Source organism: Actinoplanes palleronii (assembly GCF_016862315.1).
GTDB lineage: Bacteria > Actinomycetota > Actinomycetes > Mycobacteriales > Micromonosporaceae > Actinoplanes > Actinoplanes palleronii.
In genome coordinates, this window is the sequence record NZ_BOMS01000048.1 from 1 (window position 1) to 57,093 (window position 57,093).

Sequence of the window (57,093 nt, forward strand, 5' to 3'; positions counted from 1 at the left end):
GGCAGCGACAGGTACATCGCGAGCGGGCATGTGCGCCCCGCCACCCGCAAAGTGATCGGGGGCGACCAGCCGGCGATCGTCGTGCTCGACGTTCCCCGCGCAGACGCCGTGTTCGCCCCGGCCGGGGTCGGTTATATCCCGGCCGCGAGCGCACGGCCGGGTATTCGCCGGCATCCGGTCACCCGCGCCACCGCCCGGACCGGGATGCCCCCGCAGGCCAGACGGTTCCAGCCGCCAACGCCCCATCAGGATCAACTTGAGCTGAGCGGCATTGGGTCAGAGTGAGCCGGTGCGCAGCCAGCGGTGCGTCGCCGTGATCTCCTCGTGCGGGTCGCCGGGCAGGTGGCCGCCGCCGGCGGTCTCCACGACGGTCGCGCCGGGGATCCGGGCGGCCAGGAACCGGCCGTGCCCGACCGGGCACGATGTGTCGGCGTCACCGTAGGTGAGCAGCACCGGGACGGTGATGTCCGCGAGATCAAAACCCCACGCGCGGACAAAAGCAAGGGTGTCGTCGACGGAACCGCCCACGCCGTGGCGGGCCTGCTCGGCGATGATCCGGCGGAACGAGGTGATCACTTCCGGACGGAGCAGGTACTCGACGTCAGCGGCGGGTGCGCCGTCACCCATCAGCGCGCCGGGGTCCTCGGCGATGCGCTTGGCCATCAGCTGCTGGGCCTGCTCCAGCTCGCGGGTCAGCACGGCCTCGCCGGCCTCGGCCCAGGTGAGCTCGTCGGCGATCTCCGGCTCCATGCCGGCCAGCCACTCGGCGCGGGCAAGACCGCGCCCACCGCTCTGCGCCGTTCCCGCAAGCCGAGCCGTTCCCGCAAACCGGACCGTCTCCGCAAACCGGACCGTCTCCGCAAACCGGGCTGGCTCCGCAAACCGGGCTGGCTCCGCAAACCGGGCTGGCTTCGCAAACCGGGCCGGCTCCGCAAGCGGCGCCAGGGAGGACTGGCAGGCGACCCGCTCGACCCGGCCGCCGAGCAGCGCGGCACAGGCCAAGGCGTGCGGGCCGCCGCCGGAACCACCGACGATCGCGAACCGCTCGAAACCCAGCGCGTCCGCGACGGCCAGCACGTCCGTGGCCTCGTCCGCCACCGACCGGCCACGACGGCGGGTGGAACGGCCGTAGCCGGCCCGGTCGGTGGTGACATACCGGACGCCGGCCGCGGCGTAGAGCGCGTCGTCCGGCCAGCGGCTGAAGCGGCACCCCGGGGTGCCGTGCAGGCCGATGACCGGATATCCGGCCGGGTCACCACCGTCCAGCCAGGCCAGCACGCGCCCGTCGGGGGTGGTCAGGGTTCCGGTTCGCTCGTCCACTGTCCAATGGTGACAGCCGATCCGCCCCATGGTGACAGCCGATCGGCGCCCTACTGGGAGCGGCGCGGCAGCTTCCAGTCCGGGCGGGGGAAGTGGCAGGTGTAGCCGTTCGGGATGCGCTCCAGGTAGTCCTGGTGCTCCGGCTCGGCCTCCCAGAATGCGCCGGCCGCGGTCACCTCGGTGACCACCTTGCCCGGCCACAGCCCCGACGCGTCCACGTCGGCGATGGTGTCCTCGGCGACGCTCTTCTGCTCGTCGCTCTCGAAGAAGATCGCCGACCGGTAACTGGTGCCGATGTCGTTGCCCTGCCGGTTCACGGTGCTCGGGTCGTGGATCTGGAAGAAAAATTCCAAGATCTCACGGTACGACGTGACCACCGGATCGAACGTGATCTCGATGGCCTCCGCATGCCCCTCGTGGTTGCGGTACGTGGCGTTCGCCACCGCCCCGCCGGTGTAACCGACCCGGGTCGACACCACCCCGGGACGCCGGCGGATCAGGTCCTGCATCCCCCAGAAACAGCCGCCGGCCAGAATCGCCTTCTCTGTAGCCATCTCGCACACCTCATTCGTCGTCGCGCCCGTCCAGCATGCATCACCGGGTGACCGGGTCAGTTCGTGGCCCGGTAGAAGACGACGCGACCGAACCGGGCCCGGCCACGGCCGTTCTCGGCCGGACGGGTCAGCCCGGCGTCGAACATGGCGGCCAGCACGTGATCCGGGTCGGTCGCGGCGAGCCCGGACGGCCGGGGCGCGTGCTCACCGACCACGTCGAGGACGTGCAGTTCGCCGCCGGGGCGCAGCACTCGCCGGACTTCGCGCAACGTACGGGCGTGTTCCCCGGCGTCCAGGTGGTGCAGCATCAGCGAGGACAGCACCCGGTCGACGCTCGCGTCAGGTAACGGCAGGCGGCCGGCGTAGGCGTGTTCGTACCGAATGGGAAGTCCGCCTCTGGCGGCCTTGCGCCGGGCCCGCCGCAGCGACCCGAGGTCCGGATCGATGCCGATCACCTCAAGACCGGACCTTTCCTGTACGAGGGTGGTCAGCAGCGTTCCGGTGCCGCAGCCGATCTCCAGCACCCGCTGGCCGGGCTGCGGATCGGCGCGTTCCAGCAGTTGCCGGTGCACCCGGCGGACGCCGGCGAGCCGGCAGAACGGGTCGTAGAGGGGCAGCAGCCACCGCAGGCCCATGGCGGGCAGATACGCCTGCTCAGTCATGTCTCGTCTCCTAAGATCCGACACGATGCTCGGTCGTATTCTCAGCCTCATGCCCGGCACAGACGCGCGCAGCGGCGATTTCGTGGACATGATGCGACGATTCTCGGTTCCGGTGGGGCGGACCGGGGACGGGGTGCCGGTCTACGGATTCGGCCGGTCGCCCGAGGTGCTGCCGATCGGGTCGGCCCGGCTGCCCGGCGCGGTCCCGCAGGCGAGCACCGGCGCGCACGCGCACGACTTCCTGCTGCTGTACTACGCGCACCGCGCCGCCGCGACCGTGGTTGTCGACGGTCGCCGGTGGTCGATCAGCGACGGGGACCTGTTCGTGTTCGCCCCTGGCCAGGTCGTCGACGTGACCGCGACGGATCAGGTCGCCGAGGACGGCTGGGTGGTGTGGTTCCCGGCCGACATGGTGCGCTCCGGCGCGTACGCGTCCTGGCGCTCGCATCCGCTGCTGTTCCCGTTCGCCCGGGGCGCCGACCGGGCGCAGCGGCTGCGGATCCCGCCCGGCGACCGCGCCGCGTGGATGGCGCGCTTCGCGGACCTCGACCTCGAGCTGCGCACCCGCCGTGACGGCCACCGGGAGGCGTTGACCGCCCACCTCACGCTGCTGCTGGTCGGCCTGGCCCGGCTGTCGGCCGACGTCGCCGACCAGCTCCGCTCGTCGGACGAGCCACTGCTCGCCGCGGTGTTCGACGTCATCGAGCAGCGCTATCACGAGGGCATCTCACTGGCCGCCGTCGCCGCCGAGGTGGCGTTGACCGCGAACCACCTGACCACGGTGGTCCGCCGCCGGACCGGCCGCACCGTCCATCAGTGGATCACCCAGCGCCGGCACCAGGAGGCCCGCGCCCTGCTGTCCGAGACTGATCTGACGGTGGCGGCGGTCAGCCGCCGGGTCGGCTATCCCGACGTCAGCTATTTCATCAAGCGCTTCCGCGCCGAGCACGGCATGACGCCGGCCCGGTGGCGGTCGGGTTGAGCCGGGACGGCGGCGGTGAACGGCTCAGCGGGCATGTCCCAGTCCGGCGTCGCGGGCCTTGGCCACGGCGGCCGCCCGGTCGCTGACCTGAAGTTTGGTGAGCACCGACGCGACGTGGTTGCGGATGGTCTTCTCGGACAGCACGAGACGGCGGGCGATCTCGTGGTTGTGGTGGCCGGCGGCGACGAGTTCCAGGATTTCGCGTTCCCGGTTGGTGAGCTGCGGGAAGACCGTGGTGACGTGGTCCTGGTGCGCGCCGGTGAAGAAGTCCATGATCCGCTGGGCCACGTTGGTGCCGTACACGGCGTCGCCGCGGGCGACGGTGAGCACCGCACGGACGATGTCCGCGCGGTCGGCGCCCTTGAGCAGGTACCCGCGCGCTCCCGCACGAATGGCGCCGAAGAGGGCTTCGTCGTCCTCGTGCATCGTGAGGATGAGCACCGCCACCTCGGGATGCCGGGCCTTGATCTGCCGGGTGGCGCTGACCCCGTCGGTGCCGGGCATCGAGAGGTCGGTGATCACGACGTCGGGTGTGATCCGGTCGACCATCTCGACCAGCTCCGCGCCGGACGACGCCTCGCCGATCAGGTCGATCTCCGGTGCGGTGCCGATGGCGGCGGTCAACCCGAACCGGAACATCGGGTGGTCGTCCGCGACGAGGACCCGCACCGGGGCGATCTCTGGCATGTGATCTCCTCAGGAACAGCGTGATGACGACAAGGGCAGGGTCGCGGTGACGGTGGTTCCGCCGTCGGTGGAGTCGACCGCGAGCGCCCCGCCCAGCGCTTCGGCGCGACGGTGCATCGACGAGAGCCCCACCCCGGTGGTGCCGACGCTCGCGGGAATACCGTGGCCGTCGTCGCTGACCACGATGTGCAGTGCCTCATCCGCGGTGATCTTGACGTGGGCGTGCCGGGCGTGAGCGTGCCGGGCGGTGTTGGTGAGCGCCTCGGTGATGATGCGGTACGCCGCCACTTCGATGTCGGGTGCGAGCGTGGGCAGGCTCGCTGCGGTCACGTCCACCGGCAGTTCCGGGCCGAGGCTCGTGGCATGGCGTTCGACGGCCTGGGCCAGGTCGGCGGTGTCCAGGACGGTGGGCCGAAGGCCGTCGATGATGCGGCGGATGTCGCGCACCGCGGTGTCGGTCCCGGACTGCAGTCGCTGCACGAGCGTGCCGGCCGGTGTGTCCGGGTCGCCGATCTGACTGGCGAGGGCCTGCAGTCCCAGGCTCATCCCGGCCAGGGATGGTCCCAGCCCGTCGTGCAGGTCCCGGCGCAGCCGGTCCCGTTCGTCGCGGGTCGCGGTGACGACCCGGTTCCGTTCCGCCTCGAGCGATTCGGTCAGCTCAGCGGCGGAGACGACGACGGCGAGCTGGGTCGCCAGCGCGGTCAGCAACCGGACCTCGACCTCGGAGTAGAGCTCACCGCCCGGCGGGTCGGCCACTCTCAGCTCGCCGATCTCCACTCCACCGAACCGCAACGACAGCGCGAGGTAGCGGTCCGGCTCCTGCCCGGTACGCGCCAGCACCTTCCCGTCCGGCGTGACGATCACCGCCCCGTCGGCGCCGACCGCGGCCGCCACGGTCGCGACGGCGGCCGGCACCAGATCCAGGCGGTTCTCGGCGAGGCTGTCGCTCAGCTCGGCCACCGCGTGCAGCGGATTGCGGCGGGCGCCGTAGACGAACCGGGTGAAGGCCCGCCGCAGCCGGTCACGCGCCCGGGCGAGTCCCACCACGACGGCCACCACCACGACCAGGAACAACGGGTGGTGGTCCAGCGACAAACCGGCACCCCAGGCGATGGGGATGTAGACGTTGTAGAACAGGGCGGTGAGCCCGGCGTAGACGAGTGCACGGCGCAGCACCGCCGGGATCCCCCGCAATCGGTGGCGCAGCACACTGGCCGCCAAGCCGATCGGAATGATCAGTATCGGATCCGTCAGAGCCCGCAGCAGGATGGGAGTGTTTCCCAAGAACCCGCTGCCGGTGGTCAGAAGGTAACGGCACGTGAACGCCAGCAGGGCGCAGCCCGCAAACCAGACCCACTGCTGACGCTGCGGATACAGCGCGTGCCGCCGGCAGACGAGTACCGCGATCACCAGCGTCGCGGCCGCCGGCACCAACGTGAGCGGGAGCGACAGTTCGCCGGGGACGTACACGGACAGGTATTGCACCGCGACAGTCGCGACGACCACCCCGACCGGCCACCGCCACCAGCGCGCGGGCGGGCGCCCATCGGGATACGACAGCACGAGCACCACGGTCGGCACGACCAGCATCACCAGACCGGACAGCATCAAGGAAAGCGCGAGGAACGCGGCATTCACCGCGGCGCCGTCGGTCGTGCTCACCCGCATCCTGTAGATCGCGTTGACGAGCTCGATGCATGACAGCACCAGGCCGTAGGCGACGAACCACCAGCCCAGCACGGCACCGGAAGGCAGCCTGGCCAGTGCACAGCCGGCCGCGCTCCAGCCCAGCACCGGCACCGCCCCGATGATCAGATAGTCGGCTGTCATCGTGCGCGGGCTCGTCGAACCGTCTTCGGGCCCCCACCAGAACGTGAACTCCCACGGGGTGCCCTGCATGTCGGTGAACACGCTGAAGTTCATGACCGTACTGACCGCGAGCGCGGCAGCCGAGGCCAGAACCAGCGTGCCGATCAATAGCCGTTGTCGCATGACCTCAGTCTGAGCGCCGATATGTCCCGGAAGTGCAGACTTCGCGCCCGATTCGGCCGGGCAACCTGCCCGGGTCGGCCGGGACCCGGGTCTCATGCGCCCACCCACCCGGGCGCAGCACGGTGAGGTCATCGCGTCGGGCCATCCGCCCCGCCGAACCGAAAGGGGCCACCATGAGTGCCCGCACCCGACCCGCACCGAGGCTGCTCGCCAAGACCGTCCGCCGCCGGCCGGACCCCGAGCAGTCGGCGCGGTGCCGCGAGACCGAGCTACGAGGCTTGCTCACCATGGCCGGCCACGACCTCGGGTCACCGCTGACCGTCATCGCCGCGCACCTGCAGCAGCTGCGCGAGGACGACGGATCGCAGCTGGGCGCACGGGCGCATCGGGACCTCGACGTGATGGAACGCGCCGTTCGGCGCATGAACCGCCTGGTGGAGAACCTGCTCGCGCACGCCCGAGCCGACCAGTCGGCACTACGGGTACGTGTCGTGCCGCTGGGCGACCTGGTCGCGGAAGTGACGGCGGAACGCCTCACCACCGACGACGGATCACGGGTGACGGCGCCCGGTTCGCTTCCGGACGTGCACGCCGACCCCGATCTCCTGCAGCACGTGATCGACAACCTGATCGGGAACGCGCTCAAATACCGGCGGCCCGGTACTGCCGCACAGGTGGAGATCTCCGCGCAGGTGACACCCGGCGGCGTACGCGTCGAGGTCGCAGACCACGGCATCGGCATTCCGGAGGCCGACCGGCCGAAGGTCTTCGACGCCTTCCACCGGTCCGCCAACAGCGGCGGCTACCAGGGCACCGGACTGGGACTCGCCATCTGCCGTCGCATCGTGGAACGGCACGGCGGCCGGATCGGCGTCGAGCCACACCCCGGCGGCGGCAGCCGCTTCTGGTTCACCCTGCCGCTACTCGGTACTACCGATTAGCGGTACTCGGTGGTACGTTCTAGCGGTACTCGGTGCTACGCAGTACCAGGAGGGCCGTGATGGAAGACCTGACCGAGATGTTGAAGGGCACCCTTGAAGGCTGCGTGCTGGAGATCATCGGCGGCGAGGAGACCTACGGTTACGCGATCACCCGCCGGCTGAACGAGCTCGGCTTCACCGACGTCATCGAGGGCACGGTCTACACCATCCTGGTGCGACTGGAGCGCAACGGGCTCGTCCAGGTGACCAAGAGACCGTCCGGGGTGGGCCCGCCGCGCAAGTTCTACGCGCTCAACGACGCAGGGCGCGCCGAGCTCGCGACGTTCTGGGCGAAATGGTCATACGTCTCGGCACGCATCGACAAGTTGAAGGAGGGCAGATGAGCTTCTGGGAGACCATCACCGGCAGCGACCTGACCAGGCAAGCAAAGGCCTACGAGACCCGGGCCGCGGCGCTGCCGGCCGACTTTCAGGCCGCGTGGGCACAGATCAAGAGCAACACCTTTGCGTACGGAAGCTTCAGCGGCCGCAACCAGATGCCCATCCTCGACGCTGCCCTCGGCCTGCTCGAAGAGGCGTCAGCCGACGGGCAGCGCGTCGACGAGGTGCTCGGCGACGACATCCCGGGCTTCTGCGCGGCGCTGGCCGGCGGCGAGGGCGCCCGCACCTACCGCGACAAGTGGCGCGAGCAGTTGAACCGCACCGTCGCCAGGAAACTGAGCAGGCTGGGAGGCTGAGATGGGCATTCACGACATCCTCGAGGGCAAGAAGCAGTGGCGCGCTCACGTGGCCCGGATCAAGGCGCTCCCGCCGGACTACCGGATCGTCTACCAGGAGATGCAGAAGTACCTGTTCAAAGTCGGACCAGTCGACCTGTCCGACGGCCGCCTGTTCGCCGGAATCCTCGACTTCTTCGAGGAGGGCGCCGCGGCCGGCACCGGAGTCCTCGACCTGATCGGCCCGGACGTGGCCGCCTTCACCGACGACCTGATCAAGGACTCCCCCACCTACGCCGACCTCTATCAGCAGTCACTCGCCAAGAAGGCGAACGAAGCGAGTGACCGATCTACCCGCCCGTGAGCGGGGCGCGGATCGCTGGGCTCAAGCGGAGCGGGCTGTGGTGATGCCGCCGTCGACGGCGATCTCGGCGCCGTGGAGGTAGCCGGCGTGGTCGGAGAGCAGCCAGGCCACCGCGGCGGCGATCTCCTCGGGGGTGCCGGGGCGGCCGGCCGGGATGCCGGCGGTCATGTGCGCGATGACGTCGCCGTCGGAGGCGTTGATCGGGGTCCGGGTCGCCCCCGGGGAGACGGTGTTGACCCGCACCCCGCGGGGACCGAACTCCGCGGCCCAGCTGCGGGCCAGCTGGATCTCCGCCGCCTTGGTCGCGGAGTACAGCCCGACAAAGGCGTGTCCGACGTGCGCCATCCACGAACCGATGACCACGATCGCGCCGTGGCCACGTTCGGCCATCGCCGGAGCCAGCGCGGCGGTCAGCACGTGAGGCGCGCGGACGTTCACCGCGAGCGTGGCCTCCAGGTCGGCATCGGTGAGGCTCACCGTGTCGACGGCCGGGCACAGGGCGGCGTTGTGGACCACCGCGTCCAGTCGCCCGCCCGCGGCCTCGACGGCGGCGCGGGCGAAGTCCCGCAGCGCCTCGGGTGGGCCGGTCAGGTCGGCGGGGACGAACACGGCGTGTCCGCCGGAGGTTTTGATGTCGGCGACGACGGCCGCGCCGCGGGTCGAGTCCCGGCCGGAGACGACGACGCGCCATCCCTGCGCGGCAAGGGTCCGGGCGGTGGCGGCACCGATGCCGCTGGTGGAGCCGGTGATCAGAATGGTGCGAGTGTCCGTGGAGGTCATGGTCATCACTTCACCCCAAGGACGCAGCACGGACCAGGGCGCGTCCTGCCTGGTCACCACGCGACCAGGTTCGGGCGCGGGTCTGCTTCTACTCTGGGTGGGTGCCCGCTGACCGTGCTGCCCTCGGGGCTTTCCTGCGCTCCCGGCGCGACCGCCTGACCCCTGCCCAGGCCGGCATCACGGCCTTCCCGGGCCCCCGGCGGGTGCCGGGTCTGCGCAAGGAGGAGCTCGCCGTGCTCGCCGGGTTGAGCCCGGACCACTACAGCCGCCTGGAGCAGGGCCGCCAGCCCACCGTCACCGACCAGGTGGTGCAGGCGTTGTCCCGGGCGCTGCAACTCGACGAGGTCGAACGCCAGCACCTGCGGGATCTGGCCGCACCGACCTCGCACCGGCGCTGGGCCGGGCCGGAGACCGCGCAACGGCCTGATCCGGGGATGCTGCGCCTGATGGGTGCGCTCGGCCACGTCCCGGTGTTGCTGCTGGGGCGCCGATCGCAGGTGCTGGCCGGCAACGGGTTGTTGCGTGCGGTGCTGGGACCCGCGCTGGAGCCGGGGGCGTCGTTCGCACGCTGGCTGTTCCTGGATCCCGACGCACGGGTCCGGATAGTGAACTGGGCCGACTTCGCGGCACCCGCCGTCGGGGCGCTGCGCTACGAGGTGGGCCGGCACCCCGACGACCGTCGCCTCACCGACCTGGTGGAGGAGCTGCGCCGCAGCGATCCCGATGTCGCCCAGTGGTGGGACGACCAGCGGGTCACCTTCCGCACCTCGGTGACCAAGCACCTGGCCCACCCGACCGCCGGCCCGCTCACGTTCGGCATCGAGTCGGTGGTCGGGCCACACGATCCGGAACAACGCCTGGTCGTCTACACCGTCGAACCCGACTCCCCCACGGCCCGAGTACTGCCATTACTGGCAAGTTGGGCAGCCGAACCGCAGGAATCACGACAAGCGGGCGAGACCGCCATCTGAACGACCAGGTCGCTGTCGGCAATGATCAATTTGGGTACGAGGAGCAGGACCGTGCGGACCCGTGCACTAGCTTGCTTTCTAACTTCGAGTTTCTGCAGGTCGGCTTGGTGCAGAAGCGGTGAATAGTTTGCCGACATCCGCACCATCGCGTTACAGCTCGTCATCAGCGAGCAGCTGACGGCCTGGTGGTACCTCGCTCTGAGCGAAGACCAGGACCCTGACGCGTTTGACGCGGACGGATTCTTCGGTTGCCCCGTCGACGCGGGCGTTGGCACGCTGGCTGACCTGGTGGCCGTGCGGCGCTGGCGGGCTGGGACTTCGACCGCCTGGACTCCGGCTGGGGGCGACCCGCCTTTCCCACCTTGGTCGGGGGCGCCGCCGACGGCCAGATCACCGCCTTGCCACCGACTTCATGGTCATCCCCGGGCCGGACTCGGACGCCTGATCGGGCTGCGGCCAGCCCCTACCGGCGGAAGAACTCACTCAGCGGCGATCAGTGCCGATGGTTTCGCGGACCTGCTCCAGCGCATACGTGACCGACGGGCTGGAACCCTGCTGAGACCGAGGATGCCGATGACCGCAACCATGCTGCCGACGACTGACACTGATGTGGCGGCGAAGCAGCGCGCCCGCTTCGATGAGCTGACCGATAGTCCGTACTTCGAGCAGGTGGTGGCAGCCAACCGGCTCTACCTGACCGCGGCGGTCGGCGACCCGCTGGGCACCGAGCGGACATACTGGGCGTTGAGCTGCCTGCCCAAAACCCTCGGGAACAGCCGCTTCTCCACGTTGTCGATGAGCACCATGGAGACTTTGGTCCTGCAGAAGCCTCGTACCCCTGGCGGGACACTCTCCGGGTTCGTCGTAGTCTCCCGGACGGTCCTCGAGGCCGCAGGCAACGCCTTCGACAACGACGGCCTTGATGTCACTCCGTCGGACTATGTCGCTGCAGGCGCCGACCAACTCTGGGTACGAGGAAGCTGGACCGCGCTGGCCCGTGAGCTCGTCGGCACCCTCGGCCGTCGGGCACCGCTGCGCGACGCGGCGCGCGAACTCGCAGGGCGGCTGGTCGGTGGCGCGGGGACAAACTACGCCCGGTACCACAATCCACACCTGGCGGCTCGCGTGCTCGGCCGGATCTGACCGCAAGGCGATGCTGCACGACCGGGCACACTGGGGCTCGTGAAAACGTATGCGCTGGTGTCGTCGGCGGTGGCGCCGGTCGCCCTGATCGGCGGCTGGACGCTCGCGGCGCGGCGGCAACCCGCCGGGTTCGACAGCGCGGTGGACACGATCAGTGCCCTCGCGGCCCGGGGCGCCACCGACCGGTGGCTGATGACCGTGGCGCTGCTCTGCGTCGGGGTCTGTCACGTGGTGACCGCGCTGGGCCTGACCCCGGCCGCCGTCGCGGGGCGGATCGTGCTCGCCCTCGGCGGGGTGGCGACGATGCTGGTGGCGGCGTTCCCGCTGCCGGTCGTGGGCACGTCGGCGGCGCACACCGTGGTGGCGGGTGCCGCGTTCGGCGCCCTGGCGACATGGCCGGCATTCGCCTGGCGACGGCGCGACCCCGGCCCGATGGCGCTGCGGCCCACGGTGTCGATCGCCGCGGCGCTGGTGCTCCTCGGGCTGGTCGTGTGGTTCACCGTGACCCTCGGGACCGGCGACCGGGTCGGGCTGGCCGAACGCGTGGCCGCCGGCGCGCAGTCGTGCTGGCCGCTGCTCGCGGTGCTGTCCTGCCGGCTGCACACCCGCCGCGCGGCCACCACCCACTCCCCGGCCCAGGTCGGATGACGCGGCCACGACGCCGCCCGGGCGCTAGAACTCCAGCCGTAGGCCGGGCCATCGGGTGAGCCAGCCCTTGGCCTCCACCCGGGCCCGCACCGTCGCCCGGCCCACCGAGTTGCCGAACGTCGGTGATGGGCGGACCACCATCCCCACGAGATCGCCTATCCCGTGGCAGGCCACCAGGTGCACCGAGTCGCCTCGCAGCGTCACCGCGATGCACGTCGCCGTCTCCGGCCAGCGGGAGATCGCGTCCAGGGTGGACGTGTACGGCTCGTCGCCGTTGCGGACGTGCATCCGGGCCTGATTGCGGATCTCCCAGGGCACCCCGGGCAGGATCGCCATCGCGCGGGCTTCGGCGCGAGTGTCCTCGCCCGGGTCCGGCTTCTGCGGGTCGAAGTAGGCGACGTCCACGTCACGCTCCGGCAGGACCGGCTGATCGCTGATCGCGTCCCAGACCCGGTTGCGGACGAAGCCGGCGCCGATCCACCAGTCCGGCAGCCCGAGGCCGGCCGCAGCCCGGAGTACGCTCATCGCCGCCGGGTCCGACTCGATCACGCCCACGACGTCCCGCTCGCTCATCACCACTCTCACGACCCTAGGGTGCGGTCCAGCAGGGCGAGAAGCCGATCCCAGTGGCCCTGTCGTGCGGCCGGATCGAAGGCGTCGGTGTCGGCCATGGTGAAACCGTGCGTCGTGCCGGGGTAGATCTCGGAGAGATAGTCGAGACGGGCGGCGTCCAAGGTCCGGTTGAGCCCGTCCAGGGCCTCGGGTGTCAGGTCGCTCGCGGCATGGCCGAAGTAGACCTCGGCGGTGATCGCGGCGAGCAGGTCGGGCCCGGCGGCGGCGACCGGCCCGTGGAATGCGGCGACGGCCGCCACCCGGCCCGGGTGGGCCGCGGCGGTGCGCACTGCGAGCAGGCCGCCGATGCAGTACCCGGACACCGCGACGGCGTCACCGCCGACCTCGGGCCGGCCGACGAGGAAGCGCAGGTAGGCGTCGGCGTCGCGGACCGCACGCTCGGCGGTGTGCGCCTCGATCATGGGCATCAGCTGGGCGAAGACCGCGGGCCGGGCGTCCGCTCCGATGTACGCGGGCAGCTCGATCACCGGGGTCGGACCGTGCCGGTAGAAGATGTTGGGCACCAGCACGTAGTAGCCGTGCCCGGCCAGCTCGCAGGCCATCTCGCGCAGCACCGGCCGGATGCCGAAACCGTCCGGATACATCAGTACGCCCGGATACTGCCGGTCACCGTCCGGGACCGCGGCGAACGCGTCAGCGCGGCCGTCCGCGGTGGGGATGTGCAGCGTCGAAGTGTGCATGAATTCCTCCGGTCGTCGTTGACACGTCAATCCTGTGATCAACACGACGGAGGCGGGGCACGCGAGCCTTGACCGGCCCGCACGGCGCTCAGAGGAGCACCGGGTCACCCATCCGTGCGTGGCGTGAAGCCGACCCGGTAGTCATACCGCGAAGTCTACGCGTTAACAAAGCGTCAAGAAGCCCCACAGGCTTGTAGCAGTCGCGTCAACAACCGGGGCTACCGGCGGCGGGAGGCGATTCACTTCCGGACGAAGGCAAAACAACCCCCTCGTCTCTGGAGTTTCTCGTGGCTGATCTCGGCTTCGTCGTGCTCACGGTGGTGCTGTTCGCGGCACTGACCGTGCTGATTCGGGCGGTCGAACGCTGATGAGCGCCGTCAACCTGATCGGTCTGATCCTCGCCGTCGTGCTGGCCGCCTTCCTGGTGGTCGCCCTGCTGTTCCCGGAGAAGTTCTGATGGCCGGCTGGCTCTTCGTCGTCTCGCTGGTGGTCGCGCTGGTCGTGGTCTACCGCCCGTTCGGCGACTACATGTTCCGCGTCGTGACGTACCAGAAAAGCAACGTCTTGGAGCGCGGTGTCTACCGGGCGGTGGGTGTCGACCCTGCGGTCGAGCAGACCTGGGGTGTCTACGCCCGGTCGGTGCTCGCGTTCTCCGCGGTCTCGATCCTGTTCCTCTACGGCCTGCTGCGGTTCCAGGACAAGCTGTGGCTGGCGCTGGGCATGGACCCGGTCACCACGCACATCGCCTGGAACACCGCGGTCAGCTTCGTGACCAACACCAACTGGCAGGCCTATTCGGGTGAGTCCACCCTGGGCCACCTGGTGCAGATGGCCGGCCTGGCGGTGCAGAACTTCGTCTCGGCCGCCGTCGGCATAGCGGTCGCCGTCGCCCTGATCCGCGGATTCGCCGCGAACCAAGCGGCGAGCAAGAGTGCGACCCTCGGCAACTTCTGGGTCGACCTGACCCGGATCACCGTGCGGATCCTGTTGCCGATCTGCCTGCTCGCCACGCTGATCTTCATGGTCGGCGGGATGGTGCAGAACCTCTCCGGCGGCACCGACGTCACCACGCTGACCGGCGCCACGCAGCACATCACCGGCGGGCCGGTCGCCTCCCAGGAGGCGATCAAGGAACTCGGCACCAACGGCGGCGGCTTCTACAACGTCAACTCCGCCCACCCGTTCGAGAACCCGAGCGCCTGGACCAACTGGCTGGAGATCTTCCTGATCTTCCTGATCCCGTTCAGCCTGCCCCGGGTCTTCGGTCGGATGATCAATCAAAACCGTCAGGGGTACGCCATCGCCGCGGTGATGGCCGTCCTCGCGATCGGCTCGATCGCCCTGACCGTCGGGCTGGAGCTGCACGGCGCGGGCACGGTCCCGCAAGCGGTCGGCGCGGCGATGGAGGGCAAGGAGACCCGGTTCGGCGTCCCGAACTCGGCGACGTTCGCCGCGGCGACCACGCTCACCTCGACCGGCGCGGTCGACTCGTTCCACGACTCGTACACGTCGCTCGGCGGGATGATGCCGATGGTCAACATGATGCTCGGCGAGGTCGCGCCCGGTGGCACCGGCTCCGGGCTGTACGGCCTGCTCATCCTGGCGATGATCACGGTGTTCGTGGCCGGGCTGATGGTCGGCCGGACGCCGGAGTACCTGGGCAAGAAGATCGGCGCCCGGGAGATCAAGCTGGCGTCGCTCTACTTCCTGGTCACCCCGGCGCTGGTGCTGGGCGGCACCGCCGCGGCGTTCGCGACCGGCAACAACGGCACGGCGCTGAACACCGGCCCGCACGGGCTCTCCGAGGTGCTCTACGCGTTCACCAGTGCCGCCAACAACAACGGTTCCGCGTTCGGCGGCATCACCGTGAACACCCCGTGGTGGGACATCGCCACCGGGCTGGCCATGCTGCTCGGGCGCTTCCTGCCGCTGATCCTGGTGCTCGCGCTGGCCGGCTCCCTGGCCAGACAGCGCCCGGCACCGGAGTCCGAGGGCACGCTGCCCACCCACCAACCGCTGTTCGTCGGCATGGTCGTCGGCGTGACCGTCGTCCTGGTCGCTCTCACCTTCCTCCCGGCCCTCGCGCTCGGCCCGCTGGCTGAAGGCCTGTCATGACCACACCCGAAAGAAGCACTGCCATGACCACCACCCTGGACGACCTCGTCGAGGTCGACGCCGCTCCCCCGGCCACCCCGGTCAAGGCCGGCCTGCTCGACCCCAAGCAGCTGTGGAAGTCGCTGCCCCAGGCCCTCGCGAAGCTCGACCCCCGGACGCTGTGGCGCAACCCGGTGATGGTGATCGTCGAGGTCGGCGCGGTCTTCACCACCGTGCTGTCGATCGCCGAGCCGAGCGTGTTCGCCTGGTCGATCACGGTGTGGCTGTGGCTGACCGTCGTCTTCGCGAACCTGGCCGAAGCGGTCGCCGAGGGCCGCGGCAAGGCACAGGCCGCCGCGCTGCGAGCCGCCAAACAGGACACCGTGGCCTACCTGCCGGACGGCCGGACCGTGCCGGCTACGCAACTCCAGCTCGGTGACGTCGTGGTGGTCGAGGCCGGGCAGATCATCCCCGGTGACGGCGACGTGATCGAGGGCATCGCCAGCGTCGACGAGTCGGCGATCACCGGCGAGTCAGCGCCGGTGATCCGGGAGTCCGGCGGGGACCGCTCGGCGGTCACCGGCGGCACCAAGGTGCTCTCCGACCGGATCGTCGTGAAGATCACCCAGCGGCCCGGTGAGAGCTTCGTCGACCGGATGATCGCGCTGGTCGAGGGGGCCAACCGGCAGAAGACCCCGAACGAGATCGCGCTGAACATCCTCCTGGCCGCGCTGACCATCATCTTCCTGCTGGCCGTGGTCACGTTGCAGCCGCTTGCGATCTTCGCGAAGGCGTACAACGCGGCAGCGCCGGACACCGCCGCGATCGACGGCAACGGCGTGACCGGCATCGTTCTCGTGTCGCTGCTGGTCTGCCTGATCCCGACCACGATCGGGGCGCTGCTCTCGGCGATCGGCATCGCCGGGATGGACCGTCTGGTGCAACGCAACGTGCTCGCGATGAGCGGGCGGGCCGTGGAGGCCGCCGGCGACGTGAGCACGCTGCTGCTGGACAAGACCGGGACGATCACGCTGGGGAACCGTCAGGCGGCTGCGTTCGTACCCGTCAATGGGGTTGATCCGCGGGCCCTGGCGGACGCTGCGCAGCTCAGCAGCCTTGCCGATGAGACGCCCGAAGGGCGGTCGATCGTGGTCCTCGCCAAGAACGAGCACGGGCTGCGGGAACGGGAACCGGGCCTGATGGCCGACGCGGTCTGGGTGCCGTTCACCGCGCAGACCCGGATGAGCGGGGTGGACCTGCCCGGCCGGACGATCCGCAAGGGTGCGGCAGCGGCGGTGCTGAAGTGGGCCGGCACCCGGACCGACGAGGTGGACGCGATCGTCGACCAGATCAGCGCCTCCGGCGGCACCCCGCTCGTGGTGGCCGAAAACGATCGGGTCCTCGGCGTGATCCACCTCAAGGACGTGGTCAAGTCCGGGATGAAGGCGCGGTTCGAGGAGATGCGCCGGATGGGCATCCGGACCGTGATGATCACCGGTGACAATCCGCGAACCGCCGCGGCGATCGCCGCCGAGGCCGGTGTCGACGACTTCCTGGCCGAGGCCACCCCGGAGGACAAACTCGCGCTGATCCGCAAGGAGCAGGCGGGCGGGCGGCTTGTCGCGATGACCGGCGACGGCACGAACGACGCGCCTGCCCTCGCCCAGGCCGACGTCGGCGTCGCGATGAACACGGGCACGTCGGCGGCGAAAGAGGCCGGCAACATGGTCGACCTGGACTCCGACCCGACCAAGCTGATCGAGATCGTGGAGATCGGCAAGCAGCTGCTGATCACCCGCGGGGCGCTGACCACGTTCAGCATCGCCAACGACATCGCCAAGTATTTCGCGATCATCCCGGCCATGTTCGCCGCGGTCTACCCGGGCCTGGACACGCTCAACGTCATGCGGCTGCACTCGCCGGGCTCGGCGATCCTGTCCGCGGTCATCTTCAACGCGATCATCATCGTCGTGCTGATCCCGCTCGCCCTGCGCGGCGTCCGGTACCGGCCGTCGTCGGCCAGCCAGCTGCTGCGCCGCAACCTGCTGGTCTACGGCCTGGGCGGCGTCATCGCGCCGTTCCTCGGCATCAAGCTCATCGACCTGCTCATCCAGCTCATCCCCGGGATCTGATCGACATGCGACTTCCTTCCTGGCTGGCCCAGCACCTGGCCGCGCTGCGCGCCCTGCTCGTCTTCACCGTCCTGCTCGGCCTCGCCTATCCGCTGCTCTTCGTCGGCCTCGGCAAGGTCCCCGGGCTGTCCGACAAGGCCGGCGGCTCGCTTCTCACGGTCAGTGACCAGACCGTCGGCAGCTCCCTGATCGGCCAGTCGTTCACCGACGCCGACGGCAACCCGATCCCCAGGTACTTCCAGAGCCGGCCGTCGGCGGCCGGAGACGGCTACGACCCGACCTCGACCTCGGCCAGCAACCTCGGCCCGGAAAGCGTCGTCGACACCGTGTCCGACGACCCGGACGCGGCGTCGCCGAGCCTGCTCACCCAGGTCTGCACGCGCAGCCTGGCGGTCGGCAAACTCGAAGGTGTCGACGGCAGCCGCCCCTACTGCACCACCGCCGGCGTCGGCGCGGTCCTCGCGGTCTTCTACCGCGACGGCTTCACCGGCCCGGTCACCCGGGTGGTCGCGGTCAACCAGACCGGTACGCCGTTCGTCGCCAGCTATGCCGGCGTGCCCGTCGAACCGGCGCAGCCGGAAACCGACTACCGGGCGCTCGGCGGGGTCATCACGCCGATCCGCGGCACCGCGCCGGCCCGTCCGGTGGTGCCCGCCGACGCTGTCACCGCCAGTGGCAGCGGCCTCGACCCGCAGATCAGTCCCGCGTACGCCAACCTGCAGGCCCCGAGGATCGCCCGCGAGCGAGGCGTCCCGCTCGAACGGGTCCGCGAGCTGATCGCCGAGCACACCACCGGCCGCGCCCTCGGCTTCCTGGGCGAACCCGGCGTCGACGTCCTCGAGCTGAACCTGGCCCTCGACGGCAAGTGACCACCGGCCCCGACGTTACAGATTTCGCTGAATACAGCGGATGCTGTAACGTCGGGGCATGGATACGGTCACCCACGGCGAGGTGCTCGCGCGCTTCGGTCACGCCCTGTCCGACCCCACCCGGGCGCGGCTGCTGCTCGCCCTGCGCGACGCACCCGGATACCCGACCGACCTGGCCGAGTTGCTCGGCGTGACCCGGCAGAACCTGTCCAACCACCTGGCCTGCCTGCGCGGCTGCGGCCTGGTCGTCGCCGCACCGGAGGGCCGGCGCACCCGGTACGAGCTGGCCGACAGCCGGATCCGGCACGCCCTCGACGACCTGCTCGGCCTGGTCCTGGCGGTCGACCCGGCCGCCTGCCCGGACTCCGCCGGCAAGGACTGCTGCTGATGGATCTGCCCCTGCTCCCCCTCGCCCCGACTGGTCCGAGCCCGCAGCGACGCCAGGCCCTCGCCCGCCGGATCCGGATGCTTGTCGCGGTCACCATCACCTACAACGTGATCGAGGCCGGCATCGCGATCGGCGCGGGCACCGTCGCGAGCTCGACCGCGCTGATCGGTTTCGGCCTCGACTCGGTCATCGAGGTGTCCTCAGCCGCCGCGGTCGCCTGGCAGTTCGCCGCCCGCGAGCCGGAGCGCCGCGAGAGGACCGCCCTCCGGATCATCGCGGTCTCCTTCTTCGCCCTGGCCGCCTACGTCACCGTCGCCTCGGTGCGCGCGCTGACCGGCGGCGCGGAGGCCGAGCACTCCACAGTCGGCATCGTGCTCGCCGCCGTCTCGCTGGCCGTGATGCCGGGGCTGTCCCACGCTCAGCGCCGCGCCGGCCGCGAACTCCGCTCGCGCACCGCGGTCGCCGACTCCCGGCAGACGTTGCTCTGCACCTACCTGTCCGCGGTCCTGCTGGCCGGGCTGCTGGTGAACAGCCTGTTCGGCTGGGGCTGGGCCGACCCGATCGCGGCCCTGGTGATCGCCGCCGTGGCCGTCAAGGAGGGCCGCGACGCCTGGCGCGGCGACGCCTGCTGCCCGCCGAGCCCCCTCGCCGCCACCACGCCCGGCGACGCCTGCTGCGCGGAGCCTCCTGCGGGCAGTGGTGCACCCCGATCGTGTGGATCAGGGCTCTGAGCTGGCAGGACCAGATCGCTGATCGTCTAATCTGTAAGGATCGCCGGGCGCTGCGGACGAACCGGCCCATGGCGGCGACACGTACGGTTGACTCCCCCTCGCCGGAGCGGCCTAACCCCATCGAATGAGATCAACCCTCGGCCGGATGATGACCGGCTCGGGGAGATGCTTTTGTGACCATCCGCGAACACAGTCGGGTCCAGCCGTTTTGAGCGCATTGGACAAGGGACTGTGGACATCAATAAATCAACCGCCGGCCTGTCGCTGCTGCTCGCCGGACTGCTGCTGAGCGGGTGCACCGCCGAGGCGTCCAGCAGCACCGGCGGCGCCGCGAAGCCGGGTGACTGCGCCAAGCTCGCCGAGATCCCACCGGACGTCTCCGCGGCGACGGTCGCGCTGGTCGTGGACAACACCGCGTCGGGCGTGCAGGGGCCGGTGCCCAGCGCCGTGCTCGAGGCGCTCACCACGGCGCAGGAGCGCGGGGATCAGCTGGCGATCGTACCGGTGGACGGGGCCGGCAAGGCCGGGCGGATCAGCCGGACGGTGGCGCTCGACCCGTACCCCGGGAAGGAAGCCGACACCGCCAAGAACGCCCGCAAGATCGCCCTGCAGTGCGTCGGGGAATGGATGCGGGAGGCCGCGGCGCGGCCGACCGCGCCGGGCAGCGACATCCTGACCGCGCTGACCACCGCGAGCCGGGAGAAGCCGACAGCGCTGCTCGTCGTCTCGGACGGCCTGACGAGCGCCGGCGAGTTCGATCTGAATCGGACCGGGTTCGACGACGCTCCCGACGACATCGCCGCCGATCTGGTCGCCTCCGGTTCGCTGGCGCCGTCGCTGCGCGGCACCGGCATCGTCTGGTCCGGCCTCGGCACCTCGACCCGCGGGCTGCCGCAGTCGCTGGTCACCGCGGTGCAGGGGATCTGGACCGCGGTGCTGAAGAAGGCCGGCGCGACGCCCGTCTTCGACCCGCGCACCGGTGGCACGACCGCGCCGATCGCCGGCCCGCTGCCCGCCGACGACCTGACGATCCCGGACACCGTGCGCAGCACCACCTCCTGCGGCGAACAGATCGTGGTGCCGTCCGCGCTGCTGTTCTCACCGGGCAGCGCCGACCTGCACGCCGACGCCGACCCGATCGCCAAACAGGCCGCCGACGCGCTGACCGCGCACCCGGACTGGATCGCGATCGTCGAGGGGCACACCGCCTCCTACGACACCGCCGCGGTCCGCAAGCAGCTCTCCCAGGATCGCGCGCAGGCGGTCGTCACCGCACTGACCAAGCTGACCATCGCCGCGAACCGGTTGCAGCCCAAGGGCTACGGCGCGACCAAGCCGGCCGTGCCCGAGTTCAGCAACGGCAAGCACGACCGGGCCGCGGCCGCGAAGAACCGCCGTGTCGTGGTCAACCTCGGTCCGAAGGGCTGCCTGCACTGATGGGCCGCGTCACCGATGCGATGCGCGTGCTCTTCGGCAACGTCGAACAGCAACGACGCATCCCCTTCAACCGCGAACGTTCCAAGCCCGGGTACGGCGAACTGGTCGGCGACGGCATCACCAACGCCGAGAAGTCGGTGCTGATCCAGGTCAGTCAAACCCTCGCCGGCTACGACCATCGGCGCGCGAACCGCCTGCGCCGGTTCCAGCACAAACTGGTCACCGCCGCGCAGAACAACCTGCTGGCCTGGGACGGCCTGCTCGGCTCCCAGGAGGATCCGCGCTGGACCGGGCACTGGGGCTCGGAGTCCGCGGATCGCGCCGTGCCGCCGCCGGAGACCCCGGTCGAGACGAAACGGGTGCCGCCATTCCTGCGGGCCACCCCGACCGGTTTCCGCGAGGACTACGACCCGCACCGCCCGTTGATCAGTCACCGGGCGTTGACCATCGCCGAGGCGGTGTTCCTGGTGGTCGAGGTGGCTTTTTGGTACGGCGTGTTCAGCAAGTCGCAGGAACCGGGCTTCAACGCCGGTCAGGTGTCGGCCGCCCTGCTGGCGATCTTCCTGCCCACCGCCGGGATCCTGTCCGCGCGGGTGGTCGGCGCGCTCGGCCACCGCTGGGTGTCGGCCTACCCGGGCACCGGTCGCCGGGAACGGATCGGCACCATCTTCGCGGGGTTGGTCGCCGCGGGCGCGGTCAGCGCGACGGTCTGGCTGGTCTACGCCCGGTTCTCGGCCGAGAACGATCAGGTCGGCGCGGTGCCGGTCCCGGCCGGCCCGATGGCGCTGATCTTCGGGCTGATGCTGCTCGGTGATATCGGCGCCCGGCTGTTCCTGACCTCGGAGATCCGCACACAGACCGTGGAACGGCGCTCCGAACTGCGCAAGGTCCGCAAGGGCGCGATCAAGGCGAACGCCGAGCACGTCCGGGCCTGGATCGACCTGCGCAGCGAGGTGCAGGTGCAACTGGACCGCTGCGAACGGGTGGTGGCGATCGGCGCCACCATGATCAACGATGAGCGGGCGGCGGCCGAGCACCGGCCGGATCGGCGGGTGCTGGACACCGACCGGCTCGCGCACCAGCGCTCCGGCGGCCTGGAGTCGTACGGCCCGGGTGACCACATGGCGGTGCCCAGCTCGCAGCAGCTGGCGATGTTCGGCGGGGCGCTGACGCTGGGGCCGCTGCGGACGGTCGACGACGCGATCGACACGCTGGACAACTGGCGGCCGCGGGGGCATCCGTCGGTCGGCGCCGACCTGCACCACATCCGGGAGCAGCTGTTGCGGCTGAACCTGCGGCTGCCCCGGCAGGCGCAGTTCCGCTCCGCGCTGGACCAGGGCGCGGAAACCACACCACAGCAGGCCCCGGAGTGAGGGACTACTTCCGCGGGCCGGCGCTGGACCGGCCCGCCAAGCTCTGGCCGACCGGGCGACGCAACCGCAAGCTGCCGGGCCTGATCCTGCTCTGTCTGCTGCTGTTGCTCCCGCTGGGCTGGCTGCTGCTGCGCCATGACGAACCGGCCGCGGTCATCGCCGAGCCACCTCCGCCGGTCGTGGTCCCCTCGCCGTCGCCGGTGGCGAGCTCGCCGACACCGTCGCCGTCGGTGACAAGTTCGCCGACGCCCTCGCCGTCCCGGACGCGGAAGCCGACGCCGACGCCGACGGTCAAGAAGCTGACCCAGGCCACGCTCGCACCGGGACGCACCGTCTCCTGCGCCCGGGTGATCCTCGCGATCGACCAGTCCAACTCGATGGCCGGCTACACCGCGGCCCGCGACAACGCGCTGCAGCAGCTCGTCGACTGGAGCAGCCGCAACCTCAAGAAGCGCGACCAGATCGCGGTCGTCGACTTCGCCGGTGAGGCGGGCATCCGCCAGGCCCCGACCAGCGTGAAGCAGCTGACCGGCATCGGACCGGTGGTGTCGCTGGCCGGCGGTTCCAAGTACCTGCCGATCCTCGAGGCAATCACAGCGTTCCCGCCGAGTTCCTGCAAGACGGCGCTGGTGCTGCTCTCCGACGGCGACCTGGAGGACCTGCCGGCCGACGCGTCCGAGTCCGGGACCGTGCTGCGCGGATCGGACGTCAAGTTCCAGCGGCTGCTGGTCCCCGACCGGAACATCACCGTGCCGCTGCGCTGGGCGACCGCGTTCCCGAACGGCAAGCCGGTCTTCGTCGACGGCATGAATCCGGACGAGACCGCCCGGGTCATCGGCGAGACCATCGCCAAGATCGTCAATTCCAAGATCGTCTACCACTAAGGACATCCGGACACCATGGCTACCATCGAGACCCTGGCCGAGCGGGTGGTTCGCAAGACCGCCCCGGATCAGGTGGGCGAACTGCGGATCGTCGCACAGGGGTTCTTCGGTTCGGACCACGTCCGCCACCGCGTCGTGAACTCGGTCCTGGTGGGCGGGGGCGGTGCCGCGCCGGTCGGTGTCGACGCGGTGAGCGGGACGTTGATCGTCCAGACCGCGCTGGTGCTGCTGCAGGCGGTCGCCACCGACACCGCGTCGGACCTGATCCGGGACCAGGCCGGCAACGGGCTGAGCTGGTGGCGCCGGCGGCGGGCGGCCCGGGCCCTGCACCGCGCCGGCAAGACCGTGACCGCCACCACCGAGATGCCGGCGGTGTCGGCGAAGGACGCGCTGCTGCTGGCCGAGATCGGGCGCGGCATCGTCGAGCGGTCCGGTGGTTCCAAGGAGACCGCGGACCTCTTCGCGATCGTCTTCGCCGCCGAGGTGTGCCCGCAGGCCCGCGAGATCGACGAGAGATGACCCCGTTCACCCTGCCGCCGGCGACCGGGGGCCGGTTCGGCCTGCTGGTGCTCGCGACCGTCACCAGCTCCTGCTACCTCTACTCGTGGCTGGCCGGGCACCTGGCGCCGATCGCGACCGCCGGGCGGTACTGCGCCGAGCAGGCCCGCAAGGACGCGCCCCACGTCCTCCCGGACGCCCTGTCGCAGTGGTACACCGGCTGCTCCGACTGGGCCGGCCTGCGCGAGGCCGCCGCGGTCGCGGTGCTGCTCACCGTTCTGCTGCTCGGTGTCCTGGCGCAGTACCTGATCGCGCCGTGGTGGACCCGCCGCGGCCTGACCCGGCTCGACGACGCGTCCTGGGTCCGCAAGGACCTCGTCGCGGCCGGGGTCCCCGCCTCGGTCAGCGCCTTCGTCGATTCCGCCGGCCCCCGGGCGACCAGGGCGTTCGGCAACCGGCTGGAATACTCGATCGTGATCGGGTCCACCGACTACACCGATGACTGCGGTCCGGCGGTCCTCGCCCACGAGATCGGCCACCTGCGGAACCGCGACCTGGACGCCACCGCGCTGACCACCGCGGTCTGGCGGGCGTTCCTCGTGCTGGCCGCCGCGCCGACGCTGATCGTCGCGCTGACCGATCCGGCCGGGCTGCGCTATTACGGCTGGCGGCTCGCCGCGCTGCTGCTGCTGGTCTACGTCCTGCGCTGCCAGGTGATCCGGACCCGGGAGTTCTACGCCGACCACCGCGCGGTCGGCCCGCACCGGCCCGCGAAGGAATTCCTGGCCGCCCTGGCCCGGCGCGGCGACCCGACCAGTCTCTGGAATCAGCGTTTCCACCCCGGTCGGAAGCAGCGCGACAGTGTTCTGCAGGACTCCGGGGCGCTCTTCCGGCTCAGTGCCGCGACCGCGACCGCCGCGGGCATGCTCGTCGGCTTGGCCTACCGGCCCGGCTACCACTTCGTCTCGATCCTCTGGCCGTCGAGTGTCTTCGGCAAGGACCTGCTCTGCGGCGTCCTCTTCGGCGGGCTGGCCGCCGCCGCCCTGGCCGGCGCCACCTGGCGTTCCGCGCTCTGGACGGTCACCGTCGAGTCGAGCCGCACCACCTGGCGTTCCGTGCTGTGGCCGGTCACGTCCGACGGGCCCTCCCGCGCCACCTGGCGTTCCGTGCTGCGGTCGATAGCCTCCGACAACGTGTCGCCCCGGGCCGCCCTGGCCGCCGTGACGTTCACCGCAGGGCTGCTCGCCGGGGATCTGATCGCGCCCGCCCAGCCCGGCGCCGCCGCGTGGGCGCCGACGATGCTCCGCTCCCCGGGCCCGGGGCTGGCGGTCGCGCTGGTGCTGGCCGCGGGCACCTGGCTGTTCCTGCGCTGGACGTTCACCACCGCCGCGCCCCGGCTGGCGTCCACGCTGCACCCGCGCCCCGGCTACCACCGCGGCATGGTGGTGGCGGTCCTGGTCGCCGGGGTGTGGCTGGGCTTCTGGTTCCGGATCGCCGAGGTCTTCCAGCTCGATCCGCACTGGCGGGCCGTGGTCTTCGGGCTGGCCACCGCCGCGGTCCAGCCGGTGCCGCTGCTGGTGGTGTGGCTCGCCGGGCTCTACACCGCCGCGGTGGTCGCGTCCCGGACCTCCGGGATCGTCGCCGGTGACCTGCGCACCCCCTGGCGTCTGGTGCACCTGGTCGCGGGCGGGGTCGTCGTCGCGTACGCGCTGTTGCTGGCCGCCGACCACACCGCGATCGCCGCGGCGATCGGCCGGGCGCAGGTCGACGGCACGCCGGCCGCGCTCTGGCCGCTGTCCTATCTGCTGTACGCCCCGGCGCTGCTCACCTCCCTCGCCGGTGGCCTGGTCGCCGGTCTGGCCTACGCCAGCCGGCAGCGGACCGGGCAGCTGCTGGCCGGCGTCGTCACGGTGCTGCCCGCGCTGGCCGGCAGCCTGTTCCTGGTGTCGCTGGCGGCGGTGGTCCTGCTCGACGGACTGGACCGCTCGTTCGTCACCCTGCTCACCGGGCTGGGCGGGCTGCCCGGCCGGGAGGCCACCGACCAGCCCCGGTTCGCCGCGCTCGGCGTGATGATCCTGGCGCTGTACGCCGCGCTGCTGATCGGCGTGGTCCCGCTCGCCTGGCTCGGCGCCCGGATCCGCCGTCGATGGCGGCGGGCCCACACCGACGACGCGTCCCTGCCGAGCCGGCGCCGGGTCGCGGCCGGGCTGCTGCCCGGCGCCCTGGCCGGCGTGATCATCGCGGTTCTCGGGCTGCGCGAGTGGTCGTTCGCGGTCACCACCCCCGACCTGCGCCTGGACTACGACACCACCGCCGTCCAGCTGGTGCAGGACCGGGCCCGCCCGGGGTCGCTGTCCGGCGGCGACGCCTGCCGGAGCCTGTACGCGGGCGGGACGTCCTTCGGGTATGGGCCGCAGACCGACGCGGGCGCCGCGGGGCAGCTGGCCACGCTGGCCGCGATCGGGATGTCCGCCGACGACCTGGTCATGCAGCGCCTGGGCCGGGCCGCGATGGACGGGTTCACCCTGCGGCAGCTGGCCACCGGCACCGCGGCGGTGTCCAATCTGCTGCGCTACTGCCTGACTACGACACCCGCTGGACCCGGTTCGCCGCCGATCTGACGACCGCCTCGGCCTCGGCCTTGTCGATCTCGGTGAGGCCCATCACGATCACGGTCACCGCGATCCCCCGGTGCGCGAACGAGATCACGTAGCCGTGGATCGACATCGGCAGTCCGGCCGGGGTCGCGGTGAGCTGCACGCCGGCGGAGGCGTCGCCGTACTTCCCGACGGTCAGCTGGCTCATCGAGACCGTGACGCCGGTCCCGGCCGCCTCACCGGAGAAGTTGGGGCACGCCACCGGCGCGGCGGCCAGGTCGGCGACCATCGTGCGGGCCGCGAGGTCGCCGGGGGCCACGATCGCTTCCGCGACGAACGGTCCGGTCATCCCCTTGGCCAACATCACTTGTACGGCCTCAGCCGGCGCCGCGGACGCCACCGGGGCAGCCGAGGCCGCCGCTGCCCCGCCGCACTGCTGCGCACCGCTGCCCAGGTCGGTGATCCCGCCGGAGCCGGCCGGTCCGGCGGGCATCGGCCCGTACCCGGGCAGGTCGCCGGCGGTCAGCAGCAGATCCTGAAGCTGCTCGCCGGTCGGCGTGAGATCGGGCGCGGTGTTCGCCGGTGCGGCCGGCGTGGCCGTGGCATCGAGGGGCTTCGGCGGGTTCACCAGGCTGCAGCCGCCGAGGCCGAGAACCAGCGTCACCGCCGAGAGTCGCCGCAGGTGTGGACGCATGGATGCCATCGTCGTCCACCCGTCCGAACCGGACAATCACCCGTTGGAGAGACCGGGCTAGGGCGCGGCCGGGGCGAGCAGCGTCGTGCCGTCGACCAGCTCACCGTCCGCGCCGGTCAGCGGATGCCGCGGATCGCCCTCGTGCGGGCCGCCCAGGTCGCTGACACGCGCCGGGGTGTTCCCGAGCGGGGTGTCCCGGGCGATCCGATTACGGAAGATCAGCAGGCCGCCGGCATCGCAGCAGACCGGCCTCGGCACCACTCCCCTCCTCACTTCAGCCCGAGACCAACCACCCTGGCCTGCCTGATTCCGACGATCTGCCATCCGGATCCGGTCGGTGATCGGCGGAGCGACGGTCAGATCTTCGCGCCGACCGCGGCGCCGTTCGCCGGGACCAGGAACGTCGAGGACGCGATCGCGCCGGTCGAGGTCCGTGCGCCGGTGATCGTCGCCGGGCTGGTGCTGAGCAGTGTCCAGGTGCCGCCGATGTTCCACGAGTTCCCGGACGCGGTGGACGAGCCGAGGGCGACAGCGGTGGTGTTGCCGACCGCGAGGTTCCCGGTCAGTTTCGCGGTCGAGCCGCCGTCGAAGTCGAAACCGGTCTTGGCGTTCTGGTACGCGGTCGACCGACCCACCGTGATCGCCCCGGTGTTGCCGTTGTCGGTGAACCCGTGCGCGGCGTTACCGAACGCCATGCTGTTGGTGACGGCGTGACTCGCGGCTGGCCCGGTGCCGCTGCTGCCGCCGAGCTTGAAGCCGTTGCCGTCACCGGAGAAGTCCGGGACGCTCCACCGGTTGTAGCCGTTGCCGTACGAAATCGAATCTTGGATGGTGATCGGGGAACTGAAGCTCCACGCGTCGAAACCGTCGTCGATGTTGTTCCACAGCCTGGCGCCGCGCACCACGTTGCCGGTGCCGCTGCCCTCCTTGACGCCGAGCCCGTCCGCGCTCTCGCCGTTCTTGCGCGGGTCACGGTTGTTGTAGCTGTCCAGGTTCAGGATCAGGTTGTTCGCCGAGACGCCCTGCAGCTGGAATCCGGTCTCGTAGTTGTCGTGCGTGACCACCTGGTCGAACGTGTTGCCGGTGCACTTGTTGCAGTAGATCCCGTACGGTCCGTGCGCGATCTCCAGGCCGACGACTTTCCAGTACGACGCCTCCATGTGGATCGCCCCGCGCTGCGCACTCGGGATGGTGGACCCGACCGCGCCCGGGGTGTAGGCCAGCGCCTCACCGTCGATGACCACCTTCTCGCTACCGTAACGGGTCAGCGTGATCGGCGCGGCGGCCGTACCGCTCGTGGTGATCTGGATGTTGGCGGTCAGCGGATAGGTCCCGCCGCGCACCGCGATCGTGCCACCGGCGGCGACCAGACTGATCGCTTTCTGGATGGTGGCGAACGGCGCCGCGAGCGTGCCGGCGGCGCTGTCACTGCCGGTGGTCGCGACGTAGTAGGTGGCGGCGGTCGCGGCGTCGGCGGTGCCGATCGCGGCGATACCCGCTCCGACCACGGTGAGCGCGGCGGCCGTGGTGATCGCGGCCCGGCGCAACGGACGACGCCCGGTGACTGACGACATGGATGCTCCTCACGGGTTCGCGCGCGGCACGGGGAACGTCCACCGGCACGCGAACACGGTTCTCAGGGGGATGACGGCCCGGAGGGCATCGTTGCCGTCCGGGCCGGGTGTCATATCCCTAGTGGCCGTGAGGTCCGAAAAGGTTGCCCGGCGTCAGCGCAGCATGCCGGGTGCCGCCAGCAGGGTCATGCCGAGGCCGACCAGCACGATGACCGCGGCCGTGGCCACCGGCAGCCGCCGGGTCAGCAGGACGCTCCAGCGGCCGGAACCGGCCCGGCGCAGCCGCTCGCCCCAGTGGGCCAGGGCGAACCCGACGCCGGTGAGCGTCGCGGCCAGGCCGATGCCGTAGGCGAGCACCAGCAGCACGCCGTACCAGGCCCGGCCGAGCGCGGCCGCGCCGAGCAGGACCACCACCGCGGACGGGCTGGGCGACAGGCCGCCGGCGAAGCCCATCGCCAGCAGCGGACGGATCCGCAGCGGCTCGTCGGGCTCGGGCACGTGGTGGGTGTGCGTGTGGCCGCCATGACTGTGGCTGTGACCGTGGTCGTGATGGTGCCCGGCATGCACCAGCTCACCGTGGTGATGGTGGACCGGCTGGGCACGCAACCGGCGGACCGCCTGGTAGAGCAGGTGTGCGCCGACCAGCGTGACCAGCACCCCGCTGATCAATCGCAGCCATTCGTACATGGTGTCCGGGGCCAGTTGCAGGGAGGTGGCGAACAGGACGCCGAGGGCGAGCACCCCGAGCGTGTGTGTCACCGCGACCGCGCCGGCCACCGTCACCGCGTGCACCGCCCGTCCGCGCGCGCCGACCAGGTAGGCCGCCATGATGGTCTTGCCGTGCCCGGGCGCGACGGCGTGCGCGCCGCCGAGCACCAGCGCGATCAGGAACGCGAGCACGCCGACGCCCAGGGTCAGCTCGGGATGCCCGATCAGGCCGGTGAACCAGACCGTGAACCGGTCGGCGCCGCGGGCCTGCGCCGCGCCGGTCGCGGTGAACGGGGCCACGGCCGCCGGTCCACCGGGCCGCACTCCGAACGTCGCGGTCCGCACATCCAAGGAGACCACGCCTGAGGGGTACGAGGTGAGCCGCGCACTGGCACTCTCCGCCGGCACGTCGGAGCGGACGACGGTGTACCGGTCGCCGGCCGCGGTGACCTCACGCCAGCCGATCCGGTCGGGGTACAGCGCCGCGCGAAAGCCGACCGTCGTCGCGTCGGTGATCCGTGCGTCGGCGTGCAGCACGCACTGCAGGCGCAACGTGGTGAGCCCGCCGGCGCCGGCCGGGAACGTCAACCCGGCCGGTGCGGCGGCCAGGCGCAGGTTCTGCCCGCCGACGGTGACCGCGCTCGCGTCGGCCGCCGCCGCGCAGGTCCGGGTGGCGTAGGCGTCGTTCTCGGCCGGGGACCCGGTCCCGTCCCGGTCAGTGTCGATCTCCACGGTGCGGGCCTGGTACGCGGGCAGCTCGGCCAGGTCGAGCACGTAGTCGACGTCCACCCCGGCCGCGCCGACCCGCAGACCGGCGTACTGATTGGTGGTGAAGTTGCCGAGCGGGTGCGCCTGCGCCGGTACGCCGGTGAGCAGCGCCGCCAGCACGCCGAGCAGCACCACGCCGAAGCCTCTGCGGATCATGCGGGGCCACCCAGGTCGGTGAGGGCGGTCCGGGCCCGAGCCCCGTACCGCAGCGAGAAGTACGGGTTGAGGTCCAGCGCCCGGGTGAGGTCGGCGCGCGCCCCGGCCCGGTCGTGCAGCGCCAGGCGGATCTCGGCGCGGTAGTAGTACGCCCGCGCGTCCCGGGTGCCCAGCCGCAGCCCCCGGTTCGCGTGGACGAGTGCGGCCCGGTCGTCACCGGCGGCGTGCAGCGCCCAGGCGTACGCGGTCTGCACCGTGACGCCCGGCCGCGCGGCCAGCAACGCCCTGCCCTGGGTGACCGCACCCCGCGCGTCGCCGTGGTCGGCGGCGAACAGGATCAGGTCGATGTCGGTGGTCGCCGCGCCGGCCCCGGGCAGCCGGGCGCTGACCCGGATCAGGTCCTCGGTCTGTGCCGCCGCCTCGGTCTGGCCGGCCGCGGTGAGCGTGTCGGCGAGCGTCATCAGGTGGTCGACGGTCGGCAGCGTCGCCGTGGCGGCCCGCAGGTCGCTCACCGCCGCGGTCAGGTCACCACGGGCGGCGGCCACCTTGCCCCGGTCGGCGAGCAGCGCCGGCTGACCGGGCACCCGGGCCAGCCCCTCGGCGAAGTGGGCGGCGGCGGTGTCCAGGTCGCCGGCCCCGAAGGCCAGTTCGCCGAGGTGGGTCAGCGCGAAGGTGATCTCGTCGGGTGAGGTCGCGACCTCGCGGGCCCGGGTCATCAGCTCCAGCGCGCGGGCCTGGTCGCCGCGCAGCTCGAACAGGTAGGAGGCGCGGGCGAACGACCCGGTGTCCGGGCGCAGGTCGAGCATCCGCTGCACCGCCGTGGTGGCCTCGGGATAGCGGCCGAGTTCCACGTTCGCGTCGGTGAGCACCCCGTACGCGTCGGCGGAGTAGTCGTCGGCGGCGACCGCCAGGCGCGCGTAGCGCAGCGCGGAACGGAAGTCGTGGCGTGCCGCCGCCAGCGCGCCGAGCCCGGTGAGCGCCCCCGCGTTGCCGTCCGGGCGCACCGCGCGGGAGCGGCGCAGCGCGGTCTCGGCGGCCCGGTAGTGCGCCGGGTCGTAGGTGATCCGGCCGAGCTGGATCCGGGCCGCGCCGAGCGCCGCCCAGCCCTGCCAGTCGCCGGGCACCTCGGCGAGGTGGGTCTCGGTGCGGCCCACGTAGGCGTCCAGCTCGCGCGTCGGCGACCGGTCGACGGCCGTGGACGCGCCGGGTGCCGGCTCACGATCGGGCACCAGGGCGGCGCCGGCGCCGAGCAGGGCCACCGCCGCCAGGACCGTGACCAGCGCCGGGCGTGCCCATCGTCTCCGCATCCCCTGATCGTGCGCTACTCCGGCCTTCCAGACATTAACGACACGAGTATTGCAGCCGGTTCACCTGCGACGACACCTGGAATGAGGCTAAGAACAGACGGTGGGGCGGTGGCACCGACGCCGTCGTCCCGCCTGATACCGGGGGAATCATGAGAATCGTCCCAACCACTTCGCGCCGGAGACTGCTCTCCGTGTCGGCGCTCGGCGTCTCGGCCGCCTTGGTGGCCACGCTCGCACCGATCCAGGGCCAGGCGTCCTCGCACCGCGAGGCGCCGCTGGTCGCGACCACTCCCAGCCTGGACAACACCGACCTGTACGCGTTCGTCAGCCCGGACGCGACCGACACCGTCACGATGGTCGCGAACTGGCAGCCGTTCGAGGAGCCGAACGGCGGCCCGAACTTCTATCCGTTCGCGCCGCTGACCGCGCACGACATCAACATCGACAACAACGGTGACGCCAAGCCGGACATCACCTACCGGTGGACGTTCAGCACGACGTACCAGAACACCAACTCGTTCCTGTACAACACCGGTGCGGTCTCGTCGCTGACCGATCCGGATCTCAACGTCCGGCAGACCTACAGCCTGCAGCGGATCACCCCGGGCGGCACCCGGACGATCGTGCACGACGGGCCGGTCGCGCCGTCGTTCACCGGTGAGGCGTCGATGCCGGACTACGCGGCGTTGTCCGACGCGGCGGTCACGTCCGCCGGGCACGGCGCCAAGTCGTTCGCGGGCCAGTCCGACGACGCGTTCTTCGCCGACCTGCGGGTCTTCGACCTGCTCTACGGCGGCGACCTGAGCAAGGTCGGCCAGGACACCCTCAAGGGCTACAACGTCAACACCATCGCGCTGCAGGTGCCGAAGGCCGATCTGGCGCTCAAGGGTGACGCCACCGGCAACCCGGTCGTCGGCATCTGGACCACCACGTCGCGGATGGGCGCGGACATGGACGGCAAGCCCGGCAAGCTGCAGCAGGTGTCCCGGCTGGGCATGCCGCTGGTGAACGAGGTGGTGCTGCCGCTGCGCAAGAAGAACCGGTTCAACGCCGCCAAGCCGCAGGACGACGCGCAGTTCGGCGAGCACGTCACCGACCCGGAGGTGCCGAAGCTGATCAAGGCGATCTACGGCATCCCGGCCCCGGCCGCGCCGCGGAACGACCTGGTCGAGGTGTTCCTGACCGGTGTCTGCAAGGCCTGCCCGGGCCCGGTCGACGCCGACCTCAACTCGCAGCTGGTGAACAAGGACGTCAACAAGAAGTGGTTCGTGCCGAGCGAGCAGCTGCGCCTGAACATGGCCGTGGCGCCGGCCATGACCCCGAACCGGCTCGGCGTGATCGGCGGTGACCTGGCCGGCTTCCCGAACGGGCGCCGCCTCGCCGACGACGTCATCGACGTGACGCTGCAGGCCGCCGAGGGCATCCTGCTGCCCGACGTGCCGGAAGCGGTCAAGACCCTGGGCGACGGGGTCGACGCGAACAGCGCCGGCTTCCGCAGCTCGTTCCCGTACGTCGCGCTGCCGAACCAGATGAGCGTCAACCAGAACTGAGCAAAACGCGCGGCGGCCGGTCACCCGGTCGCCGCGCGTCAGGAGCGGGCGGGTCAGCTGAGGCTGAATCGCTGGTTGGCCTGCCCGCTGCAGTCGTAGAGCTGCACCTGCTGGCCGTTGCCGGTGCCCCAGACGTCCAGGCAGCGTCCGGACTGCACACCGGTGATGGTGCCGTTGCTGTTGACGTTCCACTGCTGGTTGGCCTGGCCGTTGCAGCTGTAGATCTGCACGGCCGCGCCGTTGCCGGAGCCGGCCGCGTCCAGGCACTTGCTGCCGTAGACGGTCAGCTGCTTGCTCGAGGTGAGCGTCCACCTCTGGTTGGTCTGGCCGTTGCAGTCGTAGAGCTGGACCCGCGTGCCGTCGGTCTGCGAGGAGCTGGGCACGTCGACGCACCGGCCGGACTGGGCGCCGAGAATCCGGCTCCCGGTGCCCGGGGTGGCCGACGTCGACGGTGACGGTGACCCGGTGCCACCGCTGGGTGTCGGCGAGGACGTGCCGGGGCCGGCTGCGTTGAGGGCGTTGAGCACCGAGGTGTACGCGGCCTTCTTGTTGCCGCTGCCGTCGAACAGCAGCGGGCTCTCGCCGGAACGCCACGAGTCGCTGTCGCGCACGCCCCACACCGTGATGCCGATGCAGCGGGGCACGTTCATGCAGGCCTGGGTCAGTCCGGCGTACTGCGAGGTGGACGCGTTGGTGACGTCGACCTCGGTCAGGGCCACGTCCACGCCGAGGGCGGCGAAGCTCTGCAGCGTGGTCGAGAAGTTGCCGGGCAGCGAGCTGCCGCCGGTGAAGTGGGTCTGCAGGCCCACGCAGTCGATCGGTACGCCGCGGGACTTGAAGTCGCGGATCATGTTGTAGACGCCCTGCGTCTTGCCGTAGGACCAGTTCTCGATGTTGTAGTCGTTGTAGCAGAGCTTGACCGACGGGTCGGCGGTGCGGGCGGTGCGGAACGCGACCTCGATCCAGTCGTTGCCGGTGCCCTGCAGGTTGGAGTTGCGCCGGCTGCCGTCCTCGTTGAACGCCTCGTTGACCACGTCCCAGGCGGCGAGCTTGCCCTTGTAGTGGCCCATCACCCCGTTGATGTGATCGATCATCGCCTGGCGCAGGGTGCTGCCGCTGAGGCTCTGCATCCAGCCCGGCTGCTGCGAGTGCCAGGCCAGGGTGTGCCCGCGCACCTTCAGGCCGCGCTGGGTCGCCCAGTTGTAGATCTGGTCGCCGGCGCTGAAGCTGAACTGGCCCCGGTTGGGTTCGGTGGCGTCCGGCTTCATCTCGTTCTCGGCCGTGATCATGTTGAACTCACGCCCGGCGATCGTGGTGTAGGTCGAGTCGTTGAGCCGGCTGCCGGCGATCGCCGTGCCGAAGTACCGGCCGGACTGCGCGGCGGCGGCACCCAGGGTGCTCGCCGCGGCCTGCGCGTCCGGCATCACCATCAGGGCGCTGAACGCGGCGACGGCGGCCGCGGTGCCGGCCAGCAACGTCCGGGTGCGGACGCGAGATCTGCTTTCCATGAGTGCCTCCCTGTGTCGGCCGTGCGTCCGGGCGCCGGGCAGCACCCGGACGACAGCCGTGGCCGCCGTGCGGGTGAAGGAGAGCGAGAGAACGCAGAGCCCGAATCGAAAGCGATGGACTTCAATGCCTCGTCATGCTGGCACGGTAACACCGGCGAAACAAGTACTTCCGGAAAACTTCCGGAAGTATCATCGCCAGGAGGAGCGTGCTGAGCTGCGCTTTCGTTGAGGTAACCGGCACATCTGACCTTCACAACTATCGCCAGGAATTCCGAGAGTTTCGGTTCTTGACGGCAAAGCGCCGCGGGCCGTCTCCCCGATGGAACGGCCCGCGGCGTCGGTGGCAGCGCCGCTATCGCTGCAGGGTGAGCAGGCCCGGCCGCCACGGCAGCTGGTCGTAGGCGCCACCGGCGTTCGGGTTCTTGCCCTGGTAGAGCAGTTGCAGGTTGCACGGGTCGACGGTCTTGGTCTGATCCGGGTTGCTCCGCACCAGGTCACCGTGGCTGATGTCGTTGGTCCAGGTCGCGCCACTGTTGGCCTTGCCCGCGAACGGGTTGCTCTCGGTGGCGGCCTGCGGCGTCCACGACCCGCCCAGGCTGGTCGCGGTGAACGACCGGAAGTAGCGGCCCTGACTCCCGATCGCCTCGACGATCATCAGGTACTGGTTCTGGCCCTGCACCTTGTAGACCTCGACCGCTTCGAACAGGTTGTTCGTCGAGTCGCTCATGATGGTGGTGTACGACGAGCCGAAACTGCCCGGGAAGTTCCCGATCGGCATGCTGGCCCGGTAGATCTTGCCGTTGTCCCCGGCGAAGAACAGGTACATGTTCGTGCCGTCACCGATCAGCGTCTGGTCGATCACGCCGGTGCCGGACCCGGTGATCGATCCGGTGAACAGCGTCTGCGCCGCCGACCAGCCGTTGGCGTTCGTCGGATCGCTGGAGGTCTTGTAGCTGAACGCGGTCGGGCCCCACTGGTAGGCCAGGATCCAGACGTTCTTCGGCGCGAAGTAGAACAGCGTCGGCGCCACGGTGCCCTGACTCATCGCGTTCTGGCTCGCCGAGGCCATGTCCGACCAGTTGGTGAACGGGGTGAAGTTCATCGAGCCGTACCCGGAGCCGGAGACGTTCGACGCGTAGACCAGGTGCTTGCCGTTGTAGACGACGTTGGTGAAGTCCTTCAGCGACACCCACCCGGACTTCGGTTCGGCCAGCGAGCCGGTCGAGGTCCAGCGGTAGCTCGACGGGAGCGGGCAGGTGCCGCCCGGCGTCGAGGGCGAGGTCGACGGCGACGGGGACGACGGCGACGGCGAGGCCGGCGTGGTCCCACCGGTGCAGGTCACCCCGTTCAGAGCAAAATTCGACGGTACGGGGTTGCTGCCGGTCCACGCGCCGTTGAAACCGAACGACACCGTGCCGTTCGTGGTGATCGCGCCGTTGTAGCTCACGTTCGTCGCGGTCACCGCCGAGCCGCTCTGCGTCACCGTCGCGTTCCACGCCTGGGTGACCGTCTGCCCCGCGCCGTACGACCAGGTCAGCGTCCAGCCGGACACCTGATCACCCAGGTTGGTGATCGCCACGCTGGCGCCGAACCCGCCCTGCCAGGACGACGTCACGGTGTAGCCCACCGAGCAGCCGGCCGCCGCGGCGTCGGCGGGCCTCGCCGCCACCACCGCCGTCGTGGCCAGCAGCGCGGCTCCGGCCGAGGCCAGGATTCTGGATCTGTGCACGATTCCTCCGATCAGGCGACGCGTACCAGGCGCCAGTTGTTGTCGGCACTGCCGTTGTCGGACTCCTGGACCACCGGGCTGCCCCAGGCGCTCGAGGCGTTCAGCACGGCGAGCACCTTGCCGCTGTTGACGTTGCGGATGCGATAGGAGCCGTCGCTGTTGGCCAGCAGGGTCCAGCGGTGGTCGGCGGTGCCGTTGTCGGCCCACTGCAGGACCCGGGCGTTGTCCGTGGTCGCCATGTTCTCGACGCCGAGGACCTTGCCGCTGTTGACGTTGCGGAACCGGACGGCTCCGCCGTCGGCGATCTGCGCCCACCGATGGTCGGCGGTGCCGGTGTCGCCCCAGACCACGGCCGGGCCGCCGTCCGCGGTGGACATGTCCTGCACACCCAGGACCAGCCCGGAGGCCGCGTTCACCAGCTGGTAGGTGCTCTCGCCGGTGCCGGCGGTGTTCCAGTAGACGGCGTAGTTGAAGCCGTGCGCGTCGTGGAACGGGCCCAGCTGGACCGGGACGCCGTTGGCCGTGGCGGTGAAGGCCAGGCTGCCGGCGCCGGTCCGGGCGATCGACGACACGGTCAGCGCCGGGTTGCCCGCCGGTGTCGTGCTGCCGTAGTTGCCGGCCAGCACCACCGGGCCGTACGTGATGGCCTGCACCGCGGGGTTGTCACCGGCCGGTTGCATGATCACGCGCATCGGCAGGCGGACGGTCAGCACGTCTCCGGCGGCCCAGACCCGGGTCACGGTGGCGTAGCTGCCCGCGGCGGCGCCGATGTTCTGGGTGACGCCGTTGACCGTGAGCGTCGCGCCGGAGGTCCAGCCGGGGATGCGGACCCGGATGCTCCACGATCCGCTCATCGTGCCGGCCAGCGTCAGCGTGGTGGTGTCGCTGACCGGGTACGACGTGGCCTGGGTGACCGTGATGCCCCGCTCGGCCCAGGTCAGCACCGACGGCGTGAACAGGTTCACCGTCAGCGTGGTCCCGGCGGAGAAGTAGATCGAGTCCATCAGCTTCGTGTTGGTCTCCACCCCGGTGCCCTGGCAGCACCAGAAGCTGGTGTAGTCGGTCGACCAGGTGCCGCCGCCCCAGGCCGGCCCCACGCCCCGGCGCCCGCCCGCCTTCAACGGCGTGAAGTAGGTGATGTGCCCGTGGCTGTCGGCCGGGTTCTGCGCGCCGATCAGGTGGTTGAGCAGCGCCCGCTCGTAGAAGTCGAAGTAGGCCGACCGGTCCGGGTCGGTGAGCCACAGCTCCCGGGTCAGCTTGAGCATGTTGTAGGTGTTGCAGTGCTCGCACGTGTCGGTGGTCAGGTATCCGGCGATCGCGTTCGGGGCGCGGAAGTGCTCGGCCTGGCTGTTGCCGCCGATGGCGTACGTGTGCGCGCCGGTGGTGATGGTCCAGGCGTTGAGCCCGATGTCGCGGTAACGGGTCGTGCCGGTCGCCTTGTACTCGCGGACGGCGCCGACCCACTTGGGCACCTGGGTGTTGGCGTGCAGCCCGTTGAGCTGGTCGGCGCCGGCGGCGAGCGGGGTGAACACGGCCGCGTGGTCGAAGCGCTGCGCGGCGGCGAGCCACCGGGTGTCGCCGGTCTGCTGGTAGAGGTCGGCGAGCACCTCGTTCATCCCGCCGAACTCGGTGCGCAGCACGGTCTGCATCTGCGTGCCGGTCAGCCGCGCGGTGCGGGTGTCGACCCACCCGGCGAGGCGCAGCAGCACGTCGCGGGCGGTGGTGTCGCCGATCAGGCGCCACACGTCGAGCAGCCCGGCGAGCGTCTTGTGCACGCAGTAGTAGGGCACGTTGCCGTTGGACAGCGTGCCGGCCTCCAGAGCGGTGAAGTCGGACTCCGGGAATCCGGAGAGGTAACCGTTCGACGCCTGGCAGGCGGCCAGCCCGGCGACCAGGTAGACGGCCTTGTCACGGCAGGTGGTGTCACCGAGGGCCGCCCAGGCCTGCGCCCACGCGGTCAGGACGTGCCCCTGCATGTGCGTACGAAAAGGGAAGCTCGGTGCGTCCCAGCCGCCGTTGGCGGCGGCACCTGCGGTGGACCGGCCGTGGTTGGCCCGGAAGTTGTAGAGCAGCCGGTCGGCGTCGACGAACCGCAGGTAGTTCACGGTGCGGGCCTGGTTGTCCAGCCAGCGCCCGGTGGTCAGCCGGACCTGGCCGAGGCCGAACGGGTAGGCCGCGACGCCGAGGTCCGCGCGGACGGGCGCCACCACGGCGGCCTCGGCGCGGGAGGTGCCACCGAGGGTGGTCGCCACCGCGCCGGCACCGGCGGCCTGCAACAGGGCGCGGCGACTGATCGGGAACGGGGTCATGGTTCGCTCCTTGGGGATGGGCCCCGGCGGGCCGATAGGGGCGCGGCCCGCCGGGGTGGTTCAGCGAGCCGGTCAGCGCTGCCGGGTGAGCAGGCCCGGCCGGTACGGCAGCAGCCCGTAGTCACCGCCGGAGCTCGGCGAACGACCCTGGTAGAGCAGCTGCAGATTGCACGGATCGACCGTCATGGTCTGGTCGGCGCTGGTGCGGATCAGCTCGCCGTGGCTGATGTCGTTGGTCCAGGTCGCCCCGCTGTTGGCCTTGCCCGCGAACGGGTTGCTCTCGGTGGCGGCCTGCGGCGTCCATGACCCGCTCAGGCTGCTCGCGGTGAAGGAGCGGAAGTAGCGCCCGTTGGACCCGATCGCCTCGACGATCATCAGGTACTGGTTCTGGCCCTGCACCTTGTAGACCTGCGGCGCTTCGAACAGGTTGTTCGTCGAGTCACTCATGATCGTGGTGTACGACGAGCCGAAACTGCCCGGGAAGTTCCCGATCGGCATGCTCGCCCGGTAGATCTTGCCGTTGTCCCCGGCGAAGAACAGGTACATGTTCGTGCCGTCACCGATCAGCGTCTGGTCGATCGGTCCGGTGCCGGAACCGGAGATGCTGCCGGTGAACAGGGTCTGCGCCGACGACCAGCCGTTGGGGTTGGCCGGGTCGCTGGAGGTCTTGTAGCTGAACGCGGTCGGACCCCACTGATAGGTCAGCACCCAGATGTTCTTCGGCGCGAAGTAGAACAGTGTCGGCGCCACGGTGCCCTGACTCATCGCGTTCTGGCTCGCCGAGGCCATGTCCGACCAGTTGGTGAACGGGGTGAAGTTCATCGAGCCCCAGCTCGACCCGGTGTCGTGCGTGGTGGCGTAGACCAGCTGCTTGCCGTTGTAGGGCACGACGGTGAAGTCCTTCAGCGACACCCAGCCGGACCGCGGGTTCGCCAGCGAGCCGGTCGACGACCAGCGGTAGGTCGACGGCAGCGTGCACGATCCGGACGGCGGCGGCGAGCTCGGCGTCGAGCCGCCGCCGAGCTTGACCAGCTGCCACTGCTGGTTGGCGCCGTTCCAGTCGGCGTACTGCACGATGTTCGCGCCGTCCGCGGCCGACGCGCCCTGCACCTCGACGGCCTTGCCGCTGTTCCGGTTGATCAGCTGGATGTACCCGTCGATGTCCTGCACGCTGAACTGCTGGTTGGTGGTGTTGTTGTCGGTCCACTGCACGATCGCGCCGCCGTCGGCGGTCGACAGGTTGTAGACGTCCAGAACCTTGCCGGAGTGCTTCGACTTGAGCCGGTAGTAGCCGCCACCGGAGTCGACGAACTGCCACTGCTGCTGCGCCTGGTCGTTGCGCGTCCACTGGGTGATCCGCGCGCCGTCGGTGGTGGCCATGTTGTACAGGTCCAGCGCCTTGCCGCTGGTCCGGTTGACCAGCACGTAGGAGGCGCTGGTGTCGATCGTCGCGGCGGACGCCGGCATCGCGGTGACGGCGAGGCTGCCCGCGCCGACCATCACGATCAGCGCGGCGAGCGCGCCCTTCCAGCGCCGGCGCGGTGGTGCGGTCTGCGGAACCACTGTCATCTCGAACTCCTCGGGGGGAACGGGGATCAGGGGGTGCTGAGGTCGAACCGGTTGACCGTCACCGCGCCGCCCAGGGCCTGGGTGGCGTAGTTGAACAGGCCGAAGCGGTAGCCCATGAAGAACTGCCAGGCGTTGGTGAGGGTGAACGCCGGGCCCAGGGTGGTGAACGTGCTGCCGTTGGTGCTGTAGGAGAACGTGGCGGTGCGCCCGGAGCCGGGCCGGATGTCGGCGCTGACCCGCAGCCAGAGCTTGCCGCCGCTCACGCTCGCGCCGGCCGCCTCGCTGCCGGTGCCGGTGGTGGCCCAGCTGGAGTTCATGGTCAGCCCATTGGTCATCGACACCCGGGTGGCGCCGTTGTCCTTGCGGACGCCGATCCAGGCCGAGGAGTCGCGCAGCATGGCCAGCCCGGCCCGGTCGCCATTGGCCATCTGCGAGTAGTCCAGCTCGACGGTGGCGGTCGACGTCGGGCCCTGGATCCGGTGGGTGAGCGTGTTGCGCGCGTTGTACAGGTCGTTGGTCACCGTGGCGGTGGACAGCCGCAGTCCGTTGCCGACGCTGAACTTGCCGGTGTCCGGGTTGTGGTTCCACTCCCAGCGGGGTCCGAGCGTGCTGCCGGTGAACGTGTCCGCACCGGTCATCGGCGTGACGGTCTTCGTGGTGGTGATGGCCGGCGTCGGGTAGCTCGCGCCCCACCGGCCGTTGACGGTGGTCAGCACCGGCCAGTCGTTGCTCCAGGTGATCGGGGCCAGCGTCGGCACCCGGCCGCCGGGGTAGGCGTCGGTGAACGCCATGTACCACCAGTCACCGGCCTGGGTCTGCACGAGACCGCCCTGATGCGGCACCCCGCCCCCGGAGATCGGCCCAGGAAGATCAAGAAGGACCTGCTTCTGTTCGTACGGACCGAACGGGCTGGTCGAGCGCAGCACGTACTGCCCGTTGGCCGGCCGGGTCAGCCAGATGTAGTAGTAGTTGCCGCGCTTGTACATCCGCGCGCCCTCGAGGGTGCCGACACTCGACGGGGTGGTGTAGACGGTCTGCGAGCGCACCTGCGAGGTCAGGTCGCCGGAGAGCTGGGCGACGCTGATCGTGCCGTTGCCGTAGGCCACGTACGGGGTGTCGTTGTCGAACAGCAGCCCGGCGTCGTAGTAGCACGTGTTGAGCCGGGCCTTCTTCGACCAGGCGCCGTCGACCGCGGACGCGGTGTAGACGTACGTGCGGTTGAACTCGGTGCAGCCCAGCCAGTAGTAGGTGCTGGTGCTGGGCCGGTAGTTGAACGCCGACGCCCAGATGCCCTTGACGTACGCGCGGGCGCCGGACAGGTCGTAGGCGGCGGAGTCGAAGTCCAGCCGGGGCACCGAGTGACCGGCGTACTCCCAGTTCACCAGGTCGTAGGAGCGCAGGATCGGCGCACCCGGCGAGTAGTGCATGGTCGACGCCGAGTAGTAGTAGGCGTCACCGACCCGGATGATGTCGCCGTCGGCGAAGTCCTGCCACACCACCGGGTTGCTGAACGTGCCGGTGGAGGGGGTGCCGCCGCCGAGCTTGACCAGCTGCCACTGCTGGTTGGCGCCGTTCCAGTCGGCGTACTGCACGATGTTCGCGCCGTCCGCGGCCGACGCGCCCTGCACCTCGACGGCCTTGCCGCTGTTCCGGTTGATCAGCTGCAGGTACCCGTCGACGTCCTGAATACTGAACTGCTGGTTCGTCGCGTTGTTGTCGGTCCACTGCACGATCGCGCTGCCGTCGGCGGTGGAGGCGCCGGAGACGTCCAGGACCTTGCCGGAGTGCTTCGACCTGAGCCGGTAGTAGCCGCCACCGGAGTCGACGAACTGCCACTGCTGCTGCGCCTGGTCGTTGCGCGTCCACTGAGTGATCCGCGCACCGTCGGTGGTGGCCATGTTGTACAGGTCCAGCGCCTTGCCGCTGGACCGGTTGACCAGCACGTAGGAGGCGCTGGTGTCGATCGTCGCGGCCGACGCGGCCGGTGCGGCTGCGGCGACCGCGACCGCCGCGCCCAGCACGACGGTCAGCGCGGCGGCGAGCAGGCGCCACGGCCGGCGCGGCACTTCGGGGCGAGCCCTCATCGTCCACTCCTCGCATCGGGATTTCTCGTCCGGAACCAAAATGGGAGCGCTCACATTTATGGACTGGATATTGCCAGAAGGTTTCGGGGTGTTTCAATTCCTTGACCGCGCGACCAACGCGGCGAGAACCGCATAACAGTTCGCGGAAAAATACTTCCGGAATCGGTCGGGAAAGATGCCGTCGTTTTCTGTTATGTGCGGGCCGGTGCCGTGGTCGGATCAGCCGGCGAGCGGCGGGCGGACCAGAAAGGAACCGTCGGCCCGGAACGCGGTCGTGCCGTCGGACTGGTCCACCCACAGTTCGTCGCCGCGGTGCCGCAGGAACCATCCGGGATAGTTCGACGACTCGAGCGTGACGGAGCCGGCGACCGTGCCGGGCCCGGGGCAGAACGTGGCGTCCCCGCGGAACAGCTTGGAGCCGTCCCCGCCGTCGACCCGCAGCCGCCACGACAGGTGCCGCAGGTACCGGCCGTCGGCGGTGCGGAACGAGAAGCAGTCCGGGTCGTTGAGCCCGGTCACCACCCGGACGGTCGACTGGCGCCGCGCCGAGACGGTGTTGCCGGCGCTGACCGCGGTCAGGATGCCGAAACTGTCGGCCGCCGTGACGTAGCGTCCGGTGGCGTTCGCCGCCTCGAGCGACGCCGATCCGGTGCGCAGCGCACCGGCGGCCGCACTCGTCGCCGCGCCGGACACTGCCGCACCGGACGCCGACGCGCTGGTGGCGGCGCTGGGAGCAGCCGTTGTCGGCGCCGCGATCGTCGACGGCCGGGGCGTCTGCGCGATCGTCGAGGGCCGCGGCGCCTCCGGGGTGGCCACCGCCACGGCGCCGGCCGTCGCGCCGACGATCAGGCTGCCGGCGGTCACCGCGGCCACCACCGGATGGGCCGCCGCCAGCGTCGCCAGCTGCCCGAGCACCCCGGCCTTGCCGGCGGCGGCGGCCGTGCCGGCGCTCAGCGTCCACCCCGCTCCCCCGACACCGGCGGTCTTGGCCAGGGCCGCCGCGGTCAGGGCCGCGGGCACCGGGAGCAGCACCAGCGCGGGCAGCAGCCGGTCGGTGGGCATGGTGTCACCGGCCGCGCGGGTGCACCACGCGCAGGCCCGCACGTGCCGGGCCAGCCGTTTGCGCCACCGCGGGCTGGGCACCCCGTCCCAGCCGGCCCGCTCCTGCGCCAGCCGCGGGCACCCGGGCCGGGCGTCCAGGGCCGCCACCAGGGCCCGGCCCAGCTCGAGCTGGGCGCGCATGCGCTGCACGCGCACACCGGCGTGCACCACCGTGACGCCGAGCGCCTGGGCCAGCTCGGCCCGGGTGAGCCGCCCGGCCACCTCGAGCCACCACAGGGCCAGCAGGATCCGGTCGTCCGGGTCCAGCCAGCGACCGGCCCGGCGCACCTGGCGGCGCTGCGCCGACAGCTCGACGTGCAGGTCGGCGAGGCCCTCGAACCGCGCGCCGGAGTCCGGCACCTCACCGGCCTCGTCGAGCGGCACGACCCGGCCGGCGTCCCGGGTCGTCCGGTGCTGGTGCGTGCTGATCTGGCGCAGCGCGATCGCCACCAGCCAGGGCCGGAAGCTGTGCGGCGACCGCAGTGACGGCAGCTGCCGCAGGGCGCGCAGCATGATGTCCTGCGAGACGTCGTCGACGTCGGGGTGCCCGTCGAGGGCCTGCCGGACGAGCGTGTAGACCATCGGCAGGTGGGCCGCGACGAGCGCGTCCAGCGCGGCACGGTCACCGCCCTGGGCCGCCCGCACCAGGCCGGAGCCGCCGATCCGGGTCACTGCCATGTTCCTCGCCACCATCACCACGCGCAGGGGCTCCGATTATGGACCAGATCGACGCGCCTCAACGCATCGACGCGTCGCCGGGTACGGGCGCGCCGCCCCGGGCCGCGCTCGCACCGGCGAACTGCCAGCTGTCGACGTTGAACAGATAGCCGCTGCCGCCGGTGAACCGCAGGTACAGGTCCCGGGTGCCGGTCGCGCCGCTGACCGGGCAGCTGACGGTGGTCCAGGTCTGCCAGCCCCCGGTCACCGGCACCGTGCACGTCCCGGCGAGCGTGCCGGTGGGCCCACCCAGCCGCACCTCGATGCGGCCGCCGGCGCCGGCCGAGGCGACCCGGGCAGTGAACGAGGTCGCACCGGATCCGAACGCGACACCCTTGACCTTGACGTAGTCGCCGTTGTCGAGGTAGCCGACGTTCAAGCCGCCCCCGCTCGCGGGCTCGGTCTCGACCCCGGAACTCCAGGCCATCGTCTCGGCCTCCTGCCGGACGTACGGGTTGAGCGTCCCGTTCTGCGCCGCCCCGGCCGAGGTCATGGTGATCGCCGGGAGGGTGCCGTCACCGTTGTAGCTGAACTTCTCCACGGCGACCGAGCGGGTGTATCCGCCGCCGCCGGGCAGCGCGCCGTTGTGGTAAAAGAAGTACGAGCCGCCGTTGAAGTCGACGATGCCCGCGTGGTTGGTGAAACTGCCGCCCTGGGTGGCCATCACGGTGCCGCGGTAGGTCCACGGCCCGGTCGGCCCGGGGGCGGTGGAATAGCCGATGAATTCCGAGCAGCACTTGGCGGCGAAGACGTTGTAGTAGAGCCCGTTGCGTTTGTAGACCCACGGGCCCTCCTCGTACAACGTGGGCCGGTTCGCGGTGCCGGTGCGGGTGCCGAACCCGGCCGTGGTGAGCGGGATCTGCGTCACCGCGCCGCTGTAGCTGATCATGTCGGCGTTCAGCCGCACGTACCAGAGGTTCGGGTTGCCCCAGTAGAGGTACGCCTGGCCGTCGTCGTCGATGAACACCGTCGGGTCGATCTCGCCGTTCTCGGCCAGCGGGCGCCCGATCGCGTCGGTGAACGGCCCGGTCGGGCTGGTGGCCACGCCGACGCCGATGGCCATCCGCCCGGTCGACCGGTTGGTGACCGGGACGTACCAGTAGAACTTGCCGTTGCGGGCGACGACCTGGCCGGCCCACGCGTTCGCGCTCGCCCAGCTGAACGTGCCGAGGTTCATCGGTGAGCCGTGATCGGTCCAGTTGACCATGTCGGCCGACGAGTAGACCCGCCACTCCTTCATGGTGAAATACGTCGAGTTGTCCTCGTCGTGGCCGGTGTAGAGGTAGACCCGGCCGTTGTGGACCAGCGGCGCCGGGTCGGCGGTGTAGACGGTCTGCACGATCGGGTTGTCCGCGCGCGCCGCGGACGGGACGGCGGCGGTCAGCACCACCACGGCGAGCGCGCAGAGCATGCCGGCGAACGATCTCCTGGACATCAGACCCGGCTCCATCGCTGGTTGGCGGCGGCGTTGCAGGTCCACAGCAGGACCACGGTGCCGTTGGCGGTCAGGTTGTGGTCGACGTCCAGGCAGAGCCCGGAGGCGGTGCCCCGGACGGTGCCGTCGGCGGCGAACGTCCACTGCTGGTTGGTGCCGCCGGTGCAGTCCCACAGCTGCACCTTGGCCCCGGCGGTGGCGCCGGACGGGGCGTCCAGGCACTTGCCGAGCGCCTGAACGCTCGCGCCCGAGGTGGTCCAGCGCTGGTTCGTGCCGCCGTTGCAGTCCCAGATCACCGGCTGCGTGCCGTTGGCGGTGGCGCCGTTCGGCACGTCCAGGCAGCGGCCCGAGGCGGCGCTGACGACCGTGGTGGTGGTCGCCGGGGTGCTGGTCCCGCCGCTGACCCGGTAGACCACCGTGCCGTGGGCGGGGACGCTGGCACTGATCGTGCCGGTGGTGGTCGTGGTGGCGCCGCTCCCGGCGTCCTGCAGGGTGAACGAGCTGCCGGACTTGCCGATCGCGGCGGCGCTGGTCGACACCGTGGTGGCCGAGCCGCCCTGGTTGAACAGGGCGACCGTGACGTCACCGTTCGCCAGCCGCTTGGCCAGCACCCGGCGCGTGCCGTCGTACGAAATCGGGGTTGATTGAAGGCCGAGGGTGTCCTGGTTGATCGCGATGAGACGGGGGTTCTTCAGGATGCTCTGGGTGGCCGCGCTCATCGAGCGCAGATCGTTGCCGGCGATCAGCGGGGAGGCCAGCATCGCCCAGAGCGCGAAGTGGCTGCGCTGCTCGGTGTCGGTCATGCCGCCGCGGCCGACCTCCATCATGTCCGGGTCGTTGAACTGCCCGGGCCGGGCGTAACCGGCCAGCGGCACGGTGACGTCGACGATGTTCTTCACGCCCATCGGGTAGCCGTTGGTCTGCCCGGTGTCCCAGGCGTCGCTGATGTCCTCGGTGGTGCGCCACAGGTTCGCCACGTCACCCCAGTTGCGCTGCGGGCCGGTCTTGGCGTGCACGCTGTTCGGGTTGATGCTGTAGACGATCGGGCGGCCGGTCGCGGCGAGCGCGTCACGCATCTTCGCGAACGTGGTGACCTGCTCGGTGATGGTGCCGGTGGGTGAGCACCAGTCGTACTTGAGGTAGTCCACGCCCCAGGCGGCGAACTGCCGGGCGTCCTGCGCCTCGTGCCCCAGGCTGCCGGTGGCGCCGGGGTAGCTGTTGAAGTACTGCGCGCAGGTCTTGTCCAGCGGGCCCTGGTAGATGCCGAACTTCAGGCCCTTGCCGTGCAGGTAGTCGCCGAGGGCCTTCATCCCGCTGGGGAACCGGGTCGGGTCGCCCTGCAGGTTGCCGGAGCCGTCCCGGTTCGGGTTGAACCAGCAGTCGTCGACGACGACGTACTGGTAGCCGGCGTCGCGCATGCCGCTGCTGACCATCGCGTCGGCCATCTGCCGGATCAGGGTCTCGCTGATGTTGCAGCCGAACGTGTTCCAGCTGTTCCACCCCATCGGCGGGGTGCGGGCGACCCCGTTGTCCAGTGCCCGGGCCGCGGAGCCGGGCAGGACGGTCGCCGCGCCGGCGAGCAGCAGCAGTCCGGCAGCGAGCATGGCCCTCAGTGTCGTTTTCATCGCCTCGTCCAGAGCTGGTTGGCCGAACCCGTGCAGGTCCAGAGGATCGTGGTGGTGCCGTTGGCGGTGGCGTTGCCACTGACGTCCAGGCACAGGCCGGACGCGGCGTTGCGGATGGTGGCGCCGGAGGTGAACGCCCACCGCTGGTTGGTGGCGCCGCTGCAGGCCCACAGCTGCGCCTTGGTGCCGGCCGTGGCGCCGGTGGGCGCGTCGAGGCACTTGCCGACCGCCTGCAGCGTCTGGCCGTCGTAGGTCCATCGCTGGTTGGTGGCGCCGCTGCAGTCCCAGATGATCGGCTGGGTGCCGTTGGCGGTGCTGCCGTTCGGCACGTCCAGGCAGCGGCCGGACGCGGTGCCGACCAGCGCCGCGCCGGTGCCGGTGGACGGGTCACCGATCGATCCGGGCACCGACCGCAGGGCCGCGTACCAGGTGGCGGCCATCTTGTCGTAGCCGCCCGCGGTCGGGTGGACGCCGTCGATCAGGTCGGCGGTGGTGAGCGCGGCGTGCATGTCGACCAGGTGGACCCGCGAGCCCCGGCTCTGCACGATGCCGGGAAGGGCCGCGTTGAAGGTGCGGGCGGCGGCCTCCTGACCGGAGTTGGCCAGCGGGATCAGGGTGGCCACGAAGACGTCCGCCGACGGCGCGGCCGCCGTGACGTGGTCGATCAGGGTGGCGAGCCGGCCCGGTGCGCCGGAGACGTTGTAGTTCTGCAGGATGTCGTTGGTGCCCAGGTGCAGCAGCACCGTGCGCGGGGTGCTGGTGCGCAGCCAGCCGCCGATGTTCGCGTCGATCTGGTCGATGCGCCAGCCGGGGTGGCCCTCGTGGTCGTGGTCGCCGAGCGCGGCCGGGCCGTTGACCTGCGAGCCGACCAGGTCGACCCGGTATCCGGCGGCGGCCATCCGCTGCCAGAGGCCGATCCGGTAGCCGCCGGGCACCTGGGTGCCCTCGGTGATGGAGTCGCCCAGCGGCATGACCCGGGTGCCACCGTTGGATTCCGCGGCGGCCGCCCCGGGCGGGACGACGAGGACACCGGCGGCGGCGAGGAGGGCCGCGAGCAACCACCGTCTTCTTCTGGGCATGGGGATATGCCTCCCTGGTGATCGGTTGGCTTCCTGTTATCGCTCACACCGCATTGACCACTGGTCCGGGCGGGGCCTAGCGGTTTGCCGGTTGAGGATGGGAGCGCTAACAGCTTGCTTCCGCACATTGCCAGGATGTTTCCGGACATTCAAGAGGCCTTTTGCGAAGCCGGGGGCGACTCCGCGGCCGCGCTGCACATAACACTTCCGGCCGAACGAATTTCCGGCGCCGGCCGAACTGTTATGCCGGGGTGCGGGAAATGGTCGCGTCTTGCGGTTTCGGGAAATGCGCTGCCACCATCCATGGAAGCGCTCCCACGGTCGTCCTCCCCCGTTCGGAAAGGTTTCCCCGCCATGTCCCTGTTCAGAAAGAACCGCTCCCTGCTGCTGGCCTCGGCCGCCGCCGGCGTCGCCGTCGCGGCCAGCATCGCCGTGATCGGCACCGCCGAGGCGGCCAGCACGCTCGGCGCCTCGGCCGCGCAGTCCGGCCGCTACTACGGCGCGGCGATCGCCGCCGGCAAGCTCGGTGACGCCACCTACACCGGCATCCTGACCCGCGAGTTCAACGCGGTCACCCCGGAGAACGAGATGAAGTGGGACGCCACCGAGCCGTCACAGGGGCGGTACACCTTCACCAACGGCGACCGCATCCTCAACCAGGGTCTGTCCAACGGATCCAAGGTCCGCGGGCACGCCCTGCTCTGGCACGCCCAGCAGCCCGGCTGGGCCCAGTCGCTGTCCGGCAGCGCGCTGCGCAGCGCGGCGATCAACCACGTCACCCAGGTGGCGACGCACTACCAGGGCAAGATCTACGCCTGGGACGTGGTCAACGAGGCCTTCGCCGACGGCGGCAGCGGCGCGCGGCGCGACTCCACCCTGCAGCGCACCGGCAACGACTGGATCGAGGCCGCGTTCCGGGCCGCCCGGGCCGCCGACCCGAACGCCAAGCTCTGCTACAACGACTACAACACCGACGGCGTCAACGCGAAGTCGACCGGCGTGTACACCATGGTCAAGGACTTCAAGGCGCGGGGCGTCCCGATCGACTGCGTCGGTTTCCAGTCCCACCTGGGCACCGGCATCCCCGGTGACTACCAGGCCAACCTGCAGCGCTTCGCCGACCTGGGCGTGGACGTGCAGATCACCGAGCTCGACGTCGCGCAGGGCGGCAACCAGGCCGGCATCTACGCGAGCGTGACCCGCGCGTGCATGGCCGTGTCGCGGTGCACCGGCATCACCGTCTGGGGCATCCGGGACAGCGACTCGTGGCGCACCGGCGAGAACCCGCTGCTGTTCGACAACTCCGGGAACAAGAAGGCCGCCTACACCTCGGTGCTCACCGCGCTCAACGCCGGAGGCAGCACCACCTCGCCCGCGCCGTCGTCGCCGTCCTCCTCGCCGTCGCCCAGCACCAGCACCTCGCCCCAGCCCGGCGGTGCCTGCAGCGCGTCGGTGTCGCTCAACTCGTGGAACGGCGGGTTCGTCGCGACCGTCCGGGTCACCGCGGGCTCCGCACCCGTCAACGGCTGGACCGTCGGCGTGACGTTGCCCTCCGGCAGCGCGGTGACCAGCGCCTGGAGCGCCACCGGCAGCGGCACCGCCGGCACGGTCAGCTTCCGCAACGTCGACTACAACGGACAGCTCGCGGCCGGCGGCACCACCGAGTTCGGCTTCCAGGGCACCGGCGCCGGCCCCACCGCGACGCCGAACTGCTCCGCCGGCTGACCCGCTCCCCCGTTTCGAGGCCCACCCGGCGCCGGTCCTGCACGGCAGGCTGCCCGCCCCCGTTTCGAGGCTCACCCGGCGCCGGTCCTTAGCGGCCGGCGCCGGAGAAGGGAACACCTCATGTCCCGACGCACACTCGCACCCCTGACCGCGGCCCTCGCCGCCCTGGCGACGGCCGCCGCGATGCTCACCGGCGTCCTCGGCGCCACCACAGCGGCCGCGGCACCGGCCGGCACCACGGCGGCCACGGCCGGCTGCGGCAAGGCCCCGACGCTGACCAGCGGCACCCGCACCATCCGCAGCGGCGGCCAGAACCGCACCTACATCCTGCGGGTGCCGGACGGCTACGACCGCTCCCGCCCGTACAAATTGATCTTCGCCTTCCACTGGCTCAACGGCACCGCGACCGACGTCGCCACCGGCGGCGCGGCCGGCGCCACCTGGGCCTACTACGGCCAGCAGCGACTGTCGGACAACAGCGCGATCCTGGTCGCGCCGCAGGGCATCGACAACGGCTGGGCGAACACCGGCGGCCGCGACCTGACCCTGGTCGACGACCTGACCGCGCTGATCGAGGGCGACCTGTGCGTGGACACCTCGCAGCTGTTCGCGCTGGGCTGGAGTTACGGCGGCGCGATGAGCTACGCCGTCGCCTGCGCCCGCCCGGCGGTGTTCCGGGCCGTCGCGGTGCTCTCCGGCGCGAACCTGAGCGGCTGCTCCGGCGGCACCCAGCCGGTGGCGTACCTGGGGATCCACGGCACTCACGACAGCGTGCTGGACATCTCGCTCGGCCGGGGCGTGCGGGACACCTTCGTCCGCGCCAACGGGTGTGCCGCCCGGAGTCCGGCCGAGCCGGCCCGGGGCAGCCTGACGCACATCGTCACCGACTACACCGGGTGCCGGGCCGGCTATCCGGTGCGCTGGGCCGCCTTCGACGGCGACCACACCCCGGAGCCGGTGGACGGGTCGACGAGCACGAACGGAGCGCGCACCTGGACCGGCGGCGAGATCTGGAGCTTCTTCGCCCAGCTGCCCAGCACGACGCCGTCGTCACCGACGCCGTCGACGACCCCCTCCACCACACCCAGCAGCGGCTGCGCCACCGCGTACCGGGTGGTCAACAGCTGGCAGGGCGGTTTCCAGGCGGAGATCACCGTGTCGAACACCGGGACGGCAGCCGTCACCGGGTGGCGGGTGAGCTGGACGCCGCCGGCCGGGCAGGCGGTCAGCCAGGTCTGGAACGGCTCGCTGACCAGCACCGGCGGGACCGTCACCGTCACCAACGCGACCTACAACGGGTCGGTGGCGCCCGGCGCGAGCGTGACCTTCGGCCTGCTCGCCACCGGCGACGCGGCCACCACCCCGCCTCTGACCTGTGCCGTGAGTTGAGTCGCATGAAACCGATGGTGCGCACCGCCCTCGTCGCGGCTCTGTCCCTGCTGATCGGCGCCGCCGGACTGGTCGTCGCCCGGCCCGCCGCGGCCGCCTCGCTGGTCCCGGTGACCGGCTTCGGCGCCAACCCGACGAACCTGAAGATGTACACCTACGTACCCGACCGGGTGGCGGCCACGCCGGCGCTGCTCGTGCTCGTGCACTACTGCGGCGGTTCCGCCGGCGCGATCGCCGGCGGCAACGGCAAGGACTTCCTCACCGCGGCCGACCGGTACGGCTTCGTCGTGGTGCTGCCCGAGGCCACCCGCAGCGAGAAGTGTTTCGACGTGTCCAGCCCGCAGGCGCTGCGCCGCGACGGCGGCAGCGACTCCACCGGCATCATGTCCATGGTCAGCTGGGCACGGGCCCGATACCACGTGGACAGTGCGCGGATCGTGGTCAGCGGCTTCTCCTCCGGCGCCATGATGACCACGGTGCTCGCCGCGCAGTACCCGGACGTGTTCGCCGCCGCGTCGGCCTTCTCCGGTGTGCCGGCCGGCTGCTTCGCCACCACCAACGGCTCGCTCTGGAACAGCACCTGCTCCGGCGGCAACCTGATCAAGACGGCACGGCAGTGGGGCGACCAGGCCCGCGCGATGTATCCCGGCTACACCGGCCGGTACCCGCGGATCCAGCTGTGGCACGGCACCACCGACACCACCCTCGCCTACCCGAACTTCGGCGAGGAGATCAAGCAGTGGACCGACCTGCACGGCCTCGGGCCGAACCCGGCCTTCACCGATCACCCGCAGTCGTCCTGGACCCGCACCCGGTACGGCGCGACCGGCACCCAGGCCACCGTCGAGGGGGTGAGCATCGCCGGGGTCGGGCACCAGCTCCCGCAGACCGGGCAGCTCGGCTACGCGGTGTCCTTCCTCGGGCTGGACGGCACCACCGGCACGCCGTCGACCAGCCCGTCGAGCAGCCCGCCGAGCACGCCGCCGAGCAGCCCGCCGGCCACCGGGGCCTGCCGGGTCGCGACGTCGATCAGCGCGTGGAGCAGCGGGCTGACCGCGGACCTGACCATCACCAACACCGGCGCCACCGCGATCACCGGCTGGACGCTGGACTTCACCCTGCCGGCCGGGCAGAGCATCACCAGCGGCTGGAACGCCACCTATGCGCCGGCCACCGGCCGGGTGAGTGCCACGAACGTCTCCTACAACGCCGTCATCCCGGCGAACGGGTCGATCAGCATCGGGTTCCAGGCCGGACACACCGGCGCGGTGGGCGCGCCCACCGGCTTCGCGCTCAACGGCACCGCCTGCGGTGGCTGACCGGCGCGCGCCGGTGCTTCGTAACTTTCGGAGACGGTCGTACCATCAAGAATTTTAGAAATTCGAACGACGGCGAACCTCCATGACAATCCGGGCCACAGGCCGCCACCACCTGCGCCTATGGCCCGGATCATGGCGGGTTGACCAAGATCGGTATTTCCGTTTTCATTCCGAGAGTTGTTGACAGCTCGTGGCCGGCAGGTAACGATCTCGCCATGACGGACCTCGATGGCCGCCCCATCGCCGAGACAGCCACCGCCGTGATCCGCAACCCGGTACTGCCGGGCTTCCATCCGGATCCCTCGATCCTGCGGGTCGGCGCCGACTACTACATCGCCACGTCGACCTTCGAGTGGTATCCGGGCGTGCGGGTGCACCACTCGACCGACCTGGTCTCCTGGCGGCCGCTCGGCGGTGTGCTGACCGAGCGGCGCCTGCTCGACCTGACCGGGACCGCCGACTCGTGCGGTGTCTGGGCGCCCAGCCTCACCTACGCCGACGGGCTGTTCCACCTGGTCTACACGGACGTGGCGACGTTTGCCGGCGGCTACTGGGATCCGCAGAACTACCTGGTCACCGCGCCGAGCATGGCCGGGCCCTGGTCGGATCCGGTGGTGCTGCACGGCCGCGGGTTCGACGCCTCGCTGTTCCACGACGAGGACGGCACAACCTGGATGCTGTCGATGCGCGCCGACTGGCGCCCCGGACGCAACCGGTTCGCCGGCATCTCCGCGCAGCGATACGACCGCCGGCATCGCCGCCTGACCGGTCCGGAACATGTCATCTTCGAAGGCACCGACGCCGGGCTCACCGAGGCGCCCAACATCTACCACAAGGACGGTTGGTACTACCTGGTCACCGCGGAGGGCGGCACCACCTGGACGCATCAGGTCACCGTCGCCCGCTCCCGGCAGCTGCTCGGCGACTACCAGGTGGATCCGGCCGGCCCGCTGCTGACCTCGGCCGGGCGGCCTGACCTGGCGCTGCAGAAGGCCGGGCACGGAAGTCTCGTGCAGACCCCGGCCGGCGAGTGGTACCTGGCGCACCTGGTCGGCCGGCCGTATGCGCCGAGCGACCGGTGTGTGCTCGGCCGCGAGACCGCCCTGCAGCAGGTGGACTGGCCGACCGGCGCGTGGCCGCGGATCCGCGACAGTGTCCCGGCCGAGCAGGTCGCGGCACCCTCCGGCACCGCCGTGACGTCCGGGCCGCCGGCCCCACAGACCGACAAAGATCACTTCGAGGGTACGACGTTGAGCGCCGACTGGTCGACGCTGCGGCGCCCTGCCGCACCGGACTGGGTGGATCTGGCCGCCCGGCCGTCGCACCTGCGGATCCACGGTGGCCAGTCGCCGATGGCGCGGCACCGGCCGAGCCTGGTGGCCCGCCGGGTGACCGCGCGGCGCTGCACGTTCGAGGCGACGTGCGAGTCCGAGCCCCGCAGCTTCCGGCAACTGGCCGGGATCACCGCGTACTACAACTCCCGCAACTGGTACTACCTGCACATGACCGCCGACGACGACGGCGGTGTGGTGCTCGACGTGCTGGCCTGCGACAGCGGGCGGGTCACCACGGTGCAGGACGTACGGGTCCCGCTCGGCGCGGTCCGCCGGGTGGGCCTGCGCGCCCGGCTGGACGGCCCGGCCCTGACCTTCGCCTGGACCACCGAGCCCGGATCCGGCTGGCACGAGGTGGGCCGGACCTTCGACGCCACCACCCTGTCCGACGAGTACGCAGCGACGGCGGCGCCCGGTGAGCCCGAGGCCTGGGGCTTCACCGGCGCCTTCGTCGGGCTCTGGGTGCAGGACCTGGGCGCCGAGGGCGGCTACGCCGACTTCGACCAGGCCACCTACCGCACCGACTGACCTCCCCGACCGGCCTACAGCCCGGCGCTGACGGTCACGAACGCGTGGGCCGGCAGGTGCACCCGCAGCGTCCCGCCGTCCACCGTCACCCCGTCGTACGCCCGCGGCGCCACCACCGCGGGCGCCTGCGGCGTGTTGTGGTCCTGCAGCGCCACCGCCGTCAGGATCAGGGCAGCCACGTCGCCGGCCGTGCCACCGCGCAGGTCGATCTCCACGTCGACGGCGGACGTGGCGTCGAGGTTCGACAGTGACACGAGCAGGCGGCCGTCCTTGCGGCTGGCCGACATCGAGACGGTCGTCAGCGTCGCGTCGCCGACCGGCCGCGACGGCAGCGCCGTACGGAAATCGACCCGCAGCGACGTCGCGTCCTGGTGCCCGCGGTTCATCCGGAACACGTGGTAGGTGGGTGTGAGGACCATGGCCTTCGAGTCCGGGTCGGTGAGGATCATGGCCTGCAGCACGTTCACCGTCTGCGCGATGTTGGCCATCACGAGGCGGTCGGCGTGCCGGTGGAAGACGTCGAAGTGCACGCTCGCCACCAGGGCGTCGCGCAGCGTGTTCTGCTGGTACAGAAAGCCCGGGTTCGTGTCGCGGGCCACGTCGAACCAGGTGCCCCACTCGTCGAGGACCAGCCCGACGCTCTTGTTCGGGTCGTAGCAGTCCAGCACGGCCGTGTGCCCGGCGAGCAGCTGCTCGATGCGGGCCGCGGCGGCCATCGTCGTGTAGTACTCGCCGGTGTCGAAGACCGTGGCCGAGCCCTTCTCCTCCCAGGTGGGCCCGGTGACCGTGTAGTAGTGCACGGACACCGCGTGGAAGGCCGTGCTGCGCACGTGCTGGCAGCCCAGGTGCCCGAGCTGTTTCATCAGGCTCTCGGTCCAGGCGTAGTCGTCGGCGTTGGCGCCCGCGGCGATCTTGTAGAGCTGGTTGTCGCCGTAGTCGCGGCAGTAGGTGCCGTAGCGGCGGGCCTCCTGCGCGTAGTGCTCGGCGGTCATGTTGCCGCCGCAGCCCCACGCCTCGTTGCCCAGGCCCCAGAACCGCACCGGCCACGGCTCGGACCGGCCGTTGGCGGCGCGGAGCCGGGCCATCGGCGAGTCACCGGCGCGGGTCAGGTACTCCACCCATTCGCTCATCTCCCGCACCGTGCCGGAACCGACATTGCCACTGATGTACGGCTCGGCGCCGAGCAGCTCGCAGAGGGCCATGAACTCGTGGGTGCCGAAGTGGTTGTTCTCCTCGACGCCGCCCCAGTGGGTGTTGACCATGACCGGCCGCTCGTCCTTGGGTCCGATGCCGTCGCGCCAGTGGTACTCGTCGGCGAAGCACCCGCCCGGCCAGCGCAGGTTCGGGATGTCCAGGGCGCGCAGCGCGTCGACCACGTCGAGGCGGATGCCGCCCTCGTGCGGGATGTCGGAGTCCTCGCCGACGTAGAAACCGCCGTAGATGCAGCGGCCCAGGTGCTCGGCGAAATGCCCGTAGACGTGCCGGTTGATCCGTGGTCCGTCGAGGTCCACGTTGATGACGGCTTGGATGATCATAGGTTCCTGTTTCTCCGAGAGTTTCGGTAAAAATCTCGCAAGTTTTGGCACTAACCCATGCGGCATCGCCGGTGATCTTCCCGCGTCAGATCGGCGAAAAAACACCCGGTACTCACGGCATCGGTCTGATCACCATCTTGACATCGCTATGACTTGGTTCATAGTTTGAGCGCCACATTCCGGAAACATTCCGAAACTTTCGCTACCGAAGAGGTGGGCTTTCATGAGACCCAACAAGACCCTGGCCGTCGTGGTGGCGATGGCGATGAGCACGCTGGGCATGGCCGCCTGCTCGGGCGACGACGACAGCAGCTCCGGATCGGGCGGCACCGTCGAGATGGACCTGTGGCAGAACTCCACCACCGGTCCGGGCAAGGCGTTCTGGGAGAAGGCGGTCGCCGACTTCCAGACCGCCCACCCGACCGTCAAGATCAAGGTCCAGTCGATCCAGAACGAGGACCTGGACGGCAAGCTGCAGACCGCGCTGAACTCCGGTTCCGCGCCGGACATCTTCCTGCAGCGCGGTGGCGGAAAGATGGCCGCGATGGTGGAGGCCGGTCAGCTCAAGGACATCACCGGTGACATCACCGACGCGACCAAGCAGGCGGTGGGCGAGGCCAGCCTCAAGACCGGGCAGATCGACGGCAAGGCGTACGCGGTGCCGGTCTCGATCCTGCCGGGCGGTTTCTGGTACAGCAAGGACCTGTTCCAGAAGGCCGGTGTCACCACGACACCCACCACGCTGGCGGATCTCACCACCGCGGTGGGCAAGCTCAAGGCCAACGGCACGCCGATCGCCCTCGGCGCCAAGGACGCGTGGCCGGCCGCGCACTGGTACTACTTCCTCGCGCTGCGGGCCTGCAGCCAGGCCGCGCTCGACACCGCCGCCAAGGACAAGAACTTCACCGACCCGTGCTGGACCAAGGCCGGCGAGGACCTCAAGGCGTTCGCCGACACCAAGCCGTTCAACGACGGCTTCCTGACCACCTCGGCGCAGCAGGGCGCGGGCAGCTCGGCGGGCCTGGTGGCCAACCACAAGGCCAGCATGGAACTGATGGGCACCTGGGACCCGGGTGTGATCGCCTCGCTGACCAAGGACACCAAGCCGCTGCCCGACCTGGGCTTCTTCCCCTTCCCCGCGGTGCCCGGCGGGCAGGGTGACCCGGCCGCGGTGATGGGCGGCACGGACGGCTACTCCTGCTCGGCCCAGGCGCCGAAGGAGTGCACCGACTTCCTCAACTACATCCTGACCGCGGACGTGCAGCAGGCCTACTA

Annotated in this window: 49 protein-coding genes (1 of these 49 only partly in view); 26 read left to right on the forward strand and 23 right to left on the reverse strand. The window is 70.7% G+C overall.

Annotated elements, in window-relative coordinates:
* Positions 1 to 285 (forward strand): hypothetical protein (locus Apa02nite_RS17300; RefSeq protein ID WP_203825882.1); only part of this gene is annotated, 285 nt, incomplete at its 5' end.
* On the opposite strand, the gene Apa02nite_RS17305 is transcribed toward Apa02nite_RS17300, so the two are convergent.
* The 3 genes from Apa02nite_RS17305 to Apa02nite_RS17315 are packed head-to-tail and all read right to left on the reverse strand — an operon-like array spanning position 277 to position 2,536.
* Complete coding sequence (locus Apa02nite_RS17305; RefSeq protein WP_203825883.1) at positions 277 to 1,320, reverse strand: alpha/beta hydrolase; 1,044 nt, start codon at positions 1,318 to 1,320, stop codon at positions 277 to 279. The two genes, Apa02nite_RS17300 and Apa02nite_RS17305, sit on opposite strands and share 9 nt — an antisense overlap.
* Before the next feature lie 50 nt (positions 1,321 to 1,370).
* Entirely contained in the window at positions 1,371 to 1,874 is a 504-nt protein-coding gene (msrA, locus tag Apa02nite_RS17310; RefSeq protein ID WP_203825884.1) for a peptide-methionine (S)-S-oxide reductase MsrA, read from the reverse strand.
* 56 nt (positions 1,875 to 1,930) lie between these two features.
* The gene (locus tag Apa02nite_RS17315) at positions 1,931 to 2,536 is read right to left on the reverse strand and encodes a class I SAM-dependent methyltransferase (RefSeq protein WP_203825885.1); all 606 of its coding nucleotides are present in this window, start codon (positions 2,534 to 2,536) and stop codon (positions 1,931 to 1,933) included.
* A 133-nt stretch (positions 2,537 to 2,669) separates the two neighbouring features.
* Between Apa02nite_RS17315 and Apa02nite_RS17320 the strand changes: the two genes are divergently transcribed.
* The gene (locus Apa02nite_RS17320; RefSeq protein WP_203825953.1) at positions 2,670 to 3,518 is read left to right on the forward strand and encodes a helix-turn-helix transcriptional regulator; all 849 of its coding nucleotides are present in this window, start codon (positions 2,670 to 2,672) and stop codon (positions 3,516 to 3,518) included.
* 24 nt (positions 3,519 to 3,542) lie between these two features.
* Here Apa02nite_RS17320 and Apa02nite_RS17325 read toward each other — a convergent pair whose 3' ends face one another.
* Positions 3,543 to 4,205, reverse strand: coding sequence for a response regulator transcription factor (locus Apa02nite_RS17325; protein ID WP_203825886.1), 663 nt, complete (start codon positions 4,203 to 4,205; stop codon positions 3,543 to 3,545).
* Positions 4,206 to 4,214: 9 nt separating this feature from the next.
* Positions 4,215 to 6,197 carry a GAF domain-containing sensor histidine kinase gene (locus tag Apa02nite_RS17330; RefSeq protein ID WP_203825887.1) on the reverse strand — a complete coding sequence of 661 codons (1,983 nt, stop codon included), beginning with the start codon at positions 6,195 to 6,197 and terminating at the stop codon, positions 4,215 to 4,217.
* A gap of 173 nt (positions 6,198 to 6,370) precedes the next feature.
* Between Apa02nite_RS17330 and Apa02nite_RS17335 the strand changes: the two genes are divergently transcribed.
* The 4 genes from Apa02nite_RS17335 to Apa02nite_RS17350 are packed head-to-tail and all read left to right on the forward strand — an operon-like array spanning position 6,371 to position 8,217.
* Positions 6,371 to 7,138: a sensor histidine kinase gene (locus Apa02nite_RS17335; protein ID WP_203825888.1), complete on the forward strand. Its 768-nt coding sequence runs from the start codon at positions 6,371 to 6,373 to the stop codon at positions 7,136 to 7,138.
* 59 nt (positions 7,139 to 7,197) lie between these two features.
* A complete protein-coding gene (locus Apa02nite_RS17340) occupies positions 7,198 to 7,521 on the forward strand; it encodes a PadR family transcriptional regulator (RefSeq protein WP_203825889.1) in 324 nt (107 codons plus the stop codon).
* Positions 7,518 to 7,874: a DUF1048 domain-containing protein gene (locus Apa02nite_RS17345; RefSeq protein ID WP_203825890.1), complete on the forward strand. Its 357-nt coding sequence runs from the start codon at positions 7,518 to 7,520 to the stop codon at positions 7,872 to 7,874. The genes Apa02nite_RS17340 and Apa02nite_RS17345 overlap by 4 nt, the downstream gene beginning before the upstream one ends.
* A 1-nt stretch (position 7,875) precedes the next feature.
* Positions 7,876 to 8,217 carry a DUF1048 domain-containing protein gene (locus Apa02nite_RS17350; RefSeq protein WP_203825891.1) on the forward strand — a complete coding sequence of 114 codons (342 nt, stop codon included), beginning with the start codon at positions 7,876 to 7,878 and terminating at the stop codon, positions 8,215 to 8,217.
* 21 nt (positions 8,218 to 8,238) lie between these two features.
* Here Apa02nite_RS17350 and Apa02nite_RS17355 read toward each other — a convergent pair whose 3' ends face one another.
* Positions 8,239 to 8,997 (reverse strand): SDR family NAD(P)-dependent oxidoreductase, encoded by a 759-nt coding sequence (locus Apa02nite_RS17355; RefSeq protein WP_203825892.1) that lies wholly within the window; start codon positions 8,995 to 8,997, stop codon positions 8,239 to 8,241.
* A 101-nt stretch (positions 8,998 to 9,098) separates the two neighbouring features.
* Here Apa02nite_RS17355 and Apa02nite_RS17360 point away from each other — a divergent pair, with 101 nt between their 5' ends.
* From Apa02nite_RS17360 to Apa02nite_RS17370, 3 genes are all read left to right on the forward strand, one after another.
* Positions 9,099 to 9,968: a helix-turn-helix transcriptional regulator gene (locus tag Apa02nite_RS17360; protein ID WP_203825893.1), complete on the forward strand. Its 870-nt coding sequence runs from the start codon at positions 9,099 to 9,101 to the stop codon at positions 9,966 to 9,968.
* Positions 9,969 to 10,112: 144 nt separating this feature from the next.
* Positions 10,113 to 11,111, forward strand: coding sequence for a DUF4241 domain-containing protein (locus Apa02nite_RS52600; RefSeq protein ID WP_507762490.1), 999 nt, complete (start codon positions 10,113 to 10,115; stop codon positions 11,109 to 11,111).
* A 39-nt stretch (positions 11,112 to 11,150) separates the two neighbouring features.
* Positions 11,151 to 11,759, forward strand: coding sequence for a DUF998 domain-containing protein (locus tag Apa02nite_RS17370; RefSeq protein ID WP_203825894.1), 609 nt, complete (start codon positions 11,151 to 11,153; stop codon positions 11,757 to 11,759).
* Between the two features lie 24 nt (positions 11,760 to 11,783).
* Here the strand turns inward: Apa02nite_RS17370 and Apa02nite_RS17375 are convergent, their stop codons facing one another.
* Positions 11,784 to 12,344 (reverse strand): nucleotidyltransferase family protein, encoded by a 561-nt coding sequence (locus Apa02nite_RS17375; protein WP_239164369.1) that lies wholly within the window; start codon positions 12,342 to 12,344, stop codon positions 11,784 to 11,786.
* Positions 12,341 to 13,072 carry a dienelactone hydrolase family protein gene (locus tag Apa02nite_RS17380; RefSeq protein WP_203825895.1) on the reverse strand — a complete coding sequence of 244 codons (732 nt, stop codon included), beginning with the start codon at positions 13,070 to 13,072 and terminating at the stop codon, positions 12,341 to 12,343. The genes Apa02nite_RS17375 and Apa02nite_RS17380 overlap by 4 nt, the downstream gene beginning before the upstream one ends.
* A 367-nt stretch (positions 13,073 to 13,439) precedes the next feature.
* Here Apa02nite_RS17380 and kdpF point away from each other — a divergent pair, with 367 nt between their 5' ends.
* From kdpF to Apa02nite_RS17435, 11 genes are all read left to right on the forward strand, one after another.
* Complete coding sequence (gene kdpF, locus Apa02nite_RS17385; RefSeq protein ID WP_203825896.1) at positions 13,440 to 13,529, forward strand: K(+)-transporting ATPase subunit F; 90 nt, start codon at positions 13,440 to 13,442, stop codon at positions 13,527 to 13,529.
* On the forward strand, positions 13,529 to 15,187 hold the full coding sequence (gene kdpA / locus Apa02nite_RS17390) for a potassium-transporting ATPase subunit KdpA (protein WP_203825897.1): 1,659 nt from the start codon (positions 13,529 to 13,531) through the stop codon (positions 15,185 to 15,187). The genes kdpF and kdpA overlap by 1 nt, the downstream gene beginning before the upstream one ends.
* A 23-nt stretch (positions 15,188 to 15,210) precedes the next feature.
* Positions 15,211 to 17,298: a potassium-transporting ATPase subunit KdpB gene (kdpB, locus tag Apa02nite_RS17395; RefSeq protein WP_203825898.1), complete on the forward strand. Its 2,088-nt coding sequence runs from the start codon at positions 15,211 to 15,213 to the stop codon at positions 17,296 to 17,298.
* Between the two features lie 5 nt (positions 17,299 to 17,303).
* On the forward strand, positions 17,304 to 18,167 hold the full coding sequence (locus tag Apa02nite_RS17400) for a potassium-transporting ATPase subunit C (protein ID WP_203825899.1): 864 nt from the start codon (positions 17,304 to 17,306) through the stop codon (positions 18,165 to 18,167).
* Positions 18,168 to 18,225: 58 nt separating this feature from the next.
* Positions 18,226 to 18,555: an ArsR/SmtB family transcription factor gene (locus Apa02nite_RS17405; protein WP_203825900.1), complete on the forward strand. Its 330-nt coding sequence runs from the start codon at positions 18,226 to 18,228 to the stop codon at positions 18,553 to 18,555.
* Positions 18,555 to 19,286, forward strand: coding sequence for a cation efflux transmembrane domain-containing protein (locus tag Apa02nite_RS17410; RefSeq protein ID WP_203825901.1), 732 nt, complete (start codon positions 18,555 to 18,557; stop codon positions 19,284 to 19,286). The genes Apa02nite_RS17405 and Apa02nite_RS17410 overlap by 1 nt, the downstream gene beginning before the upstream one ends.
* A 231-nt stretch (positions 19,287 to 19,517) precedes the next feature.
* Positions 19,518 to 20,723: an OmpA family protein gene (locus Apa02nite_RS17415; protein WP_203825902.1), complete on the forward strand. Its 1,206-nt coding sequence runs from the start codon at positions 19,518 to 19,520 to the stop codon at positions 20,721 to 20,723.
* A complete protein-coding gene (locus Apa02nite_RS17420) occupies positions 20,723 to 22,096 on the forward strand; it encodes a hypothetical protein (RefSeq protein ID WP_203825903.1) in 1,374 nt (457 codons plus the stop codon). The genes Apa02nite_RS17415 and Apa02nite_RS17420 overlap by 1 nt, the downstream gene beginning before the upstream one ends.
* Positions 22,093 to 22,980, forward strand: coding sequence for a vWA domain-containing protein (locus Apa02nite_RS17425; RefSeq protein ID WP_203825904.1), 888 nt, complete (start codon positions 22,093 to 22,095; stop codon positions 22,978 to 22,980). The genes Apa02nite_RS17420 and Apa02nite_RS17425 overlap by 4 nt, the downstream gene beginning before the upstream one ends.
* A gap of 15 nt (positions 22,981 to 22,995) precedes the next feature.
* A complete protein-coding gene (locus Apa02nite_RS17430; protein WP_203825905.1) occupies positions 22,996 to 23,499 on the forward strand; it encodes a hypothetical protein in 504 nt (167 codons plus the stop codon).
* Entirely contained in the window at positions 23,496 to 26,099 is a 2,604-nt protein-coding gene (locus tag Apa02nite_RS17435; protein ID WP_203825906.1) for a M48 family metalloprotease, read from the forward strand. Before Apa02nite_RS17430 ends, Apa02nite_RS17435 begins: the two co-directional genes overlap by 4 nt.
* Here the strand turns inward: Apa02nite_RS17435 and Apa02nite_RS17440 are convergent.
* The 5 genes from Apa02nite_RS17440 to Apa02nite_RS17460 form a co-directional block, all read right to left on the reverse strand.
* On the reverse strand, positions 26,062 to 26,769 hold the full coding sequence (locus tag Apa02nite_RS17440; protein WP_203825907.1) for a hypothetical protein: 708 nt from the start codon (positions 26,767 to 26,769) through the stop codon (positions 26,062 to 26,064). The genes Apa02nite_RS17435 and Apa02nite_RS17440 overlap by 38 nt on opposite strands.
* A 57-nt stretch (positions 26,770 to 26,826) precedes the next feature.
* A complete protein-coding gene (locus tag Apa02nite_RS17445; protein WP_203825908.1) occupies positions 26,827 to 27,027 on the reverse strand; it encodes a hypothetical protein in 201 nt (66 codons plus the stop codon).
* A 98-nt stretch (positions 27,028 to 27,125) separates the two neighbouring features.
* A complete protein-coding gene (locus Apa02nite_RS17450; protein ID WP_203825909.1) occupies positions 27,126 to 28,343 on the reverse strand; it encodes a right-handed parallel beta-helix repeat-containing protein in 1,218 nt (405 codons plus the stop codon).
* A gap of 153 nt (positions 28,344 to 28,496) precedes the next feature.
* A complete protein-coding gene (locus Apa02nite_RS17455) occupies positions 28,497 to 29,975 on the reverse strand; it encodes a nickel/cobalt transporter (protein ID WP_203825910.1) in 1,479 nt (492 codons plus the stop codon).
* Entirely contained in the window at positions 29,972 to 31,282 is a 1,311-nt protein-coding gene (locus Apa02nite_RS17460) for a tetratricopeptide repeat protein (protein WP_203825911.1), read from the reverse strand. Before Apa02nite_RS17460 ends, Apa02nite_RS17455 begins: the two co-directional genes overlap by 4 nt.
* Before the next feature lie 149 nt (positions 31,283 to 31,431).
* On the opposite strand from Apa02nite_RS17460, the gene Apa02nite_RS17465 reads away from it, so the two are divergent.
* A complete protein-coding gene (locus tag Apa02nite_RS17465) occupies positions 31,432 to 32,832 on the forward strand; it encodes a DUF4331 domain-containing protein (protein WP_203825912.1) in 1,401 nt (466 codons plus the stop codon).
* Positions 32,833 to 32,885: 53 nt separating this feature from the next.
* Here Apa02nite_RS17465 and Apa02nite_RS17470 read toward each other — a convergent pair whose 3' ends face one another.
* The 9 genes from Apa02nite_RS17470 to Apa02nite_RS17510 form a co-directional block, all read right to left on the reverse strand.
* Positions 32,886 to 34,340 carry a glycoside hydrolase family 10 protein gene (locus Apa02nite_RS17470; protein WP_203825913.1) on the reverse strand — a complete coding sequence of 485 codons (1,455 nt, stop codon included), beginning with the start codon at positions 34,338 to 34,340 and terminating at the stop codon, positions 32,886 to 32,888.
* Positions 34,341 to 34,692: 352 nt separating this feature from the next.
* Positions 34,693 to 36,069: a non-reducing end alpha-L-arabinofuranosidase family hydrolase gene (locus tag Apa02nite_RS17475; protein ID WP_239164370.1), complete on the reverse strand. Its 1,377-nt coding sequence runs from the start codon at positions 36,067 to 36,069 to the stop codon at positions 34,693 to 34,695.
* Positions 36,070 to 36,080: 11 nt separating this feature from the next.
* On the reverse strand, positions 36,081 to 38,378 hold the full coding sequence (locus Apa02nite_RS17480) for a beta-L-arabinofuranosidase domain-containing protein (protein WP_203825914.1): 2,298 nt from the start codon (positions 38,376 to 38,378) through the stop codon (positions 36,081 to 36,083).
* Between the two features lie 72 nt (positions 38,379 to 38,450).
* Positions 38,451 to 39,947 carry a non-reducing end alpha-L-arabinofuranosidase family hydrolase gene (locus Apa02nite_RS17485; protein WP_373872966.1) on the reverse strand — a complete coding sequence of 499 codons (1,497 nt, stop codon included), beginning with the start codon at positions 39,945 to 39,947 and terminating at the stop codon, positions 38,451 to 38,453.
* Between the two features lie 26 nt (positions 39,948 to 39,973).
* Positions 39,974 to 42,031, reverse strand: coding sequence for a family 43 glycosylhydrolase (locus Apa02nite_RS17490; protein WP_203825915.1), 2,058 nt, complete (start codon positions 42,029 to 42,031; stop codon positions 39,974 to 39,976).
* A gap of 219 nt (positions 42,032 to 42,250) precedes the next feature.
* Entirely contained in the window at positions 42,251 to 43,810 is a 1,560-nt protein-coding gene (locus Apa02nite_RS17495) for a sigma-70 family RNA polymerase sigma factor (protein ID WP_203825916.1), read from the reverse strand.
* 58 nt (positions 43,811 to 43,868) lie between these two features.
* A complete protein-coding gene (locus Apa02nite_RS17500) occupies positions 43,869 to 45,284 on the reverse strand; it encodes a glycoside hydrolase family 43 protein (protein ID WP_203825917.1) in 1,416 nt (471 codons plus the stop codon).
* Positions 45,284 to 46,888 carry a glycoside hydrolase family 27 protein gene (locus Apa02nite_RS17505; RefSeq protein ID WP_203825918.1) on the reverse strand — a complete coding sequence of 535 codons (1,605 nt, stop codon included), beginning with the start codon at positions 46,886 to 46,888 and terminating at the stop codon, positions 45,284 to 45,286. The genes Apa02nite_RS17500 and Apa02nite_RS17505 overlap by 1 nt, the downstream gene beginning before the upstream one ends.
* Before the next feature lie 17 nt (positions 46,889 to 46,905).
* A complete protein-coding gene (locus Apa02nite_RS17510; RefSeq protein WP_203825919.1) occupies positions 46,906 to 47,988 on the reverse strand; it encodes a ricin-type beta-trefoil lectin domain protein in 1,083 nt (360 codons plus the stop codon).
* Between the two features lie 354 nt (positions 47,989 to 48,342).
* Between Apa02nite_RS17510 and Apa02nite_RS17515 the strand changes: the two genes are divergently transcribed.
* The 4 genes from Apa02nite_RS17515 (at position 48,343) to Apa02nite_RS17530 (ending at position 54,283) form a co-directional block, all read left to right on the forward strand.
* On the forward strand, positions 48,343 to 49,713 hold the full coding sequence (locus Apa02nite_RS17515) for a glycoside hydrolase family 10 protein (protein WP_203825920.1): 1,371 nt from the start codon (positions 48,343 to 48,345) through the stop codon (positions 49,711 to 49,713).
* 120 nt (positions 49,714 to 49,833) lie between these two features.
* Entirely contained in the window at positions 49,834 to 51,102 is a 1,269-nt protein-coding gene (locus Apa02nite_RS17520) for a CE1 family esterase (protein WP_203825921.1), read from the forward strand.
* Positions 51,103 to 51,107: 5 nt separating this feature from the next.
* Entirely contained in the window at positions 51,108 to 52,421 is a 1,314-nt protein-coding gene (locus tag Apa02nite_RS17525) for an extracellular catalytic domain type 1 short-chain-length polyhydroxyalkanoate depolymerase (protein ID WP_203825922.1), read from the forward strand.
* 215 nt (positions 52,422 to 52,636) lie between these two features.
* Positions 52,637 to 54,283, forward strand: coding sequence for a glycoside hydrolase family 43 protein (locus Apa02nite_RS17530; protein ID WP_203825923.1), 1,647 nt, complete (start codon positions 52,637 to 52,639; stop codon positions 54,281 to 54,283).
* Positions 54,284 to 54,297: 14 nt separating this feature from the next.
* Here Apa02nite_RS17530 and Apa02nite_RS17535 read toward each other — a convergent pair whose 3' ends face one another.
* Positions 54,298 to 55,818: an alpha-N-arabinofuranosidase gene (locus Apa02nite_RS17535; RefSeq protein WP_203825924.1), complete on the reverse strand. Its 1,521-nt coding sequence runs from the start codon at positions 55,816 to 55,818 to the stop codon at positions 54,298 to 54,300.
* Between the two features lie 223 nt (positions 55,819 to 56,041).
* Here Apa02nite_RS17535 and Apa02nite_RS17540 point away from each other — a divergent pair, with 223 nt between their 5' ends.
* On the forward strand, positions 56,042 to 57,093 hold the 5' portion of the coding sequence (locus Apa02nite_RS17540; protein ID WP_203825925.1) for an ABC transporter substrate-binding protein. The gene runs 238 nt beyond the window's last position; 1,052 of the gene's 1,290 nt are visible here — the first part of the coding sequence; its start codon is at positions 56,042 to 56,044; the stop codon falls past the right edge of the window.

Coding starts and splice junctions, on each gene's coding strand:
- msrA (WP_203825884.1), bottom strand. CDS start 1,874: ATGGCTACAGAGAAGGCGATTCTGGCCGGCGGCTGTTTCTGGGGGATG.
- kdpA (WP_203825897.1), top strand. CDS start 13,529: ATGGCCGGCTGGCTCTTCGTCGTCTCGCTGGTGGTCGCGCTGGTCGTG.
- Apa02nite_RS17340 (WP_203825889.1), top strand. CDS start 7,198: ATGGAAGACCTGACCGAGATGTTGAAGGGCACCCTTGAAGGCTGCGTG.
- Apa02nite_RS17350 (WP_203825891.1), top strand. CDS start 7,876: ATGGGCATTCACGACATCCTCGAGGGCAAGAAGCAGTGGCGCGCTCAC.
- Apa02nite_RS17325 (WP_203825886.1), bottom strand. CDS start 4,205: ATGCCAGAGATCGCCCCGGTGCGGGTCCTCGTCGCGGACGACCACCCG.
- kdpF (WP_203825896.1), top strand. CDS start 13,440: ATGAGCGCCGTCAACCTGATCGGTCTGATCCTCGCCGTCGTGCTGGCC.
- Apa02nite_RS17410 (WP_203825901.1), top strand. CDS start 18,555: ATGGATCTGCCCCTGCTCCCCCTCGCCCCGACTGGTCCGAGCCCGCAG.
- Apa02nite_RS17430 (WP_203825905.1), top strand. CDS start 22,996: ATGGCTACCATCGAGACCCTGGCCGAGCGGGTGGTTCGCAAGACCGCC.
- Apa02nite_RS17515 (WP_203825920.1), top strand. CDS start 48,343: ATGTCCCTGTTCAGAAAGAACCGCTCCCTGCTGCTGGCCTCGGCCGCC.
- Apa02nite_RS17510 (WP_203825919.1), bottom strand. CDS start 47,988: ATGCCCAGAAGAAGACGGTGGTTGCTCGCGGCCCTCCTCGCCGCCGCC.
- Apa02nite_RS17450 (WP_203825909.1), bottom strand. CDS start 28,343: ATGTCGTCAGTCACCGGGCGTCGTCCGTTGCGCCGGGCCGCGATCACC.
- Apa02nite_RS17400 (WP_203825899.1), top strand. CDS start 17,304: ATGCGACTTCCTTCCTGGCTGGCCCAGCACCTGGCCGCGCTGCGCGCC.
- Apa02nite_RS17460 (WP_203825911.1), bottom strand. CDS start 31,282: ATGCGGAGACGATGGGCACGCCCGGCGCTGGTCACGGTCCTGGCGGCG.
- Apa02nite_RS17520 (WP_203825921.1), top strand. CDS start 49,834: ATGTCCCGACGCACACTCGCACCCCTGACCGCGGCCCTCGCCGCCCTG.
- Apa02nite_RS17435 (WP_203825906.1), top strand. CDS start 23,496: ATGACCCCGTTCACCCTGCCGCCGGCGACCGGGGGCCGGTTCGGCCTG.
- Apa02nite_RS17500 (WP_203825917.1), bottom strand. CDS start 45,284: ATGTCCAGGAGATCGTTCGCCGGCATGCTCTGCGCGCTCGCCGTGGTG.
- Apa02nite_RS17535 (WP_203825924.1), bottom strand. CDS start 55,818: ATGATCATCCAAGCCGTCATCAACGTGGACCTCGACGGACCACGGATC.
- Apa02nite_RS17505 (WP_203825918.1), bottom strand. CDS start 46,888: ATGCTCGCTGCCGGACTGCTGCTGCTCGCCGGCGCGGCGACCGTCCTG.
- Apa02nite_RS17455 (WP_203825910.1), bottom strand. CDS start 29,975: ATGATCCGCAGAGGCTTCGGCGTGGTGCTGCTCGGCGTGCTGGCGGCG.
- Apa02nite_RS17465 (WP_203825912.1), top strand. CDS start 31,432: ATGAGAATCGTCCCAACCACTTCGCGCCGGAGACTGCTCTCCGTGTCG.
- Apa02nite_RS17405 (WP_203825900.1), top strand. CDS start 18,226: ATGGATACGGTCACCCACGGCGAGGTGCTCGCGCGCTTCGGTCACGCC.
- Apa02nite_RS17355 (WP_203825892.1), bottom strand. CDS start 8,997: ATGACCTCCACGGACACTCGCACCATTCTGATCACCGGCTCCACCAGC.
- Apa02nite_RS17525 (WP_203825922.1), top strand. CDS start 51,108: ATGAAACCGATGGTGCGCACCGCCCTCGTCGCGGCTCTGTCCCTGCTG.
- Apa02nite_RS17485 (WP_373872966.1), bottom strand. CDS start 39,947: ATGACAGTGGTTCCGCAGACCGCACCACCGCGCCGGCGCTGGAAGGGC.
- Apa02nite_RS17345 (WP_203825890.1), top strand. CDS start 7,518: ATGAGCTTCTGGGAGACCATCACCGGCAGCGACCTGACCAGGCAAGCA.
- Apa02nite_RS17470 (WP_203825913.1), bottom strand. CDS start 34,340: ATGGAAAGCAGATCTCGCGTCCGCACCCGGACGTTGCTGGCCGGCACC.
- Apa02nite_RS17480 (WP_203825914.1), bottom strand. CDS start 38,378: ATGACCCCGTTCCCGATCAGTCGCCGCGCCCTGTTGCAGGCCGCCGGT.
- Apa02nite_RS17315 (WP_203825885.1), bottom strand. CDS start 2,536: ATGACTGAGCAGGCGTATCTGCCCGCCATGGGCCTGCGGTGGCTGCTG.
- Apa02nite_RS17330 (WP_203825887.1), bottom strand. CDS start 6,197: ATGCGACAACGGCTATTGATCGGCACGCTGGTTCTGGCCTCGGCTGCC.
- Apa02nite_RS17490 (WP_203825915.1), bottom strand. CDS start 42,031: ATGAGGGCTCGCCCCGAAGTGCCGCGCCGGCCGTGGCGCCTGCTCGCC.
- Apa02nite_RS17335 (WP_203825888.1), top strand. CDS start 6,371: ATGAGTGCCCGCACCCGACCCGCACCGAGGCTGCTCGCCAAGACCGTC.
- kdpB (WP_203825898.1), top strand. CDS start 15,211: ATGACCACCACCCTGGACGACCTCGTCGAGGTCGACGCCGCTCCCCCG.
- Apa02nite_RS17420 (WP_203825903.1), top strand. CDS start 20,723: ATGGGCCGCGTCACCGATGCGATGCGCGTGCTCTTCGGCAACGTCGAA.
- Apa02nite_RS17380 (WP_203825895.1), bottom strand. CDS start 13,072: ATGCACACTTCGACGCTGCACATCCCCACCGCGGACGGCCGCGCTGAC.
- Apa02nite_RS17440 (WP_203825907.1), bottom strand. CDS start 26,769: ATGCGTCCACACCTGCGGCGACTCTCGGCGGTGACGCTGGTTCTCGGC.
- Apa02nite_RS17495 (WP_203825916.1), bottom strand. CDS start 43,810: ATGGCAGTGACCCGGATCGGCGGCTCCGGCCTGGTGCGGGCGGCCCAG.
- Apa02nite_RS17530 (WP_203825923.1), top strand. CDS start 52,637: ATGACGGACCTCGATGGCCGCCCCATCGCCGAGACAGCCACCGCCGTG.